Below are 57671 nucleotides of genomic sequence, written 5' to 3' on the forward strand. Positions count from 1 at the left end.
GTGATCGAGCACGGCCACGTTGACGGTGCGCTCGCCGCAACGCAGCGGATAGTCGCCGATGAACGACGCATTGACCACACCGTTCGCGGCCGGCGTGACGGCTGGCGTCACGAGTTCGCCGCGGCATGGACCGCGCGTCGCGCGCAGTTCGTTGTCGATCTGCAGTTGCGCGAGCGCGGGCAGCACGTCGATCTGCACCTTGCCGTCTTCGGATGGCGACATCGTGAACGACAGCGACTTGAACGCATACAGCAGCGGATCGGGACCGACGTTGTACGGCGAATTGACATCGTTGTCGAAGGCGGGCAGGTCGCGGGTCGATGGATCGAAGAAACGCTTGTCGAGCACGAGCGCACCGTCGATGCCCGTGATGCCCGCCTTGTGAATTTTCTGGACGAGATCGATCAGCTCTTCGGGAACGAGCTTCGGGTCTCCCGTTCCCTGGATATACAGATTGCCGTGCAGCACGCCATTGCCGTCGATATTGCCTTGCGCCCACGCCGTGGTTTTCCATCGGTAGTCGGGGCCGAGCAACGACAGGCCCGAGTACGTGGTGACGAGTTTCATCGTCGACGCGGGCATCATCGGCTTGCCGGCGTTCAGCGCGAGCAGGGGCGTGCGATCACCGACCTTTTCGACGATCACGCTGATCGACGACAGCGGCACGTGCGCGCGCTGCAATCCTGCCATCACGGCGGGCGGCAACACGGTGCTGACGTTGACGGCGGGCTGCTGTGCTTTTTTGCGGGCCTCGGCGGGAGCGGCGACGGCGAGCGCGGCGCAGGCGAACAGCACGGCGGCGGCGCGAGTTTTCGCGTTGAGTCCAGCCGCCGGTTCAGCGCGAGCCGAAGTCAGCGTTTTGAAACGACGCCCGAGCGAGCAGGCATACGACGAGGCTAATGAAACGAAAGCGAGCGGCATGAAGGGACAGGATCGGCGGTGAAATCGCGGCGCGGAAAGGTATATGCAAGCACGGGTTGAAATTTGCGCTGCACCGTGCAAAAGCGCTCATTGTAGAGAGTTGCTATGACGGTGCGAAAAAAATGATTTGTAGGTGTTTTTTGCGCGTCACGCGTGTAGGTCGTAATGTGCGAGGGCGGTATGTGATGGGCATTTTGTCTTGCGACGCTGGGTTTGGTTTGCTTAGCCTTGCGCGGGCATCCGCGTTTTGCTTTCATGCTTCACACGTCGCCCCTGTGCGGGGCGGCACTTACTTTCTTTGCCGCCGCAAAGAAAGTAAGCAAAGAAAGCGGGCTAACACCGCCCGTTCTTGACCACCGCCTGAGGGCCCCCAACGGTTCCTCTCCTTCGCACGGCAACCTCTCAGTCCCCGCCCGTTGCTAGCGCTCCGAACGGACGCCTCACCCACTTCAATCACCCGTAACGCAGCAAACGGCAGCGAATGGTTAATGCCGCCCAGGTGGCAAACTGTGTGTAGGTCGTAGTGCTTCACGCCTTGGCGCACTTACGACACCGATCGTGTTTTCCAGTCCGGAGTGAAGCGTGTACGCCGCGAACGCCGACACACAGTTTGCCGCAATAGAACGTGGGCAATCTCATGGCGCGGTTGTGACGCGGGAGTGTGAAGCGGGTGATGAGCCAGTTCGAAGCGCTGGCAGCGGGCATCGAGAAGGGAGATGCCGCGGACAGGACGGGGCTGCTGGGGGCCCGTGGGCAATTACAAGAATTGGCGGTGTTCAGCGGCTTTCTTTTGCCTACTTTTCTTTGCCGCGGCAAAGAAAAGTAGGTGCCGCCCCGCACAGGGGCGACGCGTGAAGCAGGCAAGACAAAACGCGGATGCCAGCAAAAACGACAACAAAAGCAAACCACCCCAGCGTCGCAAGACAAATCAAAATCAGGCAAAAACAAAACCCCAACCCTCCGCCGTGCGCAGCAAAAAAACCTTGAGCGCTAGAATGCTGAATCGAAAACGCCAAGTGCCAGAACAGCCAAACGGACAAAAACCCATGCGCATACTTCTCGTTGAAGACGACCGGATGATCGCCGAAGGCGTGCGCAAGGCGCTGCGCGGCGAGGGCTTCGCGGTCGACTGGGTGCAGGACGGCGAATCCGCGCTGAATGCGGTCGCGGGCCAGCCCTACGATCTCGTTCTGCTCGATCTCGGCCTGCCAAAGCGCGACGGTCTCGATGTCTTGCGCACGCTGCGCGCCCGCGGCAACCAGTTGCCCGTGCTGATCGTCACCGCGCGCGACGCCGTCGCGGATCGCGTGAAGGGCCTTGACGCAGGCGCCGACGATTACCTCGTCAAACCGTTCGATCTCGATGAACTCGGCGCACGGATGCGCGCGCTGATCCGCCGCCAGTCCGGCCGCAGCGAATCGACGATCCGCCACGGCAATCTCACGCTCGATCCCGCGTCGCATCAGGTCACGCTCGACGGCGCGCCCGTCGCATTGTCCGCGCGCGAGTTCGCGCTGCTTGCCGCGCTGCTCGCGCGGCCGGGCGCCGTGCTGTCGAAGAGCCAGCTCGAAGAAAAGATGTACGGCTGGGGCGAGGAGATCGGCAGCAATACCGTCGAAGTCTATATCCACGCGCTGCGCAAGAAGCTCGGCGCGGAACTGATCCGCAACGTGCGCGGGCTCGGCTACATGATCGCGAAGGAAGCCTGACACGATGCGTTCGATTCGCCGTCAACTGTTGTTCTGGCTGCTCGCTATCGTGTTGCTGGGTGTCGGTATCGCGGGCTGGCTGATCTACCGTCAGGCGCTCGCCGAAGCCAACGAACTGTTCGATTACCAGTTGCAGGAAATCGCCGCCGCGCTGCCCGCCGAGCCGTTTTCACAGGTGCTCAGTTCGCGTGATACAGGCGACGAAGGCATCGTGCTGCAGATCTGGAATCGCAACGGCGTGCTGATGTATTACTCGCATCCGCGAGCGCCGCTCGCGCCGCGCGCCGAACTCGGCTTTTCGACGGAGCGTACCGAGCGCGGCGACTGGCGCGTGTATGGCGCGATCGTCGGCGATAACGTCGTGCAGCTCGCGCAGCCGGTGTCGGTACGGAACCGGCTCGCGGCGAACGTCGCGCTGCGTACGCTGTGGCCGCTGATCGTGCTGCTGCCGCTGCTGGGCGTCGCGGTGTGGGGCGTCGTCGGACGAGGGCTCGCGCCGTTGCGGCGCGTGACAGGCGCACTCGACACGCGGCACCCCGAAGCGCTGGATCCTCTGCCCGACGCGCGTCTGCCGCTCGAAGTGCAGCCGCTCGTGCGCGCTTTGAATGCGCTGCTGGAACGGCTCGCCATCGCGCTCGATACGCAAAAAGCCTTCGTCGCCGATGCCGCGCACGAACTGCGCACGCCGCTCGCCGCCGTGCAGATCCAGTCGCAACTGGTCGCGCGCGCGCACGACGAAACCGAACGCCGCGAGGCATTGCAGGATCTGCAGGCGGGCGTCACGCGTGCGACGCGTCTTGCCGAGCAGTTGCTCGCGCTCGCGCGCTCCGAGCCGGACGGCCACGCGGCAACGGGCAGCGTCGATCTCAACGCGTTGATGCACGAATGCGTGACGGCCTATCTGCCGCTCGCGCAGGAACGCGGCGTCGATCTCGGCATCGAGGCGAGCGAGCCCGCCACCGTCGCCGGCGACGCGGAAGCGCTGCGCGTGATGCTCAACAATCTGATCGACAACGCAACCAAATACACGCCGGGCGGCGGGCGCGTCGATGTCTGCGTGCGCATCGAAAATGGCCGGCCCGTCTTGCAGATTGCCGACAGCGGCCCCGGCATTCCCGCTGACGAACGCAGCCGGGTGTTCGACCGTTTTTATCGCGTCGGCGCGGGCGCGAGCCGCGCACGCACCGACGTCGCCGGCAGCGGCCTCGGTCTTGCGATCGTGCGCCGCATCGCGCTTCAACATCACGCGCAGGTCTCGCTCGACGACTCCGCGTCGGGCGGGCTGCTGGTCAGCGTGCGCTTCTGAATCGCCCGCCCGGCGGGGGTTTCCGAAAGGCTTACATCGCGTAGGCGTTGTTTAAGATTGATTTAAGCGACGCCACGTACTCTGTGCTTCATCGAAGAGTCAACTCTCCCAATCAGGAGTACACGATGAAAGCAAACATGCTGACCCGTAGCGCCGTTGCAGCGGCAGTCGTTATCGCATTGTCGGCGGGCTACGTGGCCGGCCATCGCAACGTGCCCGCGCCCGAAGTGATCGCGCCCGCGGCCGCCGCGATGATGCCTGCCGAAGCTGCGGCGAAGACGGGCATCCCCGATTTCTCGGGCCTCGTTGAAACGTATGGCCCCGCTGTCGTGAACATCAGCGCGAAGCACGTCGTCAAGCAGACGGCGTACCGCGGCGGCAATGGCGGTAACGGCGGCAACGCAGGTCAATTGCCGATCGACCCGAGCGATCCGTTCTATCAGTTCTACAAACACTTCTTCGGTGGCCAGATGCCGGGCGGACAAGGCCCGAACGGCGGCGGCGATGACGGCGACCGTCCGAGCGCGAGCCTCGGCTCGGGCTTCATCATCAGCAGCGATGGCTATGTGCTGACCAATGCGCACGTCGTCGATGGCGCGAACGTGGTCACCGTGAAGCTCACCGACAAGCGCGAGTACAAGGCCAAAGTGGTCGGCGCGGACAAGCAGTCGGACGTCGCCGTGCTGAAGATCGACGCGAAGGATCTGCCGACCGTGAAGATCGGCGATCCGCGCGCGAGCAAGGTCGGCCAGTGGGTCGTCGCGATCGGTTCGCCGTACGGCTTCGACAACACAGTGACGTCGGGCATCATCAGCGCGAAGTCGCGCTCGCTGCCGGATGAAAACTACACGCCGTTCATTCAAACCGACGTGCCGGTGAATCCAGGTAACTCGGGCGGACCGCTGTTCAATCTGCAAGGCGAAGTGATCGGCATCAACTCGATGATCTACTCGCAGACGGGCGGCTTCCAGGGTCTTTCGTTCGCTATCCCGATCAATGAGGCGATGAAGGTCAAGGATGATCTCGTGAAGACGGGGCATGTGAGCCGCGGTCGCCTCGGCGTCGCTGTTCAAAGCGTGAACCAGACACTCGCCGATTCGTTCGGCATGAAGAAGCCGCAAGGCGCGCTGGTGAGTTCCGTCGATCCGGGCGGGCCGGCAGCGAAGGCAGGCTTGCAGCCGGGCGACGTGATCCTGTCGGTGGACGGTGTCGACGTGGCGGATTCGTCGGCGCTGCCGGCGCAGATCGCGGGCATCAAGCCGGGCACGCAGGCTGACGTCCAGGTGTGGCGCGACAAGTCGACCAAGGATCTGAAGGTGACGATCGGCTCGTTGTCGGATGCGAAGCTGGCATCGAACGACGACAACGGTCCCGCGCAGATGCAAGGTCGCCTCGGTGTCGCCGTGCGTCCGCTGACGCCGCAGGAAAAGAGCGGCGCATCCGTGTCGCACGGTCTGCTGGTGCAGGATGCGAGCGGCGCGGCTGCGAGCGCGGGCATCCAGCCGGGTGACGTGATTCTGGCTGTCAACGGTCGGTCGGTGTCGAACGTCGATCAGTTGAAGCAGGCGGTGTCGGCGGCGGGCAACAGCATTGCGCTGCTGATCCAGCGCGATAACTCGCAGATCTTCGTCCCCGTCGATCTCGGTTAATGGCGAAGCGGGCGGCAGTGCTGGCGGCGCGGTACGCGTGCACCGGTAAAAGCTGCCGCCCGTAGGAAAAAACGAAAGGTTTGCCGCCGCCGTGCGCGGCGAGTGATGAACGGTACAGGCCCGAATTTCGGGCCTGTGTCGTTTGTGGAGCATGATCAGGCGGCATAGGCATACAGATTGCGTACGGATACGCGTCAGAACTGTTTGGGTTCGCCCTAAAGGAGCCACGCAAATGATTCAACGTCGTATTGTCGCCCGCGCCGTCACGGCAGCGGCTGCGACCGTTCTCATGTTCGGCCTGTCGGGCGGCGCGTATGCGCAGCAGGCAAGTGAAGTCACGGGCGGCACCACCACGGACAGCACCAGCGCCGGCAACGTCAATGGCGAAGGCTTGCCGCAAGTTCAGCAACAGGGCGACGTGTCGTTCACGTCGGGCGGCGTCGGTCTCGACGAATCGAAGGCGCTGCAGGCCGCACAAAGCCAGTGGCCGTTGTCGCTGCGCTTCACGGGCCCGGGTTCCGACTATCTCTCCGACGTCAAGGTGAAGATCGTCGACGCGCACGGCGGCAGCGTACTCGACACCACCGCGCGCGGGCCGTACATGCTGGTGAAGCTGCGCCCCGGCCGCTACACGGTGCACGCGGCATACAAGGAAAACGACCAGTCGAAGCCGATCACTATTCCGGCAAAGGGCACGGCGAAGGCGGCGTTCTTCTGGAAGACCCAGTAAGCGATCCGAAGCGATTGGGAAAGGCGGCCGAAAGAGGCGATCAGAAAGAGGCGATCAAACACGCGTCGGCTCGCCGCCGCGCGGCCGGCCAGGCCAGCGCGAAGGCCGCGGGCGCAACGCGCTTACGTCGGCAATCGGTGCAGACCCGATACCGCAACGAAGGTCGCGCAAGCCGCCCGCGTTTGGTCAATAATGAAGCCACGGACACGCTCCGTGGCTTCCGCATTTCGAAGCCGACGCTGGGTGGCCCAGAAGACGCGCACCGCTGAATGACAGGCCGGGGCGCGTGCTACGAGTGCCGGGCTGACGGTCAGCACGGCGACTGAGCGGGACGTGCGCCCACGTGCCAGCAGCGGAGCGGATCAGATGAGCAATGCCCCAAACGGTGGAAGCGCCGAAGCTTCGGACAGCGGCAGCGTTGCGAGCGGCGGTGCGCCAGCGCACGTTGGCGACACTGGGGCCAGCCATACGATTACCATTACGGCCAACCAGCATCGGGTCCGCGTGATACATCAGGGCGTGACGTTTGCGGATACGCGCGCCGGCTTTACCGTGAGTGAAACCGGCTATGCCGACGTGTTTTATTTTCCCCGCGCCGACGTCAACATGGCGCGACTCAAACGCTCGGATCACACGTCGGATTGCCCCTTCAAGGGGGAAGCCTCGTACTTTCATCTGCGCACGGAAGACGAGACGATCGAAAACGCAGTCTGGAGCTACGAAAAGCCTTTGGAACAGGTGAAGCAGATCGCGGGGTATCTTGCGTTTCACGCATCGCATGTCGACCGCATCGATCAGACGTCCTGATCCCGCAGTCGCACGGCAATCGGGGAGGCTGCCATGGAATTGAACGACGCGTTGAGGGTGCCGCTGGCGCCGTCCGAAGTCTGGGACGCGCTGCAGGATCTCGCGTTGCTGCGCGCAAGTCTCGACAATTGCGAGTCGCTGCGACAGCTCCAGGGCGGCGAATATCTGCTGGCGATGACCGTGCCGCTCGGGCCGTTGCGCGCGCACTATCACATCCGCGCGCACGTCGCGAGCGAGGACGGTGTGAACAGCGCGAAGCCGCATCGCACGCTCAATTTCAAGGCGCGCGCGGAGGGCGTCGGCTCGCTGCGCGGCCAGATCGACGTGTCGTTGCGCACCGACGATCATCTCCATCTGCCCGGACGCGGCCCGAGCACGCGCATCGACTATTCGGTGTGGGCGACGTCGGCGGGACCGCTCGCCGAATTGCCCGCGCGCCAGATCGAAAACGCGCTGCACGAACTGGCCGATGATTTCTTCACGGAGTTCTGCGCAGTCGTTCAGGCGAAGCACGGCAAGGGGCCGAACCGCGCATCGGGTGCGCAAGGGCGGCGCCAGCATGTGTTTCTGCGGCCGATCACTCTGTCTGGCGTCGCGCGGCGCGCGCGCCAGCACGACCAGCAGCATGGCGGTACGCTGACCGGGCGCGCTGCGCATTCGCTGCTGCACGGCCTGCATCACCATGACCACGATCCGCATGTGCTGCCGCACTGGGCGTGGGCGGCGATGATTTTCTTCGTCGCGCTGCTGCTTTACGTGGCGCGATACTTCACGCAAGGCTGAACGCAGCCTCGGCGGCCGATCGTTTCAAACGCCGCGAAACTCGCGCCGCCACGCGGACGGCGACGTCCTGAACGCGTCAGTGAAATGCTGGCGCAGCGACGCCGTCGAGCCGAATCCCGCCATCCCCGCAATCGCTTCGATTGATTCATCCGTGCTTTCGAGCAGATGCTGGGCGCGCGCGAGCCGCTGACCCAGCAGCCACGTGCTCACCGTCGTCCCCGTCGCCGCCTTGAAGTGCCGTGTGAACGTGCGGCGGCTCATCGCTGCGCGCCCGGCGAGGGAATCGAGCGTATGCGGCGCGTCGAGCGTGCCGTTCACCCAGTCGAGCAAAGCTGACAGGCGATTGCCGCGCAGATCGGGCGGCATTGGCTGCTGGACATATTGCGCCTGGCCGCCCTGGCGGTGCGGCGGCACCACGAGGCGCCGCGCGATGTAGTTGGCGCTCCCGGCGCCGCACAGCTTGCGCACGACGTGCAGGCAACAATCGAGTCCCGCCGCCGTGCCCGCCGAGGTGAGGATGTCGCCGTCGTCGACGTACAGCACCTGCGGATCCACCTTCACCTTCGGGAAGCGCCGCGCGAAATCGGCGGCCCATGCCCAGTGCGTGGTCGCCGGGCGTCCGTCGAGCAGTCCCGCGGCGGCAAGCACATAGGCGCCGAGGCACAGGCCCACCAGCTGCGCGCCGCGTGCGTGCGCCGCGCGCAACGCGTCGAGCAGCGCGGCGGGCGGCGCTTCGTCGGGATCGCGCCAGGTGGGCACGATGATCGTGTCGGCGTCCGCGAGCGCGTCGAGCCCGTGGGTTGCGGCGATCGAAAAGCCGGCGGTCGTCGACAACGGCCCGGCATCGAACGAACAGACACGGAATTCGAAACCGAGCACGCCGCCGTCGGTACGGTCTTCGGCGAACACGACGCAGGGCACGGACAGATGGAACGGGCTGATGCCGTCGAATGCGACGGCCGCGACGACGTGCGGTGTTTTCGGCGCGGTGCGGCACGTAGCGTTTTCTTCCCGGCGTCGAGTCGCGCGCGAATCCGGTTGAGACGCCGGCTGGCTGGCAGGCTTTGCGGCGGCCCTTGAAGCGGGCTTCAGAGCGGTGCGGACAGCGGAGCGGGCCATCGTGGCCTCCCGTTCGACAATACGAATGGCCCGATCCTAGCGAAAATTGTCATTCGGGTCACTGTCGGGCGATGGCTGAAACGCGAACAATGCGCACATCGCGGCTGCAAACGCCAGCCGCCGTCGTCAACCATCAAGGAGAGTTGCCATGCCGACGCCCCGCCGCGCCCTGATCGTCATCGATGTCCAGAACGAATACGTGACGGGTGACCTGCCGATCGAATACCCGGACGTGCAGACGTCGCTCGCGAACATCGGCCGCGCGATCGACGCCGCGCATGCCGCGCAGATTCCTGTTGTCGTCGTGCAGAACTTCACGCCGCCCGGCGCGCCGATCTTCGCGCGCGGCAGCGTCGGCGCGGAACTGCATGAGGTGGTCGCGTCGCGCAAGCACGATCACCTCATCGAGAAAGCGCTGCCGAGCGCGTTCACCGACACCGGTCTGGCCGACTGGCTCGCCGCGCGTGAGATCGACACGCTCACCGTGGTCGGCTATATGACGCACAACTGCAACGCGTCGACCGTCGTGCACGCGCTGCACATGGGCCTTGCCGTCGAGTATCTGCACGATGCGACGGGCTCCGTGCCGTACGAGAACAGCGCGGGCTTTGCGAGTGCGGAAGAAATTCATCGCGTGTTCTGCGTCGTATTCCAGTCGCGCTTTGCGGCGGTGGCGAGCACGCAGCAGTGGATTGCTGCCGTGCAGTCGGGCGGTGAACTGGAGCGCGGCGGGATCTATGCGTCGAACCAGACGGCGCGTGCGAAGGCAGCAGTCTGAGTGAAGCGGGAAGGGCGCCCGCGCGGCGCCCTCAATATTAGAAGCTATACGCCGCGCGAATGCGCGGCAGCAGGGAGGTGCCGTCAGGCGCCCATGCAAAGTGCCGGGCTGCGCAGCGCATCGATCATGCTTTCGACCATCTGCCGCGCGTGCCGGCCGAAGTCGAGCACTTCCGGCACGAACAGCATGTCCTTCAGCGACCCGCTGATGAACGCATGCACCATCGATGCCGCGACCGGCACGTTCATGTCGGCCGGCAACTGTCCTTTCGAAATCGCGTTGCGCATGGCGGCCTGAATGTTCGTGAGGCTCTCGCGCATCGTGTTCTGATAGCGCGCCATCACCGGGCCCATGTCTTCGACGAACTCGCACTTGTGAAACAGGATGTCGAACACCCGGCGGCGGTGCGGGTCGTTTGCCGTGTCGCGCAGGCAGACGGTGCAGATGTCGACGAGACGGCCGAGCGGATCGGCTTCGTTCGGATCGACGGAAGCGGCTTTCAGTTCGTCGAGCGGAAGCAGCACGCGGTCGAACATTTCCGTGAAGAGTTCGCCCTTGTTGGCGAAATGCCAGTAGATTGCGCCGCGCGTGACGCCTGCCGTTTGCGCGATCTCGGCGAGCGAAGTACGCGACACCCCTTTCTCAGAAAAGACCTGTTCTGCTGCATCGAGGATGCGGGTGCGCGTCTCCTGCGCTTCTTCCTTGGTTCGACGGACCATTCGTATGACCTGCGGTAAATGCGGGGTTTCCCCTGACGTTTTTAAACGCGCCTGATAAAGATCATTTCACGCGCAGGTTATTGCCTGGCAGATCTTCCGGTGGAAACCCTTTTCTCTGGTTGAACGCACTTTTACGTGCATTCATGAATGTATATATAATAGCACCCCATCGATCGGATGGCTCATGTTCCGGTGAACGGTTAATATCCGTCACTGTTGTCTTTACAAGCACCTTGCGCTGTCTCAAAAGGTAGGCGGCGCGGTGCGGCATTTCCCGGTTTGGCGCATTTCGCAATGGGCACCCGCAGGAAAAGCATGCGTGAGCGTCCGGTCAAGGCGTCGTCAAGACGTCGATGTGCGCAGCCTTCTCCGGAAGAGAGATGTACGCACTTTTTCCTTCTCAGTCTTTGACAGAGGTCGCTCCATGCGCGTCGAACGGGTTCCATTCCGCTTACTCACTGCCGCGACGGCTGCCGTAATGCTGGCAGCATGCGGACAAAAACAATCAGCACCTCCGCCTCAAACCCCTGAAGTCGGCGTGGTCACGGTCCAGCCGCAAGCGGTGCCCGTCGTCACCGAACTGCCGGGCCGTACCAGCGCGTTCCTCGTCGCGCAGGTGCGCGCGCGGGTCGACGGCATCGTGCTGCGCCGCGAATTCACGGAAGGCACGCAGGTCAAGGCCGGCCAGCGTCTTTACAAGATCGATCCGGCACCGTACATCGCCACGCTGAACAACGCGAAGGCATCGCTTGCGAAGGCGCAGGCGAACCTCGCGTCGACCACCGCGCAAGCCAACCGCTACAAGGTGCTGGTCGCGGCGAATGCCGTCTCGAAGCAGGACTACGACAACGCCGTCGCCTCCGAAGGGCAGGCTGCCGCTGATGTGGCAGCAGGCAAGGCCGCCGTCGACACCGCGCAGATCAACCTCGGCTACACGGATGTCGTGTCGCCCGTGACGGGTCAGGTCGGCATCTCGCAGGTGACGCCGGGCGCCTATGTTCAGGCAAGCCAGGCGACGCTGATGTCGACCGTCCAGCAGCTCGATCCCGTCTACGTCGACGTCACGCAGTCGAGCCTCGCGGGCCTGAAGCTGCGCCGCGACATCCAGGCCGGCCGCCTGAAGACGAGCGGGCCGGACGCCGCGAAGGTCGAACTGGTGCTCGAAGACGGCCGCGTCTATTCGGAGAAGGGCAAGCTGCAGTTCACCGACGTCACCGTCGACCAGGCCACGGGCTCCGTGACGATCCGCGCGATCTTCCAGAACAAGGATCACGTGCTGCTGCCGGGCATGTTCGTGCGCGCGCGCATCGAGGAAGGCGTCAACGAAAACGCGCTGCTCGTGCCGCAGATCGGTGTCACGCACGACCAGAAGGGCCAGCCGACCGCGCTCGTGCTCAGCAAGGACGACAAGGTCGAGCTGCACACGCTGCAGGCCACCGCCACGTACGGCCAGTACTGGGTGGTCGAAGGCGGCCTGAATGCGGGTGATCGCGTGATCGTGAACGGCGTCGACAAGGTGCGTCCGGGTGCAACGGCCAAGGCCGTGCCGGGCGTGTTGCCGCCGTCGGCTGCCTCGGGTGTCGCCGCAGCGGGCGCGCAAGGCTCGTCGGCGCCGGCTGGCGCACAGGCAGCCAGCGGCGCGGCCGCGGCCTCCGCGGCATCGGGCGCGTAATCAAAGGGAGCCTGTTTCATGGCAAAGTTTTTTATCGATCGCCCGATCTTTGCGTGGGTGATCGCCATCATTCTGATGCTGGCGGGTCTGGCGTCGATCTTCACGCTGCCGGTCGCGCAATATCCGACGATTGCGCCGCCGGCCGTGCAGATCAGCGCGACGTATCCGGGTGCATCGGCGAAGACGGTGGAAAACACCGTCACGCAGGTGATCGAGCAGCAGATGAGCGGCCTCGACCACTTGCTTTACCTGTCGTCGACTTCGGACGACTCGGGCACGGCAACCATCACGCTGACGTTCGCGGCGGGCACCAACCCTGACATCGCGCAGGTGCAGGTGCAGAACAAGCTGCAGCTGGCGACGCCGCTGCTGCCGCAGGCGGTGCAGCAGCTCGGCACGAAAGTGACCAAGTCGAGCAGCAGCTTCCTGCTGGTGATGGCGTTCGTGTCGACCGACGGCAGCATGAACAAGTACGACCTGGCGAACTACGTCGCGTCGAACGTTCAGGATCCTGTCAGCCGGATCGACGGCGTGGGTACGGTGACGCTGTTCGGAACGCAGTACGCAATGCGGATCTGGCTCGACGCCAACAAGCTGACCAACTTCGGTCTCACGCCGGTGGATGTCCAGACCGCGCTGCAGGCGCAGAACGTTCAGGTGGCGGGCGGCTCGCTGGGCGGCACGCCGTCGGTGCCGGGCCAGCTGCTGCAGGCAACGATCAGCGAAGCCACGCTGCTGACCACGCCCGAGCAGTTCGGCAACATCCTGCTGAAGGTCAACCAGGATGGCTCGCAGGTGCGCCTCAAGGACGTCTCGCACATCGAGCTGGGCGGCGAAAACTATAACTTCGACACCAAGTACAACGGTCAGCCGACGGCGGGCTTCGGTATCCAGCTGGCGACGGGCGCAAACGCGCTGGCGACGGCGAAGGCCGTGCGCGACAAGATCGACCAGTTGTCGAAGTACTTCCCGCACGGTCTGGTCGTGAAGTACCCGTATGACACGACGCCGTTCGTGCGTCTGTCGATCGAAGAAGTGGTCAAGACGCTGCTCGAAGGTATCGTGCTGGTGTTCCTGGTCATGTACCTGTTCCTGCAGAACCTGCGCGCCACGCTGATCCCGACGATCGCGGTGCCGGTGGTGCTGCTGGGCACGTTCGCGATCATGAGCGCGGTGGGCTTCTCGATCAACGTGCTGTCGATGTTCGGTCTCGTGCTCGCAATCGGCCTGCTGGTGGACGATGCGATCGTGGTGGTGGAGAACGTCGAGCGGGTGATGTCGGAAGAAGGTTTGTCGCCGAAAGAAGCAACCCGCAAGGCGATGGACCAGATCACGGGCGCGCTGATCGGCGTGGCGCTGGTGTTGTCGGCCGTGTTCGTGCCGGTGGCGTTCTCGGGCGGTTCGGTCGGCGCGATTTACCGTCAATTCTCGCTGACGATCGTGGCGGCGATGGTGCTGTCCGTGCTCGTGGCGCTGATTCTGACACCCGCACTGTGCGCGACGATTCTCAAGCCGATTCCGCAGGGTCATCACGAAGAGAAGAAGGGCTTCTTCGGCTGGTTCAACCGCAATTTCGACAGGAGTCGCGACAAGTATCACGCGGGCGTGCACCACGTGATCAAGCGCTCGGGCCGCTGGCTCATCATCTATCTGGTGGTGATCGTCGCGGTGGGGATGCTGTTCGTGCGTCTGCCGAAGTCGTTCCTGCCGGATGAAGACCAGGGCACGATGTTCGTGCTGGTGCAGACGCCGTCGGGCTCGACGCAGGAAACCACGGCGCGCGCGCTCAAGGACGTGTCGGACTACCTGCTGAACGACGAGAAGTCGATCGTCGAATCGACCTTCACGGTGAACGGCTTCAGCTTCGCGGGCCGTGGCCAGAACGCCGGTCTCGTGTTCGTGCGGATGAAGGACTACGCGGAACGCCAGCATGCGAACCAGAAGGTGCAGGCGCTGGTGGGCCGGATGTTCATGCACTTCGTCGGCTACAAGAACGCGACGGTGTTCCCGGTCAATCCGCCGTCCATTCCCGAACTGGGCACGGCGTCGGGCTTCGACTTCGAACTGCAGGATCGCGCAGGTCTCGGTCACGAAGCGCTGATGGCGGCGCGTAACCAGCTGCTCGGCATGGCGTCGAAAGACCCGATGCTCGCGCAGGTGCGTCCGAACGGGCTGAACGACACGCCGCAGTTCAAGGTGTCGATCGATCACGAGAAGGCGGCGTCGCAAGGCGTGAGCCTGTCGGCTATCGACCAGACGTTCTCGATCGCGTGGGCGTCGCAGTACGTGAACAACTTCCTCGATACCGATAGCCGGATCAAGAAGGTGTACGTGCAGGCCGATCCGCGTTTCCGTATGACGCCGGAAAACCTGAACGACTGGTACGTGCGCAACTCGGCGGGCACGATGGTGCCGTTCTCGTCGTTCGCCAGCGGCCAGTGGACCTACGGTTCGCCGAAGCTCGAGCGCTACAACGGTATCTCGGCCGTCGAAATCCAGGGCCAGGCGTCGGCGGGCAAGTCGACGGGTCAGGCGATGACGGCAATGGAAGCGCTCGCGGCGAAGCTGCCGGCGGGTATCGGCTACGAGTGGACGGGCTTGTCGTTCCAGGAACGCCAGTCGGGTTCGCAGGCGCCGATCCTGTACGGTATCTCGATCCTGGTCGTGTTCCTGTGTCTGGCCGCGCTGTATGAAAGCTGGTCGATCCCGTTCTCGGTGATCATGGTGGTGCCGCTCGGCGTGCTGGGTGCGCTGCTTGCCGCGACGCTGCGCGGGCTGGAGAACGACGTGTTCTTCCAGGTCGGTCTGCTGACTACAGTGGGTCTGTCTGCGAAGAACGCGATTCTGATCGTCGAGTTTGCGCGTGAGTTGCAGCAGGGCGAAGGCATGGGGCCGGTGGAAGCCGCGCTCGAGGCTGCGCGCCTGCGGTTGCGTCCGATCCTGATGACGTCGCTCGCGTTCATTCTCGGCGTGCTGCCGCTCGCGATCAGTAACGGCGCGGGTTCGGCAAGCCAGCACGCGATCGGTACGGGTGTGATCGGCGGGATGTTGACGGCGACCTTCCTCGCGATTTTCATGATCCCGATGTTCTTCGTCGTGATTCGCGCGAAGTTCACCGGCGACAAGGAAGATCCGGACGAAGCGATGAAGCACTATAACGAGCACCATCCGCATGACCCGCAGGGCGGCAGCGGTCCGGGCAACGCCAGCTGAGGACATTGAGATGCTTAAATATTCTTTGATGGCAGTGGCCGTCGCGGTTGTCGCCGCGGGCTGCACGATGGAGCCGAAGTACCACCAGCCGGCCGCGCCCGTTTCGGGCGCGTTCCCGAGCGACGGCGTCTACGCGACGCAGCCCGTGCCTGGCGCGGGTGCGCGCTCGGCGAGCGGACAGGCGGCGGTGGACATCGGCTGGCGCGATTTCTTCGTCGATCAGCGGCTTCAGCAACTGATCGAAATCGCGCTGAAGAACAACCGCGATCTGCGTGTGTCGGTGCTCAATATCGAGGCTTCGCGCGCGCAGTATCAGATCACCCGCGCGGCGCTGATGCCGACGCTGGAGGCCGCCGCGTCGCAGTCGAAGTCGCGTACGCCGAAAGATCTGTCGTTCCTCAATCAGACGATCTCCAACCAGTATTCGGTCGGTCTGAATGCTTCGTGGGAAATCGACTTCTTCGGCCGCATCCGCAGCCTGAAGGATCAGGCGCTCGCGCAGTATCTGGCGACGGCGCAGGCGCGCAAGGCGGCGGAGATTGCGCTCGTTGCCACGGTGGCGGATCAGTATCTGACGCTGCTAGCCTATGACGATCTGCTGAAGGTCACGCAGGACACGCTCAAGACTGCGCAAGAGTCGTATCGCATCACCAAGCTGCAGTACGAAACGGGTACGGGTTCTGAGCTCGATCTGCGTCAGGCTGAGACAGTTGTCGAGCAGGCGAATGCGAATCTGCAGTCGCAAGCGCGTCTGCGGGCACAGGCTGAGAATGCGCTGGTTCTGCTGGTCGGCGAGCCGTTGCCGTCTGATCTCGCGCCTGGACTTCCGCTGAATGGTCAGGACCTGTTGACCGACATTCCTGCTGGTTTGCCGTCGGATCTGCTTACGCGCCGTCCTGACATTATGGAAGCCGAGCAGAACCTGCTGGCGGCCAACGCGAACATCGGCGCGGCGCGCGCGGCGTTTTTCCCGCGCGTTTCGCTGACGGGCAGTTTCGGCACGTTGAGCCCGACACTTGGCGGGTTGTTCAAGCCGGGTTCGGCGGCGTGGAGTTTTGCGCCGCAGATTACGCTGCCGATCTTCGAAGGCGGCGAGAACAAGGCGAATCTCGATCTCGCAACCGTGCAGAAGAACATTCAGGTCGCGCAGTACGAGAAGTCGATCCAGACGGCGTTCCGCGAAGTGGCGGACGGACTGGCCGCGCGTGGCACGTATGACCAGCAGATCAAGGCACTCGAGCGCAACACGTTTGCCGAGCAGCGCCGGCTCGATCTGTCGGACCTGCGGTATCGGAACGGTGTCGACAGCTATCTGTCGGTGCTGACCGCGCAGACCGATCTGTACTCGTCGCAGCAGTCGCTGATTACCGCGCGCATGCAGCGTTTGACGAATCTCGTCGATCTGTATAAGGCGCTGGGCGGTGGGTGGATCGAGCGCGCGGGTGAGCAGCCGCGGCCGGCTGATGCGCCAGCTGATTATGGGGTTGCTGCTTCTGCGCCTGCGGCGGGCTGAAGGTAGCGCTGCCGCGCGGCGCGGTTGTTTTTTTGCTTTTGAGAACGCTACGGTGCGCCGTGGCGTTTTTTTTTGCTTTTTGCTTTGCGGTGGCATCCGCGTTTTGTCTTGCCTGCTTCACGCGTCGCCCCTGTGCGGGGCGGCACCTACTTTTCTTTGCCGCGGCAAAGAAAAGTAGGCAAAAGAAAGCCGCTGAACACCGCCAGTTCTTGTAATTGCCCACGGGCCCCGACAGCCCCGTCCTGTTCGCGGCATCTCCCTTCTCGATGCCCGCTGCCAGCGCTTCGAACTGGCTCATCACCCGCTTCACACTCCCGCGTCGTCGCCGACGCGATCAAATCGCTCACGTTCTATCGCGGCAAACTGTGTGTCGGCTTTCGCGCCGCACACGCATCACTCCGGACTGAAAAGCACGATCGGTGTCGTAGAAACGCTGACGCGTGGAGCACTACGACCTACACACAGTTTGCCACCTGGGCGGCCGCAACCGATCGCTGACGCTGGCTGTGCCAAGGGTGCTTGAAGTGGGTGAGGCGCATGTTCGGAGCGCTGGCAACGGATATGGACTAGCTGTGACGCCGTGTGAAGTGGAGGACCCGTTGGGGGCCCTCAGGCGGAGGTCAAGAACGGGCGGTGTTAGCCCGCTTTCTTTGCTTACTTTCTTTGCGGCGGCAAAGAAAGTAAGTGCCGCCCCGCACAGGGGCAACGCCTGCGCCGCGTAGGCGCTAACGCGGATGCCAGCAAAAGCAAAAGCAAACCAACCCAGCGTCGAAAGACAGAGCAGGATAGTGCCGCCCCGCACAGGGGCAACGCTAGCAAACCGATAACAAACCGCGGATGCCAGCGAAAGCCCCCAAAACCAAACCAACCCAGCGTCGCAAGACAAGCAAAACGGCTACCGCATCAACACCTTCGCATGATGCGCAACATGATCCTCGACAAACGTCGAGATGAAGAAGTAGCCATGATCGTAGCCATCATGCCGCCGCAACGTAAGCGGTTGTCCCGCTGCCTTGCAGGCAGCTTCAAACACGTCCGGATTCAACTGCTGCGCGAGAAACTGATCGGCCATACCCTGATCGACCAGAATGCCTTCAGCGAACTTGCGCGTCGCCTTGCCGACGAGTTCACTCGCGTCATACTGCTTCCACGCTTCGCGATCCGCGCCGAGATAACCGCTGAACGCCTTCTCGCCCCACGGACAACGCGTCGGCGCGGCAATTGGCGCGAACGCCGACACCGATCGATAGATGTCCGGATTGCGCAGCGCAAGCATCAACGCACCGTGCCCGCCCATCGAGTGACCAAAGATGCCAAGCCGCGCGCCATCGACAGGCAACTCACTGACAACGGTCTCACGCAGCTCGTCCCGCACATACGAATACATCCGATAGTGCTTCGACCACGGCTCCTCCGTCGCATCGACGTAAAAACCGGCACCGACACCGAAGTCCCATGCATCCGCCTCGCCCGGCACGCCCGCGCCGCGCGGACTCGTATCCGGCGAAATCAGCGCGATGCCATGCTGCGCGGCGAAGCGCTGCGCGCCTGACTTGATCGGAAACGTCTCTTCGGTACACGTCAGCCCAGCAAGATAAAACAGCGCCGGCACCTTCTTCTGCGCCGCCTCTTTCGGCAGGAAAACCGAAAAGCGCATCGGCAAACCGATCACCTTCGACTCGTGCTTATAGATACGCTGCGTGCCGCCGAACGACGCGTGCGATTCAATCATTTCAAGCATCGTGCGACTCCTTTAGTAAATGACGACCGAGCGGATCGACTCGCCCTTCTTCATCAGATCGAAGCCTTCGTTGATCTGATCGAGCTTCAGGTGATGCGTAATCAGATCGTCGATATTGATCTTGCCTTCCATATACCAGTCGACGATCTTCGGCACGTCGGTGCGGCCACGCGCGCCGCCGAATGCCGAGCCTTTCCACTGACGGCCCGTGACCAGCTGGAACGGACGCGTGCTGATTTCCTCGCCCGCCGCCGCTACGCCGATGATGAACGATTGGCCCCAGCCCTTGTGCGTGCACTCGAGCGCCTGGCGCATCAGCGTCGTGTTGCCGACGCATTCGAACGAATAGTCCGCGCCGCCGTCCGTCAGTTGCACGATATGGTCGACGACGTTCTCGACTTCCTTCGGGTTGATGAAGTGCGTCATGCCGAACTTCTTCGCCAGCTCGACGCGTCCCGGGTTGATATCGACGCCGATGATCTTGTCCGCGCCAACCATCTTCGCGCCCTGAATCACGTTCAGGCCGATGCCGCCCAGACCGAACACGACGACGTTCGCGCCCGCTTCGACCTTCGCCGAATACACGACGGCGCCAACGCCCGTCGTCACGCCGCAGCCGATGTAGCAGACCTTGTCGAACGGTGCGTCTTCGCGGATCTTCGCCACGGCGATTTCGGGAACCACGATGTAGTTCGAGAACGTGGACGTGCCCATGTAATGGAACAACGGCTTGCCGTCGAGTGAAAAGCGCGACGTCGCATCGGGCATCAGGCCCTTGCCCTGCGTCGAACGGATTGCCTGACACAGGTTCGTCTTGCGCGACAGGCAGAACTTGCACTGACGGCATTCGGGCGTGTAGAGCGGAATCACGTGATCGCCCTTCTTCAGCGTGCCGACGCCCGGACCCGTATCGACGACCACGCCTGCGCCTTCATGGCCGAGAATGGCCGGGAAGATGCCTTCCGGGTCCGCGCCCGACAGCGTGTAGTAGTCGGTGTGGCAAATGCCCGTCGCCTTCACTTCGATCAGCACTTCGCCCGCGCGCGGCCCTTCGAGGTCGACTTCTTCGATCGTCAACGGTGCGCCTGCTTTCCATGCGATCGCTGCCTTCGTCTTCATCGTGAATGCTCCTGTCGTTCCTTCACGCCGTCATGCATGCATTGCGGCCCGGATTGTCGCTCATGTCCGCGCGCCGCGCTCCGAACATCATCGCGCACAGGTGAGACGCGCGTATGGCATGTCGCGCCGCGCGATTGTTCTCATGCGACGTCATGTCTGCGGCGACGCGAACCAGGGCTCGACGCGGCCGTACAGATCGATAAAGCGTGCATAGCGCGTGGCGAGGTCCGCATCGTCTCGCGGCCCGGCGACACGCGTCGCGGAGGGCGCGAGCGACGCGAGATCGTCCGCTTGCCAATGTCCCGCTGCAATTGCACCGAGCATCGCGGCACCGCGCGCGGCTGCGTTCGGACAATCGACGGCATGCAGTTCCACTTGCAGCGTATCGGCGAGCAGTTGCCGCCAGCGTGCGTCGACGGAACCGCCGCCTGCAAGGCGTAGCGCAGGCACATGCGCGCCGCTTTGGCGGATCGCGTCGAGCCCCGCGCGCAACGAAAACGCAACGCCTTCGAACGCTGCGCGCATCATCGCGCCGCGCGACATGCCGAGTCCAAGCCCAAGCCACCCGCCGCGCGCAGCCGGGTTGAGCCACGGCGTGCGCTCGCCTGTCAGATATGGCAAGAATGTGAGACCGGGCGCCGCGCTGGCTTCGAACGCATCGCGATACGCATCGCTCCATTCGTACGACAGCCAGCCGCGCACCGCTTCCAGCGCCACGCCGACGTTCTGCATCGCGGCCATCCGGTACCAGTGATCGGTCGCGGCCCGATAGCGATGCAGGCCCGGCGCAGCGTCGGGTTCTTCGGTTGCGAGTACGAGGATCTGGCCGCCGGTGCCTGTGGTGAGCAAGGCATCGCCGTCGCTTGCAAGACCGCTCCCGAGCGCGGCGCACGGCGTGTCACCGGCGCCCGCCGCAATCACGATGCCTGCGCGCAAGCCGAGTGCACGAGCCGCTTCGGCTGACAGCGTGCCGCACGCGGCATATGACGCCACAAGCGGTGCGAACCATTCGCGCGGCAATCCGAGCCTTTCGAGCAACGCGTCGTCCCACGCGCCCGATGGATCGGCGAGCGCGGTGGCGCAGGCATCGGAGGCATCCGTTGCGATATCGCCGCCCAGCCTGAAGCGGAGCCAGTCTTTCGGCTGCAATGCCCATCGCGCGGCTTGTACGGTTTGCGGTTCGTGCAGCGCGATCCAGCGCAGCAACGGACCCGCCATGCCGGGCGCGACGGGATTGGGTTGCGGCGCGGGCCACGCGTCGAGCAGCGGCAACGCGCGCGTATCGGGCCAGAGCATCGCGGGACGCACGGGATTGCCATGCGCGTCGCTCAGCACGACGCCGTGCATCTGTCCGGAAAAGCCGATTGCGCGCACAGCGCTACGTTGCGCGTCCGGAAAGCGCGAGGCCGCTTCGCACAGCGCACGCCACCAGACGAGCGGATCGATTTCCGCCCATCCGGGGTGCGGTGTATCGATTGCATACGCGACGCTCGTCGCGCATTGCTCGCGGCCTTCATCGTCGATGATCGCGAGTTTCAGCGAGCCTGTGCCGAGATCGATGCCAAGAAAGGACATGTATGCGATGCGTTGAATAGGTGGTTGTTATTCGGGGTATCGCGCGCCGGAAAACGATTGGCGCGGACCTGACGATGGAGGATCATTTTCACACGCCACGGACGGTCGACGCGGGTTAACCCACCCCGAAAAAAGCGTGCCCCGAAAACGCATTATGTGCGAACCGCCATACACATCATATGGGCACGCATACGTCCCCATGACGACCCGCGTTGATGCATTTCCTGCAACCCACCACGCGACAAGGGTTCGCGGCGAATTGACGCGATCTCGCATAACGCGGCCGTTCCAAATCTGGTTCGCGCATATCGTCGTGGCAAAGGTTGAAATAGAAACCCGTAGTCTTGTCGCGGTTTTTCGTCCCGCATACCTTGGAGTCATCCCAAAACGAGATGTGGAGAGAGACAAGATGCACTCGAACACGGTTCATCCGTGCGACGAGCGACTGCCCTTCGGCCAGTTGCTGACGCTCGGCATTCAGCACGTACTGGTGATGTACGCAGGCGCCGTTGCCGTGCCGCTGATCATCGGCAGTGCGCTCAAGCTGCCGAAAGAACAGATCGCCTTTCTCATCAGCGCCGACCTGTTTTCCTGCGGTATCGCCACACTGATCCAGACGCTCGGCCTGTGGATCTTCGGTATCCGTTTGCCGGTGATCATGGGCTGCACGTTCGCCGCCGTCGGCCCGATGATCGCAATCGGCACGAATCCGAGCCTCGGCATACTCGACATCTTCGGTTCGACGATCGCGGCTGGCGTGATCGGCATCATCGCTGCGCCGATGATCGGCAAGATGCTGCGATTCTTCCCGCCCGTGGTGGTCGGTGTGGTGATCTCGGTGATCGGGCTTTCGCTGATGGAGGTTGGCATCAACTGGGCGGCGGGCGGCGTCGGCAATCCGGATTACGGCAACCCGGTCTACCTCGGCCTCTCGTTCGTCGTGCTGACGCTGATTCTGCTCATCAACAAGTTCGGCAAGGGCTTCATTTCGAACATCTCAGTGCTGCTCGGCATCGTGGCGGGCTTCGTGATTGCGGCGCTGCTTGGCCGCGTGAACATGGAAGGCGTGACGATGGCGCCGTGGGTCGGCTTCGTGATGCCTTTCCACTTCGGCTTGCCTCACTTCGATCCGCTTTCGATCGCGACGATGGTCACCGTGATGTTCGTCACCTTCATCGAATCGACGGGGATGTTCCTCGCGGTCGGCGACATGGTGGATCGCCCTGTCGACCAGAAGACACTCGTGCGAGGTCTGCGCGTGGATGGTCTGGGCACGCTGATTGGCGGTTTGTTCAACTCGTTCCCGCATACGTCTTTCTCGCAGAACGTGGGGTTGATCGGCGTGACGGGCGTGAAGAGCCGGTTTGTATGCGCAATGGGCGGCGTGATTCTCGTGCTGCTCGGCCTGTTCCCGAAGATGGCACAGGTGGTCGCGTCGGTGCCGTCGTTCGTGCTGGGCGGCGCAGGCATCGTGATGTTCGGCATGGTGGCAGCGAACGGTATCAAGGTGCTGTCGAAGGTCGATTTCGTGAAGAACCATCACAACCTTTTTATCGTCGCAGTGAGTATTGGTCTTGGGCTCGTGCCTGTCGTGTCGCCGCATTTCTTTTCGAAGCTGCCGCCTGCGCTGTCGCCTCTTCTTCATAGCGGCATTTTGCTGGCGTCAGTGTCGGCTGTCGTGTTGAATCTGATCTTCAATGGCGTGAAGGGTGAGCGGGCTGCTACCCGCGATATTCGTCGTGCGGGGCATGATTTCGATGGGCGTGGTGGGAACGATGACGGTGTTGCGGGTGACGAGATGCTGCGGGCCGCGGATATGCACTGAGTTGGTTTTGGTTTGGTTTTGGTTTTTGGGGGCTTTCGCTGGCATCCGCGGTTTGTTATCGGTTTGCTAGCGTTGCCCCTGTGCGGGGCGGCACTATCCTGCTCTGTCTTTCGACGCTGGGTTGGTTTGCTTTTGCTTTTGCTTTCGCTGGCATCCGCGTTATGTTTTGCCTTGTTCACGCGTTGCCCCTGTGCGGGGCGGCACTTACTTTCTTTGCCGCCGCAAAGAAAGTAAGCAAAGAAAGCGGGCTAACACCGCCCGTTCCTGACCACCACCTGAGGGCCCCCAACGGGTCCTCCACTTCACACGGCAACTTCTCGGTTACTGCCCGTTGCCAACGCCTCGAACAGGCGCCTCACCCACTTCGATCACCCGTAGCGCAGCTGGCAGCAGCGACTGGTTGACGCCGCCCAGGTGGCAAACTGTGTGTAGGTCGTAGTGCTCCACGCGTCAGCGCTCTTACGACACCGATCGTGCTTTCGCCGTGCCAGTGGTTTTCAGTCCGGAGTGATGTGCGTACGCCGCGAAAGCCGACACACAGTTTGCCGCTATAGAACGTGGGAGATGCGATCGCGCTTGTGGCGACGCGGGCGTGTGGAGCGGGTGATGAGCCAATTCGAAGCGTTGGCAGCGGGCGTCGAGAAGAGCGACGCCGCATGAAGGAGAGGACCCGTTGGGGGCCCTCAGGCGGAAACAAGAATTAGCGGTGTTCAGCGGCTTTCTTTTGCCTACTTTTCTTTGCCGCGGCAAAGAAAAGTAGGTGCCGCCCCGCACAGGGGCAACGCGTGAAGCACCAGTAACAAAACGCGGATGCCAGCGCAAAGACCAGCGCAAAGACCAGCGCAAAGACCAGCGCAAAGACAACCCATCCGCCCTTACCGACGAAAATACTGCACCAGTAAACTCACCCCATAAACCAGCGCTGCAAGCAAAGTAATCCAGAAACTCGTCGGCCAATCGGTATAAAAAGCGAGCGTCACCCCGATCCACGCCTGCGCGAGCGCGAGCAACGCAGCAAGCACGAGCCCGACGGAAAGCCGCGTCGACAGGTTTTGCGCCGCGGCTGCCGGTCCGACCATCAGCGTGAACACGAGCAGCACGCCGACGATCTGCGTGCACGCAGCCACCGCAAGCGCGGCAATCGCCAGAAACAGCACCGACACGAGACGCAGCGACACACCCTTGGCCTCAGCCAGTTCCGGCTGCAACGAAGCAAACAGCAAAGGCCGCATGATCGCGGCCAATGCGATCAGACTCACCACACCCAAGGCGGCCAGCACGGCGAGCGTCGACGAACTGACGCCGAGCACATTGCCGAACAGCAGAGCCGTCACCTGCGTCGCGTATGCAGTGAAGAAGTGCAGAAACAGCAGACCGAAGCCGAGCGCCAGCGACAGGACCACACCAATCGCCACATCCCGGCCCGCGAGCTTCTCGCCAAGCGCGCCCATCCCGACGCCCGCCGCAAGCGTGAAGCCGATCATCCCCCAGATCGGCGAAATGCCGATCAGCACCGCGCCCGTCGCGCCCGTGAAGCCGACGTGCGACAGCGCATGCCCCGCGAAGGTCTGCCCGCGCATCACGAGGAAGTAGCCGACGATGCCCGACAGCACCGCAACAATCCCCGATGCCGCGAAGGCGTTCACCATGAAATCGTATTCAAACATCGTGCGTGTGTCCGTCGCTGGAGGCGTGATGGTGAGCGTGCTTGTGGCCATGACCGTGCGCGTGGCCATGCGGCTCGCCATGACTGTGGTCGTCGTCTTCGTGCTCGTGATCGTGCTTCTCGACATCGAAGTCGCCGGACATCACGAAGATGCGTCCGTTTACTCGCATCACATCGATCGTCGAGCCGTACAGGCGTGACAGCACCGGCTTCGTGATCACTTCGTCGACGGTACCGAGCGCGGCAACGCCATTGCCGAGATACAGCACGCGGTCGAGCGCATGCAGCAGCGGATTGAGTTCGTGCGCGGAGAACAGCACGGCGATGCCGAGTTCCTGCTGCACGCGCTTCACCAGTTCGACGACAGTCTTCTGATGATGCGGATCGAGACTGATCAGCGGCTCGTCGAGCAGCAGCAGTCGCGGATTGCCGAGCAGACATTGTGCGAGCAGCAGACGCTGACGTTCGCCGCCCGATAGTTCCGATAACGGCCGCGCAGCCAGCGCGCTGCCGCCCACCAGATCCAGCACGCGATCGACATCGGCGCGCGCCTTCGCGTCCGCATGCGGCAAACCCCAGCGATGCCCGTCCGCCGCCATCGCGACGAAATCGCGTCCGCGCACGCGCCGCCCGGCGAGCGCGCTGCGTGTCTGCGGCATATAGCCGATCGACGGATTGCCGCGCATCACCGGCTCGCCGAGCACGCGCACCGCGCCGCTCGTCGCCGGGACGAGCCCGAGCACCGAGCGCATCAGCGTGGTCTTGCCCGCGCCGTTCGGCCCGAGCACGCCGATGAATTCGCCCTGGCGGACCGTGAAGCTGGTGTCGCGCAGGATCGTGCGGTCGCCGAGTTCGAGCGTCACGCGATCCAGTTCGAGCACGGGCGCGTTGCCCGTCGACATGTTCATTGAGTGGTTCCCTTGTTCGCACCGCCCGCGGCGAGCGCGCTGCCAAGCGCATCGAGCTGTGCCAGCATCCATTGCTGGTAGTTCTTGCCGGCGGGCTGCGTCTCCGTCACGCTCACCGTCGGCACATGCGATTGCTGCGCGAGTTTCAGCATGCGTCTGGTCAGTGCCTCGGTTGCCTGGCTGTTATAGATCAGCGCGCGGACTCGTCGCTCGCGCAGATCGCGCTCGAACGCGGCGATATCCGACGCGCTCGCTTCCGTATCGTTCATCGCGGCCAGCTGGAAGCGCTGGTTGCGCATGTCGAGGCCGATCGCATCGGACATATAGCCGAACACCGGCTCCGTCGCCGTCACGCTGACGTGCGCGTACTGGCTGCGCAGCGCCGCGATCTTGTCGGCGATCGGTTTGAGCGAATCGAGAAACTTCGCGAGGTTCGCATCATACGCCGCCTTGTGCGCGGGATCAGCCGAGCTCAGTGCCGCGCTCACCGCGCGCGCGACGGCAGGCATCGTCGCCGGGTCGTACCACAGGTGCGGATTGTCGCCGCTCTTCTTGCCGGTCAGGTCCGCCGCCACGATCGTCTTGCGCCTGTCGTTCTTCGATACGGCTAGCAGCTTTGTCATCCACGGATCGTAGTCGGCGCCGTTATAGACGACAAGGCTCGCGTGCTGCAACGCGCGCGCCGTCTTCGGGCTCGCTTCGAACAGATGCGGATCCTGATCCGGATTGCTGAGAATGCTCGTCACGTCGACGCGGTCGCCGCCGAGTTGCTGCACGACGTCGCCGTAAAAGTTCTCGGCGGCGACGACAGGAATCTTCGCATCCTGCGCATGCGCAGCCTGGCCCATCGACAGAGCGAAAACCGTCGAAGCGACGGCGCGCATCAGAAACTTCCACATCGAATTGTTCTTTTTCATCGGGATGACCTGTGTTGCCTGAGAGGCGTCTTGGTTGAATAGAAAGGCTCAGGGGTGACCGTGCTTGCAGGCGGCGCACAGTCCGCTCAGCTCGACGACCTGGTGATGCACTTCGAATCCATGTGCGGGCGCGCTGCCCGACAGTTGCGCGGCCAGTCCGTCGCCGGGAATCTCGACGGTTTCGCCGCATGCATCGCACATCAGGAACTGGCTTTGATGCGGTTCGCCCATCTGGCAGCACGCGAAAAACGCATTCTTCGACTCGATCCGATGCACGAAGCCATGCTCGACAAGGAAATCGAGCACGCGATAGACGGTCGTCGGCGGCACGCGGCCGCGCTGCGGTTCCAGCGCCGCGAGCAGGTCGTAGGCGCCGATAGGACGCTCGCTCTGCGCGATCAGCGTGTAAACCTGGCGGCGCAGCGTCGTCAGCGCGAGGCCGCGCTCGGCGGCGAGCGCATCGGCGCGCGCGAGCTTGTGCGCGATCCGGGCGGCCTGATCGGCGTGAGAGGCAGTCTGGACGTCGGATGAGTGAGCCATGGGCGCAACCTCCGGGAAAAGGCGAAATCGACGAAGGCGCAATGATATAACGTATCTCGAAAATTTGTCATTGCCCGTTGCAAAGTCATCGCCGATTCTTAAGAACAACTGCCGTAGACAGTCAAACCGTGCTGCCGCGCTGCACCATCGAAATTGCGCGACGCGCCTTGACATGACCGGACGCGTATCCGATCATTCGATCACAACGAGAGCAATTGCTCGATCAGCGAGCGTTAGCTCATGCGGAATCGAAGAATCAAACGAACCGGAGACAGGTTGTGACAGCCCGATTGCAAGGCAAGGTGGCGATTCTCACGGGCGCGGCGAGCGGAATCGGCGAAGCGGTAGCGCGCCGGTACCTCGAGGAGGGCGCGCGCTGTGTGCTGGTCGATGTGAAACCCGCTGGCGACTTCGCGCATGCGCTGCGCGAAACCGACGCCGACCGCGTGCTGACCATCAGTGCCGACGTCACGAAGCGTGACGACATTGCGCGCATCGTCAGCCAGACGGTGCAGCGCTTCGGCCAGATCGACATTCTCTTCAACAACGCGGCGCTGTTCGACATGCGCCCGATCCTCGACGAATCCTGGGACATCTTCGACACGCTCTTTGCGGTCAACGTGAAGGGCATGTTCTTTCTGATGCAGGCGGTTGCACAGCGGATGGTCGAGCAGGGACACGGCGGCAAGATCATCAATATGTCGTCGCAGGCGGGACGCCGCGGCGAGGCGCTCGTGTCGCACTACTGCGCGACCAAGGCCGCGGTGCTGAGCTACACGCAATCTGCCGCACTGGCGCTTGCGCCGCACAAGATCAACGTCAATGGCATCGCACCGGGCGTCGTCGATACGCCGATGTGGGAGCAGGTCGATGCGCTCTTCGCACGTTACGAAAACCGGCCGCTGGGCGAGAAGAAGCGTCTCGTCGGTGAAGCGGTGCCGCTGGGCAGGATGGGGCTGCCCGCGGATCTGACGGGGGCGGCGCTGTTCCTCGCGTCATCGGATGCGGATTACATCACCGCGCAAACCCTGAACGTCGACGGCGGTAACTGGATGAGCTGACCGTCATTCATTCACCGGCATCCGCATTACGGCGCCAGACACACGCACGCGCCGCTCATGTAACAACACGCAAGTACGAATAAAGGAGACAAACGATGAAGCCCACCTGCAAACCCGTCCTAAACGTATTTGGCGCCGCGGCGCTCGCATTCGCCGCTGTCAGCGCGAACGCGGCGACCGTGACGATCGCGACGTTGAACAACCCGGACATGATCGAGTTGAAGAAGCTGTCGCCGGCCTTCGAGAAAGCGAATCCCGACATCAAGCTCAACTGGGTGATTCTCGAAGAAAACGTGCTGCGTCAGCGCGCGACGACGGACATCACGACAGGCAGCGGCCAGTTCGACGTGATGACGATCGGCGCCTATGAAACGCCGCAGTGGGGCAAGCGCGGCTGGCTCACGCCGCTCACGGGCCTGCCCGCCGATTACGACCTGAACGACGTCGTGAAGACGGCGCGCGACGGCCTGTCGTACAACGGCTCGCTGTATGCGCTGCCGTTCTATGTAGAAAGCTCGATGACGTATTACCGCAAGGATCTGTTCGCGGCGAAGGGCCTGAAGATGCCCGATAACCCGACCTACGAGCAGATCGCGCAGTTCGCCGACAAGCTGACGGACAAGGCCAACGGCGTCTACGGTATCTGTCTGCGCGGCAAGGCAGGCTGGGGCGAGAACATGGCCTACGCGACGACGGTGGTGAACACGTTCGGCGGCCGCTGGTTCGACGAGAAGTGGAACGCGCAACTGACCACGCCCGAATGGAAGAAGGCGATTTCGTTCTACGTCGATCTGCTGAAGAAAGACGGCCCGCCGGGAGCCAGCTCGAACGGCTTCAATGAAAACCTGACGCTGATGTCGTCGGGCAAATGCGGCATGTGGATCGACGCGACGGTGGCGGCCGGCATGCTGTACAACAAGCAGCAATCGCAGATCGCCGACAAGGTCGGTTTTGCCGCTGCGCCGACAGCCGTCACGCCGAAGGGCTCGCACTGGCTGTGGGCGTGGGCGCTCGCGATTCCGAAGTCGTCGAAGCAGACGGACGCAGCGAAGAAGTTCATCACGTGGGCGACCTCGAAGCAGTACATCGAACTCGTCGCGAAGGATGAAGGTTGGGCGTCGGTGCCGCCGGGCACGCGTCAGTCGACCTACGCTCGTCCCGAGTACAAGCAGGCTGCGCCGTTCAGCGACTTCGTGCTGAAGGCGATCGAAACGGCTGATCCGGATCATCCGACGTTGAAGCCGGTGCCGTACACGGGCGTGCAGTTTGTCGGCATCCCCGAGTTCCAGTCGTTCGGCACGGTGGTCGGTCAGAGCATTTCGGGTGCTGTGGCCGGTCAGATGACGGTCGATCAGGCGCTGGCAGCCGGCAATGCAACGGCGGATCGCGCCGTCAAGCAGGCTGGTTATCAGAAGTAAGGCCTGAAGCTGAAATGGGCACGCCGTCTGCTTGATCCCCTCGCGGGCGGCGTAGCCAAGACCGATACCGCAGCCTCGAAGTAAGCCGGAACCGATGGAAAGCGCCGGCTGACAGCGCATTGTCAGCCGGACCCTGGCAGCACAGCGTGCCGCACGCCCCGCGGCCCGCGCACTACCGAAGAGGTGGTCCATCATGCGTCAACACTTGCGTCTACCCCTCATGCACGCCCATCCCCAAACCGAACACGAGCGCGAAGAGCGCAAGGCCGCGCACGCGCGCTGGCTCGCCATGCCGTCCGTAGGCGTCCTCGTCTTATGGATGGCGATACCTCTCGCGATGACGATCTGGTTTTCGTTCTCGCGCTACAACCTGCTCAATCCCGACGTAAAGGGATTCGCGGGTCTCGATAACTACAAGTTCCTTGCCAGCGACCCGTCCTTCGGCCCGTCGATCCTGCACACGATGCAGCTGATCATCTCGGTGCTGGTGATCACGGTGGTCGGCGGCGTGCTGCTGTCGGTGCTGTTCGACCGCAAGTTCTACGGACAGGGCATCGCGCGGCTACTGGCCATCGCACCGTTCTTCGTGATGCCTACGGTGAGCGCGCTGATCTGGAAGAACATGATCCTGCACCCGGTGTACGGGCTGATCGCGCAAGGCATGCGCGCGATGGGCATGACGCCGATCGACTGGTTCGCGGACTATCCGTTGATCGCGGTGATCATCATCGTGTCGTGGCAGTGGCTGCCGTTCGCGTTCCTGATTCTGTTCACGGCGATCCAGTCGCTCGATCAGGAACAGAAGGAAGCCGCGAAGATCGACGGTGCCGGTCCGTTCGCGATGTTCTTCTTCATCACGTTGCCGCACCTGAAACGCGCGATCGCCGTGGTCGTGATGATGGAAACCATTTTCCTGCTGTCGATCTTCGCTGAAATCTACACGACGACGGGCGGCGGTCCGGGCAACGCGACCACCAATCTGTCGTACCTGATCTACGCGCTCGGCCTGCAACAGTTCGACGTCGGTCTGGCATCGGCGGGCGGGATTCTCGCTGTGGTGCTCGCGAATATCGTGTCGTTCTTCCTCGTGCGCATGCTCGCGAAGAACCTGAAAGGGGAGTACGAAAAATGAGCCAGGTTGCCGCTTCACCTGTTACGACCCAAGTGTCGAAGGCCGATTCGCCGTTTGCCATGATCCGGCGCGCGATTCCCGGCGTCCTTGCTTGGCTGATCGCGCTGCTGCTGTTCTTCCCGATCTTCTGGATGACGATCACGGCATTCAAGACGGAGCAGCAGGCCTACGCGTCGTCGCTGTTTTTCATGCCGACGCTGGAGAGCTTCCGCGAAGTATTCGCGCGCAGCAATTACTTCGGCTTCGCGTGGAACTCGATCCTGATCTCGGTCGGCGTCACGCTGCTGTGCCTGATTCTCGCCGTGCCGTGCGCGTACGCGATGGCGTTCTTCCCGACCCGACGCACGCAGAAAGTGCTGCTGTGGATGCTGTCGACGAAGATGATGCCGTCCGTCGGCGTGCTGGTGCCGATCTATCTGCTGTGGAAGAACAGTGGTCTGCTCGACACCGTCAGCGGTCTGGTGATCGTCTACACGCTGATCAATCTGCCTATCGCCGTGTGGATGTCGTTCACGTATTTCGCGGAAATTCCGCGCGACATTCTCGAAGCAGGGCGCATCGACGGCGCGGCGACGTGGCAGGAAATCGTCTATCTGCTGATGCCGATGTCGCTGCCGGGGCTCGCATCGACGGCGCTGCTGCTCGTGATCCTGTCGTGGAACGAAGCGTTCTGGAGCATCAACCTGTCCAGTTCGAACGCTGCGCCGCTGACGGTGTTCATCGCGTCGTATTCGAGTCCCGAAGGCCTGTTCTGGGCGAAGCTGTCGGCGGCGTCGCTGCTGGCCGTCGCGCCGATCCTGATCGTCGGCTGGGTATCGCAGAAACAGCTGGTGCGCGGCCTTACCTTCGGGGCGGTCAAGTGACGGAGATCAGAACGGAAGCGAACCGCGCGCTGATCTGCGACTGCGACGGCGTGCTGATCGACAGCGAAGCGGTTGCCGCCGCGGTGCTCGTCGAGCAGCTGGAGGCGCGCTGGCCCGGCGCCGACGTCGCGCCCGTCGTGATGCCGTTGCTCGGCCTGCGCACGGAACGCGTGCTGCAAGGCGCGGCTTCGGCGCTCGGCAAGACGCTGACAGACGAAGACATCGACGCGATTCGACTGACGGTCGGCGCGTCGGCGATCAAGGCGCCGATGGTCAAAGGCATCGATACGGCGCTCGCGCAGATCCCGCTGAAGAAGGCCTGTGCGAGCAACAGCGATCACGGCTATGTCGAAGCGGTGCTCAAGCGCACGGGCCTCGACAGGTTCTTCGGCAACCGGCTCTTCTGTGCGGATACCGTCGAGGCGCCGAAGCCCGCGCCCGATGTGTATCTCGCCGCTGCGCGCGCGCTCGGCGTCAACCCGGACGCGTGCCTCGTGATCGAAGACAGCGTCGCGGGCGTGACGGCGGCAACATCGGCGGGTATGACGGTGTATGGATTTATCGGCGGCGGCCATGCGAGCGACGAGCAGGTCGGCACGCTGCGCAGTCTGGGCGCGCAACACGTATTCGACGACATGAAGCACTTGCCGGAACTGGTCGCGCGATGGTTGCAACGCGTGACGGTGGCGTGAAGCCAGCGGCGAAACGATTAACGTAAGTGGAAATTCGCACTATCGTGCATGGGACCCAGGTAAGCGCTAAAGCGCCAACCCGGGTCGACACAGGAGACACATCATGGCAAGCGTAACGCTACGCAACATCAGAAAGGCCTACGACGACACCGAGGTGATGCGCAACATCAACCTCGACATTCAGGACGGCGAGTTCGTCGTGTTCGTGGGCCCAAGCGGCTGCGGCAAGTCCACGCTGATGCGGATGATTGCCGGCCTCGAAGACATCTCGGGCGGCGACCTGAACATCGACGGCACGCGCATGAACGACGTGCCGCCCGCCAAGCGCGGCATCGCGATGGTGTTCCAGTCGTACGCGCTGTATCCGCACATGACGCTGTACGACAACATGGCGTTCGGCCTGAAGCTCGCGGGCACGAAGAAGCCGGAGATCGACGCCGCCGTGCGCAACGCCGCGAAGATCCTGCATATCGATCACCTGCTCGAACGCAAGCCGAAGCAGCTGTCGGGCGGTCAGCGTCAGCGCGTGGCGATCGGTCGCGCGATCACGCGCAAGCCGAAGGTGTTCCTGTTCGACGAGCCGCTGTCGAATCTCGACGCCGCGCTGCGCGTGAAGATGCGCCTCGAATTCGCGCGCCTGCACGACGAACTGAAGACGACGATGATCTACGTGACGCACGATCAGGTCGAAGCAATGACGCTCGCGGACAAGATCGTCGTGTTGTCGGCGGGCAATCTGGAGCAGGTCGGCAGCCCGAACACGCTGTATCACGCGCCGGCGAACCGCTTCGTCGCGGGCTTTATCGGCTCGCCGAAGATGAACTTCCTCGAAGGCGTCGTGCAGTCGGTGTCGGCGACGGGCGTGCTCGTGAAGTACGAAACGGGCGAGACGCAACTCGCGCTGGTCGAGCCGGGCCGCGCGAAAGAGGGCGACAAGGTGACGGTCGGCATTCGTCCGGAGCATCTGCATATCGACATGCCCGACTATGGCGTGTCGGCGCGCATCATGGCTATCGAGTCGCTCGGCGATGCGGCGTATCTGTACGCCGAAAGCAGCGTCGCGCCGGATGGTTTGATCGCGCGCATTCCGCCGCTCGAACGGCATGAGAAGGGCGCGACGATCCGTGTCGGCGCGTCGCCCGATCATTGCCATCTGTTCGACAGCGACGGGCAGGCGTTCCAGCGCAAGATCGTCGAAGTGCTCGCGGCCTGATCTGCCATCACTTGGCTTCACCGACGCCGTTACCGTTCTGCTAACGGCGTTTTGCTTTTGGCAGACTCGGATTTGTCCGATTTGTCGGCGTCGTGCGGGTTATCAAAATTGTGCACCGTCTGACGGGGCGCGGCCCGCCTGGCTTGTGTGGCGCGTTCTGTCGGTTCTTCGTCCATCGCGCCATCGACGTGCTTCCTGTCTGGATAGCGCGTGCATCGGCGTCGAACGATTCGAGACGCCATGCACAACCCTTCCATCTCCACTACACCTTCCTTCGATGATGCTTTGGCGCTTCATCGCGCCGCTCAGTTCGAACACGCCGAACAGGCCTATCGCGCGATTCTCGACGCGCAGCCTGGCGATACGAAAGCGCGCTATATGCTCGGCGTGCTGTATCTGCAACGGCCCGATGTCGGGCGTGCGATCGAATGTTTCGACGCGGTGCTCGCGCTCACACCCGATGACGCCGATTGCCTGAACGATCGCGGTATCGCGGCCCTTGCCGTCAACGATAACGATAGCGCCGCGCGCTTCTTCCGTCGCGCGACCGGATGCGCGCCGCACGATGCGCTTGCCCACTGCAATCTCGGCAAGGCACTACGGCGACTTGGCAGGCACGAGGACGCGCTGTGTGCCTTCCAGCAGGCGCTGGCACTGGAAAGCGGCTATCTCGAAGCCGCGCTCGGCGCCGCCGATACGCTTGAAGCATTAGAGCGACCGACGGAAGCACTCGCTGTCTATCAGCACGCCGCGACCCTCGATCCAGACGACGCGCGCGTGCTGCCCGGTCTGGGCAAAACGCTCAATGCCGTGCATCTTCATGCCGAAGCCGCCGAATGTTACGAGCGTCTGCTGCAACGTGAACCTGCGAACCTGCAGGCGCTGTTCGGCATCGCGTTCGCAACCGACGCGCAATTGAAATTCGACGAAGCGCTCTGCTGGTACAACCGCGCGCTGGAAGTCGCACCGGGTTCGTCGACGCTGCACAACAACGTCGCGTTCACGCTGACCTGTCTGTCGCGCTACGACGAAGCGGATCAGCATCTGCGGCGCGCACTCGAACTCACGCCCGGCCTCGCCAATGCACGCAAACTGCTCGGCATGTCCGAACTGCGGCGCGGCAACTATCGGCAAGGTTGGGAATACTACGACGATCGCAAGCTCACGCCGTCGGGTATGCGCGAATACGGACCTCTCGACATTCCCGAATGGCAGGGCGAGCCGCTCGACGGCAAACGCTTTCTGCTGGCGCGCGAGCAGGGCGCAGGCGATCAGTTGCAGTTCGTTCGCTATGCCGGTGTGCTGCACGATCTCGGCGCAACCGTCGATGTCTGGACGAGTAAAGAACTCGCACCGCTTTTCAGGCGCGCACGTGGCGTGCACAACGTGCTGACGGAGCCGCCCGGAGCGAGCACTTACGATTACTACTGCCGAGTGATGAGCGTGCCGCGATGGCTCTCAAATGAAACGATTCCCTGCGACGTGCCTTATCTATCCGTGGATGAAGCGCAAACAGAAGCATGGCGTGCGCGACTCGAGCAGGCTGCGGGTTCAAAAAAGAAAATCGGGCTTGTCTGGGCCGGCAATCCGGATCATTACCTCGACGTGTACCGTTCGGCGCCGCTTGCAGTACTCGAACCGCTCGCGTCCGTTCAAGGCCTCGCGTGGTTCGCGTTGCAGATGGGCGCGGCCGAGTCGCAACTCGATGGCCTGGCGCATCACTGGCCGATCTGCGCGCTGGGTCAATTGCTCGACAGCTTCGATGCGACGGCGGCGGTGATCGATGCGCTCGATCTCGTGATTACCGTCGATACGTCCGTCGCGCATCTGGCGGGTGCGCTCGGCAAGCCGGTGTGGGTGATGCTGCCGAAACAGGCCGACTGGCGCTGGATGCTGTCGGGCGATACGAGCCCGTGGTATCCGACAGCGCGCCTTTTCAGGCAGCAGGTACTGGGCGACTGGACGTCCGCTATAGAAGCGATGCGCAGCGCGCTGGAAGCGCTATAAGCGGTTTCCAGCGCGAGCAGTTGCTAGCCGCGCGACGATGTCAAAGGCGTGGCGTCGTGATTCAGTGCAGCGCGCGCGCACAGTTCGTCGGTCACGAGTCCCGACAGCCAGCCGCCTTTCAGCGCAGCGATCACCGCATTGCGCTTGCGCTCGCCGCCCGCGAAGCCAATCACCGGGCGTTTGGGCGGCGAATCGAGCCGCAAGCTCGTCACGCGGCGGCCCGTCGGCGATTCGACGCGTGCGCCGCTCGAATCGATCGGCAGGCCGAGCAGTTCCGCCACCGCGCCGAGCGACACCAGTTCCTCCACTTCATCCGACGTGATGAAGCCGTCTTCATGCAGCGGGCAATGCAGCCCGATATTGCCGATCCCGACGAACGCCACATCCGCCTCGCCCGACAGCGACTCGACGATCCGGTACAGCCGGTGATTGCACCATTGCGCGCGTTCGGCTTCGCTATCCGCGAGCAACGGCGCGGGTAGCAGGAAGTGCTTGCCGCCCGTCTTTTCGGAGATGTGCAGCGCGACGTCGTAGCGGTTCGACGAACCGTCCTGCGCGATCGCGCCGACCATCGATACCAGCCGATGCTGCGGCCGCTCCAGTTGCCCGACCTGATCGACGACAGCCTTCAGCGTACGGCCGCTGCTTACGGCGACGACCATCGGCTTTTCTTCGCCCAGGTACCGCTCCATCACCTGCGCGCCTGCGACGGCGAGCTTGCGGTCGATTTCCTCGGGCTTGTCGTTGTCGACGGGGACGACTTCACACATCGACAGGCCGAAGCGCTTCGACAGCTGATCGGCGAGCGACAGACAATCCGCCAGCCGATGATCGACGCGCACGCGAATCAGGTTCTTCTCGACGGCGAACGCGACGAGCCGCTGTGCGACGGGCCGCGACACCTGCAATTTTTCCGCGATCTCGTTCTGCGTATTGCCGGCGACGTAATAGAGCCAGGCGGCGCGGGTCGCGAGATCGAGCTTTTCAGTGGACTTGGGCACGATGGTGTCGTTCTGTATGGCGCTAATGCCTAATGCGCACAACGTCGATGTGTCGCCAGGAAGCTCACCTGGAGCGTTCTGGCGCGCTGCATGCCGTGGACATTCATCGCAGTCTGCACGGTTGTTCCGGCGTTCAGGCTGCGTTCGCGTCGCGCCTGGGCGCGAACATCGGCTTCACGTGCCGGTACAACGCGCGATAACTCGCGAGCCGTTCGCGCAGCACGGCATGACGCTGCGCGTTCGGCGTGAATTCCTTTTCGACGGGCGGCTTGGTCAGCACCGTCGCCGGATCGCCGCCCGCTGCGAGCCAGCCCAGACGCGCTGCACCGAGCGCCGCGCCCGTCTCGCCGCCGCCATGCTTGCGCGTAGTCGTGTTCAGCGAATCGGCGAGCAGTTGCGCCCAGTAATCGCTGCGTGCGCCGCCACCCAGCAGCGACAGTGCGCTCACTTCCGTGCCTGCCGCGCGCAACGCGTCCAGTCCGTCCGTCAGCGCGAGCGTCACGCCTTCGAGCACGGCATAACCGAGCAGCGCGCGATCGGTTGCGTGCGTCATGCCGAAGAACACGCCCTGCGAATACGGATCGTTGTGCGGCGTACGTTCGCCCGACAGATACGGCAGGAATAGCGGCGCGGTGACGAGCGTTTCGTCGGACAGCTTCTCGACTTCGGCGAGCAGTGTGGGTTCGTCGGTGGACGTGAGCTTGCAGACCCAACGCAGACAGCTTGCAGCCGACAGCACCACGCTCATCTGATGCCAGCGGTCCGGAATCGCGTGACAGAACGCATGCACCGCCGATTCCGGGTTCGGCCGGAAGCTGTTGCCGATCACGCACAGCACGCCCGACGTGCCAAGCGACACGAAGCCGTCGCCCGGTTGCGTCGCGCCGATACCGATGGCGCTCGTCGCGTTGTCGCCGCCACCCGCCGCAACGACGACGGGTTCGCGCAAACCGAGTTCGCGCGCGAGTTCCGGCTTGAGCATGCCCGACGGCGCGCTGCCTTCGGCAAGACGCGGCATGTGCGAGCGGTTCAGATCGCAGGCGGCGAGCAGCGTGTCGGACCAGTCGCGCTGCGCGACGTCGAGCCACAGCGTGCCGGCGGCGTCCGACGGATCGGAGACCTTGTCGCCCGTCAGTTGCAGGCGCAAGTAATCCTTCGGCAGCAGCACGCAGGCGGTCTGCCGGAAAATCTCCGGCTCGTGACGCGCGACCCACAGCAGTTTCGGCGCGGTGAAGCCGGGCATCGCCAGATTGCCGGCGATCTTGTGCAGGTCCGGCGCGCGGCGATACAACTCCTCGCATTCGTCGACCGAGCGCATGTCGTTCCACAAAATCGCGGGACGCAGCACGCGGTCGTCCTTGTCCAGCAGCACGGCGCCGTGCATCTGTCCCGACAGGCCGATGCCGCGAATCTGCGCGAACTGTTCCGGAAAGCGTGCGCGCAACGCGAACAGCGCCGTGCGCGTGCCTTCCCACCAGTCGGACGGATTCTGTTCCGACCAGCGCTGATGCGGCCGCGAAACCGTGAACGGAGAACCTGCCGTGCCGACCACGCGCCCATCGGACGCGAGCAGCAGAACTTTTACTTCGGACGTGCCGAGGTCGATGCCGAGATACATGGGCGCGAAACCTTCACCGGTAGGAGATGCGCTACTTTAGCCGCATGCCGCGTGCGATGCCATGCGCAAAAGACCTGACGCAAGGCTCGCATCGAATGCGGCGTTCAAGGGAAAAGGCCGCGCGTGGTTCGTCGCCATGCGCGGCCTCGTTGAAAAGGCGTTGGCCTTCGTGCCTAGCCGTTGCGCTTCTCGTACCACTCGTTGAGAACCACGATGGCCGAGCGCACGACCTGTTCGAGCGAAGCCGTGCCCGCCATGCTGCCCCACAGCAGCTTGTCTGCGCAGAACGCCTGCACCGGGTCGGCCGCGCTGAAGAAGCCGCGCGCGACACCTTCGTCCATCACGCCATCCTGATACGTGTACGGCAGCTTGCCTTGCTGCCAGACGTCCAGAAAGCGGAAGAACAGCGCGGGCAGCACGGCCGTCGCATTCGGCTCGACCTTGCGCGCGAAGCACTCGGACAGCGTCGGCGCGATAAAGCCGGGAATCTTCGAGAAACCATCGGCGGCGACGCGCTGATTCGTGTCCTGGATATACGGATTGCCGAAGCGTTCGAGCACGACATCGCGATACTTCGCAAGATCGAGCGGGCTTGGTGTGAGGCACGGAATCACGTCCTGCGTCACGTAGTCGTACGCGAACTGGCGGATCTCGGCGTCGTGCGTGCCTTCGTGGATATACGTCAGGCCGGCCAGCGTGCCCGCCCACGCGATGCAGCTGTGCGTCGCGTTGAGAATGCGGATCTTCGCCTCTTCGTACGGCAGCACCGATTCGACCATCTCCGCGCCGACGGTCTCCCACGCAGGACGTCCCGCGATGAAATGATCCTCGATCACCCACTGGATGAACGATTCGCCCATCACCGGACACGCGTCGTCGAAACCGGTCGCGGCCTTCACGCGCTCGCGCACGTCGGGCGTGGGGCGCGGCGTGATGCGATCGACCATCGAGTTCGGGCACGCGGTGTTCGCATCGAACCATTTGCGCAACTCGCTCGCGCCACGCTTGTCCAGGAACTGCGTCATGCCCGCGCGGAAGCGGTCGCCGTTGCTGCGCAGGTTGTCGCAGGTCTGCAGCGTGACAGGGCCCGAATTACGCTGCATGCGTGCTTCGAGAATCGCGGCCAGCGCGCCGTAAATGGTGGTGCGCGCGCCGGTCAGATCGGCGGCGAGATCGGGGTTGGCCGTGTCGAGCTTGTCGTGCTCGTCGAGGTAATAGCCGCCTTCCGTCACGGTGAACGCGATGATCTTGCAGGCGGGATCAGCGCCCGCTTCAATGAGCGCATCGAGATTGGCCGACCACGGCACCACGCGTTCGATCGAGCGAATGGTTTCGTACGCGCGCTCGCCTTGCGGCGTGACGGTTTCGAGCGTGTAGACGCCGTTCTGCGCGGCAAGCGCTTCGGCGACCGCGTTCATATCGCTGCGGATATTGCCGACGGTGAGAGACCAGTGCGGATCGCCCGGCTTGCGGGCCTCGTTGAGCCGGTGCAGATACCACGCCTGATGCGCGCGGTGGAACGAGCCTGCGCCGATATGCAGAATGATCTGTTTGTCTGCGCCGCTGCCTGGGTCGCTGTTCATATGTGTCTCCTGTTTGCGCACGGTCTTTTCGCGTGCGTTCCTTGAGATAAGTCTAGAAGTTGTCTCGCCGACATTCGAAGCATTTTGGAGCATTTGCTCTGCATGTGAACTAATGATCGTATTCGACAGATCGAAAGTCAAGGCGGAGAAGACAGCTTTTTCGTGGCGCAGCGCGGTGGGACGGGCTTTTCCAACCTATGCGAGTTGCACGGAGCGCCGTCCAGCCGGGCGAGTTATGACTGTTGCATTGCATCAAATTTGACAGCGCAGAGGCCAGGACTAACCCGAATGCAAAAAAGTATCGGTCGGCGGTCTCATTTCTAGTGGCCGCGATTGCGCCATGGGTCTAACTTTCGGTACACACAACAAGAGCAACTGAGCAGGTCCACGCGGCGAGCCATCGGGCCGCGAGTGGACGAAGACACAGGAGGAAGACAGATGAAAAGCATCGTCACGCCGTTCACTTCGTTGCATACGCATCGACACGTGCGTCGCGCCGACTGTGCGCAGCGCGCACGGTCGTCTGTCTGAGCCGCCGCTTCAGGAGACCGACGTGCAACCCGATCTCGAACTGGTCAGCGTGCGCCGCGACGAGTCGTTCAAGGCGTGGTACCACGGCTTTCCGTACCGCACGGTGCGCTGGCACTTTCACCCTGAATTCGAAATCCATCTGATTGTCGCGACGACGGGCAAGATGTTCGTCGGCGATTACATCGGCAGCTTTGCGCCGGGCAATCTCGTGCTGATGGGGCCGAACCTGCCGCACAACTGGGTCAGCGAAGTGCCCGAAGGCGTGACGATCGCGCAGCGCAATCTCGTCGTGCAGTTCCCGCAGGACTTCGTTGCGCATTGCACGGAGAGTTTTCCGGAATGGCGCACGCTCGAAGCGCTGCTTGCCGATTCGCGACGCGGCGTGTCGTTCGGTCCGCAGACGAGCGCATTGATCACACCGCTTTTCATGGAACTGCTCGACGCGCGCGGCCTGCGCCGCATCGTGCTGTTTCTGTCGATGATGGAAATCCTGCTGAACGCGAGCGACCGCGAACTGCTCGCCAGCCCCGCGTATCAGATCGATCCGACCAGTTATGCGTCGACGCGCATCAACCACGTGCTGTCGTATATCGGCAAGAACCTGTCGTCCGAGTTGCGCGAATCCGATCTCGCGCAGCTCGCGGGTCAGAGCGTGAGCGCGTTCTCGCGCTACTTCCGCCGTCATACGGGTCAGACGTTCGTGCAGTACGTGAACCGCATGCGCATCAATCTCGCCTGCCAGCTGCTGATGGACGACGAACTGAGTGTCACCGACATCTGCTACAAGGTCGGCTTCAACAATCTGTCGAACTTCAACCGGCAGTTTCTCACCGCGAAAGGCATGGCTCCGTCGAAGTTTCGCCGCTTCCAGCAACTGAACGACGCGAGCCGCGTCGCCTCGGAAGCCGCGGCGGCGCTCGGCAAAGGCATCGCCAACGCGCCTTCGATCGTGCCGGCCGTGCAGACGCGAGGTCACACGCACGGCCAGCCGCGCGCCGCGCCCGCGGCGTATCCGCCTCACGGTTCGCCGCTCGCGACGACCTGAGGCACATCCTCTAGCTTTCCAGTCGCTCCACGTTTCACCGTTCGATCGCGCTCGCAACAGCGCGAGGGACGCACTCATCCTCATAAACGGAGACAAGCCATGACGCACAACACTTCACTCACGTCGCGCACCTTGCGCCTGCGCGCCACGCTGACATTTGCCGCCGTGATGCTCGGCGCGCCGCTGTTCGCGCCCGCCGCCGAAGCAGCACCGCTGAAGATCGGCATGACCTTCCAGGAACTGAACAACCCGTACTTCGTGACGATGCAAAAGGCCTTGAACGATGCGGCCGCATCGATCGGCGCGACCGTCGTCGTCACCGATGCGCACCACGACGTGAGCAAGCAGGTCAGCGATGTCGAAGACATGCTGCAGAAGAAGATCGACATCCTGCTGGTGAATCCGACCGATTCGACGGGCATCCAGTCGGCTGTGGCGTCGGCGAAGAAGGCTGGCGCGGTCGTCGTCGCGGTGGACGCGAACGCAACCGGTCCCGTCGATTCTTTCGTCGGCTCGAAGAATTTCGATGCGGGCCAGATGTCGTGCGAGTACCTTGCGAAGGCCATCGGCGGCAGCGGCGAAGTGGCGATTCTCGACGGCATTCCCGTCGTGCCGATTCTCGAACGCGTGCGCGGCTGCAAGGCGGCGCTCGCGAAGTTCCCGAACGTGAAGATCGTCGATACGCAGAACGGCAAGCAGGAACGTGCCACTGCGCTGTCCGTCACCGAGAACATGATCCAGGCGCATCCGAACCTGAAGGGCATCTTCAGCGTGAACGACGGCGGCTCGATGGGTGCGTTGTCCGCGATCGAATCGTCGGGCAAGGACATCAAGCTGACGAGCGTCGACGGTGCGCCGGAAGCGATCACGGCGATCCAGAAGCCGAACTCGAAGTTCATCGAAACGTCCGCGCAATTCCCGCGCGACCAGATTCGTCTCGCGATCGGCGTGGCGCTCGCGAAGAAGTGGGGCGCCAATGTGCCGAAGACGATTCCTGTCGACGTGAAACTGGTCGACAAGGACAACGCGAAGGGCTTCAGCTGGTAAGCGACATATTGCGCACGCAGTGACGCGGGCATGGCAACGCGTCACTGCATGGCAAAGGAAACGCGATGGACACGATCCTCAAACTCGACAACATCACGAAGAGCTTTCCCGGCGTGAAGGCCTTGCAGGGCATTCATCTCGAGATCGCGCGCGGTGAGATTCATGCGCTGCTCGGCGAGAACGGCGCGGGCAAATCGACGCTGATGAAGATCCTGTGCGGTATCTATCAGCCCGACGACGGCACGATCGTGATCGACGGCGAAGCGCGGCACTTCACGAACTATCACGACGCGGTGGCGGCGGGCGTTGGCATCGTGTTTCAGGAGTTCAGCCTGATTCCGTATCTGAACGCCGTCGAGAACATCTTCCTCGGACGCGAGTTGCGCAATCGGCTCGGCATGCTCGATCGCGCGAAGATGCGGCGCGCCGCGGCGGAGATTTTCGGGCGGCTCGGCGTGGCGATCGATCCTTCAGTGCCGATCCGTGAGTTGTCGGTGGCGCAGCAGCAGTTCGTCGAAATCGGCAAGGCGTTGTCGCTGAATGCACGCATTCTGATTCTCGACGAACCGACCGCGACACTGACGCCCGCGGAAGCCGAGCATCTGTTCACGATCATGCGCGATCTGAAGCAGCAAGGCGTCGCGATGATTTTCATCTCGCATCACCTCGAAGAGATTTTCGAAGTGTGCGACCGCATTACCGTGCTGCGCGACGGCCAGTATGTCGGCATGACGGATGTCGCGAAGACGGACGTGAGCCGGCTCGTCGAAATGATGGTGGGGCGCAAGATCGAAAACAGCTTTCCGCCGAAGCCGACCTTGCCCGCCGATGCAAAGGCCGTGCTCGAAGTGAACGCATTGCAGCTTCACAAGGACGGCCCGACTAACAGCTTCACATTGCGCGAAGGCGAGATTCTCGGTTTCGCGGGACTGGTCGGTTCGGGCCGCACGGAAACGGCGCTCGCGGTGATCGGCGCGGATGCCGCACACGTGAAGGACATTCGCATCAACGGCGCGGCAGCGAATCTGTCCGATCCCGCCGATGCATTGAAGTCCGGCATCGGCATTCTTCCGGAAAGCCGCAAGACGGAAGGGCTGATCACGTCGTTCTCGATCAAGCAGAACATTTCGATCAACAACCTCGGCAAGTACCGCACGGGCCGTTTCTTTATCGATCACCGCAGCGAAGCGAAAGCGACGGCCGACATCATGAAGCGCGTCGGCGTAAAGGCACCGACGATGCACACGGAAGTCGCGACGCTCTCAGGCGGCAACCAGCAGAAAGTGGTGATCGCGCGCTGGCTGAACCATCACACCAACATCCTCATCTTCGATGAACCGACGCGCGGCATCGACGTCGGCGCAAAGGCGGAAATCTATCTGCTGATGCGCGAACTCACTGCGCGCGGCTACTCGATCATCATGATTTCGTCGGAATTGCCGGAGATCGTCGGCATGTGCGATCGCGTTGCCGTGTTCCGGCAGGGACGCATCGAAGCGATTCTCGAAGGCGACCAGATCGAATCGAATGCCGTGATGACGTATGCAACGGCTGGTGCATCGGCTGCAACTCGTGGAGCAACACAGCATGAACACGCCTAATACTTCTCCCAAGACATCGACAGTCGCATCCGATACGCCGGGCGCGCCGTTTCGCCTGAACTGGGCGAGCATCAAACGTTCTACCTTGTTCTATCCGTTCATCGGTTTGCTGGTCGTGTGCATCGTCATGGTGTTCGCGAGCGACAGCTTTCTTTCCGCGGCGAATCTGGAAAACGTGCTGCGCCAGGTATCGATCAACGCGATTATCGCCGTCGGCATGACGGCTGTGATCCTGACGGGCGGTATCGATCTGTCGGTCGGCTCGGTGATGGCGCTGTCAGGGACGCTTTCCGCAGGGTTGATGGTGGCGGGGCTGAATGGCGTTGCGGCAATCGTGATCGGCATAGCCGTCGGCCTTGGCTTCGGCTTCGCGAATGGCTTCTTCGTCGCGTTCGCCGGCATGCCGCCCATCATCGTCACGCTCGCGACGATGGGCATCGCGCGCGGCCTTGCGCTGATCTACACGGGCGGTTATCCGATCGACGGCTTGCCCGACTGGGTCAGCTTCTTTGGCAGCGGCAAGGTGCTCGGCGTGCAGGCGCCCGTGCTGATCATGCTCGTGATCTATGTGATCGCGTGGCTGCTGCTCGAACGCATGCCGTTTGGCCGCTACGTGTATGCGATCGGCGGCAACGAGCAGGCAACGCGTCTGTCCGGCGTGCGCGTCGCGCGCGTCAAGCTGATCGTCTACACGCTCGCGGGTTTGACGTCGTCGTTCGCGGCCATCGTGCTCACGTCGCGTCTGATGAGCGGCCAGCCGAATGCCGGCGTCGGCTTCGAACTCGATGCGATTGCGGCCGTGGTGATGGGCGGCACGTCGATATCGGGCGGACGCGGGTCGATTATCGGCACGTTGATCGGTGCGCTGCTGCTCGGCGTGCTGAACAACGGTCTCAACATGGTCGGCGTGAATCCGTATGTGCAGAACGTGATCAAGGGCGGAATCATCCTGCTCGCGATCTATATCAGCCGCGACCGCAAGAAATAACACCTCGACTTTCTTTGGTCTCTTCTTTGACTTCTTTGGGCAGGGCAATGCAATGACCACTCAGGACAACAACAGCAAAAGCATGACGGCGATCGTGTGTCACGCGCCGGAAGACTATCGCGTCGAACGAGTAACGAAGCCGCAGGCGCGCGCGCATGAACTCGTGATTCAGATCGCCGCGTGCGGCATCTGCGCCAGCGACTGCAAGTGCCATTCCGGCGCGAAGATGTTCTGGGGCGGTCCGAGCCCTTGGGTGAAAGCGCCTGTGATTCCGGGCCATGAATTCTTCGGCTATGTCGAAGAAGTCGGCGAAGGCGCGGCCGACCATTTTGGCGTGATGAAAGGCGACCGCGTGATCGCCGAACAGATCGTGCCGTGCGGCAAATGCCGCTACTGCAAATCCGGCCAGTACTGGATGTGTGAGGTGCACAACATCTTCGGCTTCCAGCGCGAAGTCGCGGACGGCGGCATGGCCGAATACATGCGCATTCCGCCGACGGCCATCGTTCACAAGATTCCCGATGGCATCTCGCTGGAAGACGCAGCCATTATCGAACCGCTCGCATGTGCGATTCACACGGTCAATCGCGGCGACATTCAACTCGACGATGTCGTCGTGATCGCAGGCGCTGGCCCGCTTGGCCTGATGATGACGCAGGTTGCGCATCTGAAAACGCCGAAGAAACTGGTCGTGATCGATCTCGTCGATGAGCGCCTCGAACTCGCGCGCGAATACGGCGCGGACGTGACGATCAACCCGAAGAAGGACGATGCGCTCGCGATCATCAAGTCGCTGACGGACAACTACGGCTGCGATGTGTACATCGAAACGACGGGCGTGCCCGCTGGTGTAAATCAGGGCATGGACCTGATTCGCAAGCTCGGGCGTTTTGTCGAGTTTTCGGTGTTCGGCGCGGAGACTACAATGGACTGGTCGATCATCGGCGACCGCAAGGAACTCGATGTGCGCGGCGCGCATCTCGGCCCTTACTGTTATCCGGTTGCAATCGATCTGCTGGCGCGCGGGCTCGTTACGTCGAAGGGCATCGTCACGCATGGCTTCTCGCTCGAAGAATGGGACGACGCGATCAAGGTCGCGAATTCGCTCGATTCGATCAAGGTGCTGATGAAGCCCGCCAGGTAGCCTGAAAAAATGAACAGTGCGCGTCGTACGAGACGCGCACACGGAGACACTATGAACTACGTCATCGGCGTCGATATCGGGACGCAGAGCACGAAAGCCGTGCTCGTCGACCAGAACGGCGCAATCGTCGCGCAGCATTCGAGCGGCTATCACCCGGACACACCGAAGCCCTTGTGGGCCGAACAGTGGCCGACCGTGTGGATGAAGGCGGTGATCGAATGCATCTCGCGTTGCGTGGCGAAGGCGCGCGAAGCGGGCGTCTCGTCGAGTGCGATCAAGTCTGTGTGCGTGAGCAGTCTGTACGGCGGCTCGGGCATTCCCGTCGATAACGACATGAAGCCGCTGTATCCGTGTCTGATCTGGATGGACCGGCGCGCGACGGCGCAGGTCGAATGGGTGCGGGCGAACGTCGATCTCGAACGGTTGTATGCGATCACGGGCAATGGCGTCGACAGCTACTACGGCTATACGAAGATGCTGTGGCTGCGCGACAACGAGCCGAACGTATGGGCGAACACGCGCTACTTCCTGCCGCCGAACGCATACGTGATCTATCTGCTGACGGGCGAAGTCGCCGTCGATCACAGCTCGGCGGGCAACATCGGCGGCGTGTACGACATTGCAAAACGCGACTGGTCCGATGAATCGCTCGACATGCTCGGCATTCCCGCCACGATGATGCCGGAGCATCTGGTCGAATCATCCGACGTGGTGGGCGGACTGCTGTCGCAATGGACGGAGCAGCTTGGACTCGACGCGGGCACGGCGATCGTCGCGGGCGGCGTCGATGCGGCGATGGCGACGTATGCGGCGGGCGTCACGCGCGCGGGCCAGCATGTCGCGATGATCGGCACGAGCATGTGCTGGGGCTATATCAACCAGAGCGTCGATGCGCATCATGGTTTGATCAGCATGCCGCATGTGTTCAACGGGCAGCAGGACATCTATGTGTTCGGCGGCGCGATCACGGCGGGCGCGTCGGTGACGTGGTATCGCGAGCAGTTTTGTCATGCCGAGATCGAGGCCGCGAAAGCGATCAAGGATGGCGATCCGCACAAACTGCTCGAAGAAGATGCTGCCCAGATTCCCGCCGGTTCGGACGGCGTGATGTTCCTGCCGTATCTGATGGGCGAGCGCAGCCCCGTGTGGGATGCGAAGGCGAGCGGCGCGTTCGTGGGGTTGAACCTGTATCACACGCGTGCGCATCTGTATCGCGCGGTGCTGGAAGGCGTGGCGTACGCGTTGCAGCACAACATCGTCGCGGGACGCAAGGGCGCGAAATCGCTCGACGACAAACTGATCGTGGTGGGCGGCGCTGCGCATTCGGACCTGTGGATGTCGATCATCGCGGACATTACGGGCTTCCCCGTCTACACGATCGAGCAGGACGTCGAAGCGGCAATGGGCGCGGCATTGCTCGCCGCGTATGGCACGAAGCTGATCTCTCAGGAAGCCGCGCGCGGCGGCTGGGTCACGCTGGTCGAGCGCGCGAAACCGGACGCTGCGCGGCAGGCGGTGTACGCGGAGCGCTTCGGCATTTATACGGACCTGTATCCGGCATTGAAGCCGGTTATGCATCGGTTGCAAGCGAAATGAAGACAACCTTCGATTTTTCCGGCCGCTCCGTGCTGGTGACTGGCGCATCGAGTGGCATTGGCCGCGTGACGGTGGAAATGCTCTGCGCTAGCGGCGCGCAGGTCGTGGCGGCGGCGCGCAATGTGGGCGAACTGGCTCGTCTTGCAGAAGAGACGGGCTGCGAGCCTCTTGTGCTCGATGTCGGTGACGAGGCGGCGATTGATGAGGCACTTGCGCCGCTTGATGTGTTCGACGGTCTTGTGAATTGTGCTGGGACGACGGTGCTTGAGCGCGCGGTCGATACGACGGCTGCTAGCTTCGATAACGTGATGAATGTGAATGCGCGCGGCGCGGCACTGGTTGCGCGACATATCGCGCGGGCGATGATCAATGCGAAGCGTGCGGGCAGTATTGTTAATGTTTCTAGCCAGGCGGCGCTTGTTGGGCTCGATGATCATTTGAGTTACTGCGCGTCCAAAGCGGCGATGGATGCTATTACGCGGGTTTTGTGTGTTGAGTTGGGCGGGTATGGGATTCGTGTGAATAGTGTTAATCCGACTGTTACGTTGACGCCGATGGCGGTGAAGGCGTGGAGCGAGCCTTCAAAACGTGATCCCGCGTTGCAGGCTATTCCGCTTAAGCGGTTCGCTGAACCAAGGGAAGTGGCTGAGCCGATTCTGTTTTTGCTCAGCGATGCTGCGGGGATGATTTCTGGTGTTACCTTGCCGATCGATGGCGGTTATACCGCAAGGTGATGGTTTGGTTTTTTTGGGGGCTTTTGCTGGCATCCGCGATTTGTTTTGCCTGCTTCACGCGTTGCCCCTGTGCGGGGCGGCACCTACTTTTCTTTGCCGCGGCAAAGAAAAGTAGGCAAAAGAAAGCCGCTGAACACCGCCAGTTCTTGCTCCCGCCTGAGGGCCCCCAACGGGTCCTCCGCTTCACACGGCAAGCTGCTATTCGATGCTCGTTGCCAGCGCTTTGAATGGACGCCTCACCCGCTTCACGCTCCCGCGTCGTTACATGCGCAACCACATCGCACACGTTCTATAGCGGCAAACTGTGTGTCTGCTATCGCGGCGTATGGGCTTCACTCCGGACTAAAAAACACGATCGGTGTCGTAGGAGCGCTGAGGTGTGAAGCACTGCGACCTACACACAGTTTGCCACCTGGGCGGCCGTAACCAATCGCTGCCGCTGGCTGCGCTACGGGTGATTGAAGTGGGTGAGCGCTTAGCCGAAGCGTTGGCAACGGACGTGGGTGCGCAAGTTGCCGTGTGAAGGAGAGGACCCGTTGGGGGCCCTCAGGCAGGGACAGGTGCTGGCGGTGTTAGCCCGCTTTCTTTGCTTACTTTCTTTGCGGCGGCAAAGAAAGTAAGTGCCGCCCCGCACAGGGGCAACGCCTGAAGCACGAAGGCAAATCGCGGATGCCAGCGAAAACACAAGCAACCCTAACCAGCGTCGCAAGACAACAACCCCATCCACGCGCTACGCGCAAAAAAACTACAACAAAGTCCTGACATGCCAAAGCTCAGGAAACAAAACCACATCCAGCATCTTGCGCAGATAAGGCGCACCAGCGGTCCCACCTGTACCTTGCTTGAACCCAATAATTCTCTCAACGGTGGTCACATGCCGAAACCGCCACTGCCGAAAGGCATCTTCGAGATCCACAAGCTCTTCGGCCATCTCATACAGTTCCCAATGCTGTGAAGGATTCCGATAAACCTCCAGCCAGGCGGCTTCAACTGAAGCATCGTGCTGCGTGGGCTGAGTCCAGTCCCGTTGCAAACGTGAAGCGCTAATTTCAAACCCACGCCGTGCCAGCAACCGAACCACTTCGTCATAAAAAGAAGGCGCCTCGAGTGCCGCCCGCACTTCGGCAAAAACCTCAGGATCATGCGCATGCGGCTTGAGCATCTGTTCATTCTTGTTTCCAAGCAAGAACTCCAGCTCACGATACTGATAAGACTGAAACCCCGAAGAACTCCCCAGCGAAGGCCGCATAGACGTGTACTCAGATGGCGTCATCGTCGACAACACATTCCACGCCTGCACGAGCTGCTCGAGTATTCGCGACACCCGCGCCAGCATCTTGAACGCCGGCGGCAATTCATCGCGATGCACCGCAGCCAGCGCCGCGCGCAATTCATACAGCGCGAGCTTCATCCACAATTCACTCGTCTGATGCTGAATGATGAACAGCATCTCGTTGTGATCCGGCGACAAAGGATGCTGCGCATGCAGGATCGATCCAAGCGACAGATAGTCGCCATAGCTCATCGACTTCGAGAAATCGAGCTGCGCGTTGTGCCAGCCTTCTGCGTTATCAGCAGCCATATGCGACGCGCTGCCATGCCCGAACGGGCAACCCTGCGCGGGCTTGTCTTCCATCATCTTCATATGATCGGTCATCGCGTGCTCCTCAGGTCACGGCGCCGCGTGCGGCAAATTCAGGCGCACGCCAGGTTTCGTGCGCGAGCACGTGGCGCAGATGCTCGACGGCATCCCACACATCGACGAAACGCGTGTACAGCGGCGTAAAGCCAAAGCGCAACACATGCGGCTCGCGATAATCGCCAATCACGCCGCGCGCGATCAGCGCCTGCATCACTTCATAACCATGCGGATGCTCGAAGCTCGCATGCGAGCCGCGTTGCCCGTGCTCGCGCGGCGTGACGAGCGTCAGCGGATATTCCTTGCAGCGCGTTTCGACCAGTTCGATAAACAGGTCCGTCAACGCAAGTGACTTTTTGCGGATCGTCTGCATCTCCGTTTGCAGGAATACGTCGAGCCCGCATTCGACCAGCGACATCGACACCATCGGCTGCGTGCCGCACAAAAAGCGGCCGATACCATCGTCGGCAGCGTAGGTCGGATCCATTGCGAACGGCGCGCGATGTCCCCACCAGCCCGACAGCGGCTGCTCGAAGTCGCTTTGATGACGATGCGGCACCCACGCGAACGCAGGCGAACCCGGACCGCCATTCAGATACTTGTACGTGCAACCCACGGCACAGTCCGCGCCGACGCCGTTCAGATCGACAGGCACGGCGCCCGCCGAGTGCGCGAGATCCCACAGCGCGAGCGCGCCGTTGTCGTGAATCAGCTTCGTCACGGCGGCCATGTCGTGCATGTAGCCCGTGCGGTAGTTGACGTGCGTGATCATTGCGACGGCGACATCGTCGGTGAGCGCGGCGGGCAGTTCGGACGGATCGTCGACGAGACGCAGTTCATAGCCGCGATCCAGCTGCCTGATCAGGCCTTGCGCGATGTAGAGATCGGTCGGGAAATTCGAGCGCTCCGACACGATCACGCGCCGCTTCGGGTCGCGTTTGTCCTGCATGCGCAGCGCAGCCGACAGCACCTTGAAGAGATTGATCGAGATCGTATCGGTGACGACGACTTCGTTGTGCGCCGCGCCGATCAGCGTCGCGAGCTTGTTGCCGAGACGCCGCGGCAGCGAGAACCAGCCGGCCGTATTCCAGCTGCGGATCAGCCCTTCGCCCCATTCGGCGCCGATGACGGTCTGTGCGCGCTGCGCAGCGGCCGCGGGCGGCACGCCGAGCGAGTTGCCGTCCAGATAGATGACGTCCGGCGCGAGCGCGAACTGGTTGCGCAGCGGCGCGAGCGGGTCGGCGGCGTCGAGTGCGAGGGCTTCTTCACGTTGATTCATGATGGTTCGTTCAGTCGAAAGAGCGTTCAGGCGGAATGTTGCTGCTTGCGGTTATTCGGGCAGCGCGCGGAGCACGGCGCGCACGGGGCTGGCGTCGAGCGTCGTGAGCCTGAGCGGCAACGCGATCAGCTCGTAGTCGCCGGGCGCGACGGCATCGAGCACGATGCCTTCGAGAATCGCCATGCGGTGCGCGCGGATACGGTGATGCGCGTCCATCGTCTTCGACTCCTGCGGATCGAGCGACGGCGTATCGATGCCGATCAGCTTCACGCCGTGCGCGGCGAGCAGATCGACGGTGTCGGGGGACACTGCGCAGAATTCGCTGTCCCACGCCGTCACGGGCGCGGTGCGGTAGGTGCGCAGCAGCACGCGCGGCGGCACGCCGTCGAGCGATGCCGCGACATGCTCCGGCATCACCAGCGGGCTCGCGCCGATGCAGTGGATCACGCGGCAGCGGCCCAGATAGACGTCGAGCGGCACCTGGCCGATTGCGGCGCCGTCGGCGTCGTAGTGGAGCGGCGCATCGGTGTGCGCGCCGGTGTGCGGCGAGATCGTCAGCCGCGCGACGTTGACGGGCGAACCCGCCTCCATTCTCCATACGCGCTCGATGCCGACGGGCGTATCGCCCGGCCAGACGGGCGTCGCCGTGTCGACGGCGGGCGTGATGTCCCAAAGTGTGTCCATGTCTCCCTGGCGTTGTCTGGCAGCTATCTAACGATGATAGGCGGCAACAGACGAAATGTGCTTGCTAAAAAAACTGTTTATTTCGTCGCCTTTGGAACATAATTTGAGGCAAACGGGAAAGGGAGACCGAAAATGAACGCGATCTCACTGGACGCCACCGATTGCCGTATCTTGACGGTGCTGCAGCACGAAGGACGAATCAGCAACCTGGATCTGGCGGAGCGCATCTCGCTTTCGCCGTCCGCCTGCCTGCGCCGGTTGCGGCTGCTCGAAGAGCAGGGCGTGATCGAGCGTTATCGCGCGTGTCTGAACCGCGAAGTGCTGGGTTTTGAACTGGAAGCGTTCGTGCAGGTGTCGATGCGCAACGACCAGGAGAACTGGCACGAGCGGTTTGCCGAAGCGCTACGCGACTGGCCGGAGGTGGTCGGCGCGTTTGTCGTCACAGGTGAGACTCATTATCTGCTGCGCGTGCTGGCTCACAATCTCAAGCATTATTCGGATTTTGTGCTCGGGCGGCTTTATAAGGCGCCTGGGGTGATGGATATCCGCTCTAATATCGTCCTGCAGACGCTGAAAGAAGATTCTGGTGTGCCTGTGGCGCTGGTGACGGGGTCTAAAGTGGTGCAGGCGCCGCCGGGGTGAGGGTTTGGTTTTGGTTTTGGTTTTGGTTTTGGTTTGTCTTGCGACGCTGGGTTTGGTTTGCTTTTGTTTTCGCTGGCATCCGCGTTTTGTTATCGGTGCTTCAGGCGTTGCCCCTGTGCGGGGCGGCACTTACTTTCTTTGCCGCCGCAAAGAAAGTAAGCAAAGAAAGCGGGCTAACACCGCCCGTTCTTGACCTCCGCCTGAGGGCCCCCAACGGGTCCTCCACTTCACACGGCGTTCCGCCATTCAATGCCCGTTGCCAGCACTTCGGCTGGGCGCCTCACCCACTTCAATCACCCGTAGCGCAGCCAGCGGCAGCGAATGATGACGGCCGCCCAGGTGGCAAACCGTGTGTAGGTCGCAGTGCTTCACACCTCAGCGCTCCTACGACACCGATCGTGTTTTTTAGTCCGGAGTGAAGCGCATACGTCGCGATAGCCGACACACAGTTTGCCGCTATAGAACGTGTGCGATGTGATTGCGCATGTGACGGCGTGGGAGCGTGAAACGGGTGAGGCGTCGTTTCAAGGCGCTGGCAACGGGCAACGAATGGCAGATTGCCGTTTGAAGCGGAGGACCCGTTGGGGGCCCTCAGGCGGGGACAAGAATTAGCGGTGTTCAGCGGCTTTCTTTTGCCTACTTTTCTTTGCCGCGGCAAAGAAAAGTAGGTGCCGCCCCGCACAGGGGCGACGCGTGAAGGGGTAAGTCATATCGCGGATGCCAGCGCAAAACCAAAACTAACCAAAACCAAAACCAAAACCAAAACCAAATCGAGCCGCCTCACCCGATCCGCTTCAACCCATGAAAATCCCCATTCTGAAACACGAGCGGTTCAACCTCTCCAAACTGCTCATGCACGCCACACCGCTCCACTTCACCAACAAAAATAACGTGGTCACCTTCATCGTACCGGCTACGGTTATGGCACTCGAACCAGGCGAGCGCGCCATCCAGCACAGGCATCCCCGTATCGCCCGCAGCATGCGACACACCTTCAAACCGGTCACCCTTGACGGTAGCAAAGCGTTTGCAAAGATCGAGCTGCGACGAAGCCAGCACATTGACGACATAATGACTGTTCGAGCGGAACACGGGCATCGACGCTGACCGCGTCGCGAGACTCCACAGCACGAGCGGCGGTGTCAGCGAGACGGAATTGAATGAACTGGCTGTGATCCCGATCAACGCGCCCGACGGCGCGCGTGTCGTAATGACGGTGACGCCCGTCGCGAACTGGCTGAGCGCGCGGCGAAAAGCGCCATTGTCGAAATTGGGCGGGTTGGCGGGCTTCATCGGCAGAGGCATTCCGGCGTACGGACCGCTTGATGAAGCGACCAGATGGAAAAAATCGGTTCGAAGGTCATGTAGAAATTCGGCGAATTGTCCCAATTTTAACTGCAATCGCAGAGGCCTTGGCGCGAGCACGCGGCTGGGCAAGGGCAGCAGCATGGTACGGTTGGTGCGTGCAGGCTGCATGAATCCCGAAAATGGCGGAGTATTGCGCCGGTCGGATGCGGTGAAGCATCGGTGTTCATAGTGACTGCGGCGAGTCCGCGCGTCTGCCGGGAAGGGCGGCGCGGCGAGCCAGATCAAGGAGCGAGCATGAGTCAGTCAGTCGAGACCGCCACGCTGGGCGGCGGGTGTTTCTGGTGTCTGGAAGCAGTGTTTCTGGGCGTCGATGGAGTGACGGCGGTGGAATCGGGGTACGCAGGCGGGCAGGTCGACAATCCGTCGTACGAGCAGGTGTGCGACGGCGACACGGGCCACGCGGAAGTCGTCAAGGTCGAATTCGATCCGGCGCGCATCAGCTACCGCGAGGTCCTCGATATTTTCTTCGCGATCCACGATCCGACGCAGCTTAACCGTCAGGGCAACGATGTCGGCACGCAATACCGGTCGGTGATTTTCACGCACTCGGACGCGCAGCGCGAAACGGCGCTGCAGGCCATCCGCCAGATCCAGGCCGAAGGCATTTATGACGGCCAGATCGTCACGCAGGTGCTGCCGCTCGACGGCAACTATTTCCCTGCCGAGGCGTATCACCAGAACTACTTCGCGCAGCATCCGGATCAGGGCTATTGCGCGTTCGTCGTCGCGCCGAAGGTGGCGAAGTTCCGGCAGAAGTTTGCGCACCGGATCAAGGCGGGCGCGTGAGCGCTTTATGATCCTCGCGTGCTGATGTAGCAAGCGCCAGCGCGGCGCAGGCCTTAAACGGCTTGCGCCGCGTTTTCTTTTGACGGCGCGCCGCGCAGCCGCTCGCACGCGGCCGCGATCTGCGCCGCGAGCTTCACGCAGGTCAGCGGCGCCGAGCCTTCGGCCTTGTTGTTGGCGGCGATCAGCACCGGCTGGCCGGCAATCGCGTAGCGCGCGGCGAGTTCGGCGAGCGCCTTGCGGGTGTCCGGGTCTTCATCGACGAGCTTGTCGAACGGTTCGTACTTCGCCTTCGCCTGCTCGTACTTGAAGCCGCCGTGCAGGCTCCAGCGCACGATCAGCGGTCCGCACGGCGCTTCGTCCAGCATCGCGAGCGCAGCGGCCTGGCGCGACGGATCGGGCATCCGTGCATGAATGCCGACGCAATAGCGCACGCCCGTCGCCTTCAGCGCGCGGATCAGGCGCGGCGTCAGCAGCGAAGCATCGCGGATTTCGACGGCGTAACAGGTGTCGCCTTCGAGCGGCGGCAGCGCTGACAGAAACGCCGTCAACCGGTCGACGAACAGCGCCGGCCGCGCGAGCATCTCGTTGGGCAGCGGCGAAAACTGGAACACGAGCGCGCCGGCTTTCGCCCCAAGCCCGTCGATGCACGGCCGCACGAATTCGTCGATCGCCAGCTGCGCGTTCAGAAAACACGGGTTTTCCGACACCGGTTCGCCGCGTTCGGCGCGCACGGTTGCATCGGTGACGAGCGCGGGCGCCTTCACGATGAAGCGAAAATGGTCGGGCACCTGCTGCGCGTAACGCAGATACTCGGTGAGCGTGAGCGGCTGGTAGAACGAACGGTCGATGCTCACCGTGCGCAGCAGCGGATGCGCGCCATAGGCGGTCAGACCTTCGCGCGAGAGCTTGCTGTTGCTGTAGTCGTCGCCGTAGACGATGCCTTTCCAGCCCGGAAACGACCATGTGGACGTGCCGAGATGCACTTGCGGCGGCAACTGGCCCGCGAGCTGGAGGATATCGTTGGAGGGCGGCGCGGCGAGGACGTCGCGGGTGCGGCGCTTTTTCGGCGGCGTCTCAGAAGACGCGGCGGCCGTTACGGGCGTTGCGGGGGGCGAAGCAGCGGGCGAGGAATCGACGGGATTGCCGAACATGTCGAACTGCACGGAGCCGTCTGCTTCTTCTTCCATCGAACCGTTACGAGAGAGCGTGCGCCGACGCTGATGAATCACGTCCGCTTCGCGTCGGCGCTCACGCGAGCGCCAGCCCGAAGCGGAATCCCGCTCGCGATTTTACAGCGCCTTCTCGTACATGAAGCGGCGCGACCACGGCAGCGTCGTCGCGCTGCGGCCGGCCTTGCGGCAAACCACCTGATAGATCGACACGTCGTCGTTCTCGAACGCGTACGCGCAGCCGGCGAGGTACACGCGCCAGATGCGGAATTTCTCGTCGTCGACGAGCTGTTTCGCTATTTCGGCTTTGGCCTCGAAGTTGTCGGCCCAGATGTCGAGCGTGCGCGCATAGTGACGGCGCAGGCTTTCGACATCGAAAGCTTCGAGCCCGCCGCGCTGCATCGATTCGAGCGCGAGGCCGATGTGCGGCAGTTCGCCGTCAGGGAACACGTATCGGTCGATGAACTCGCCGCCGCCAAGCGCCGTTTCGCCGCTGTCGTAATCCGTCGACGTGATGCCGTGATTCATCGCGATGCCGTCGTCGGTCAGCAAATCATGGATCTTCTGGAAGTAGCCGGGCAGATTCTTGCGGCCCACGTGCTCGAACATGCCGACGCTCGTGATGCGGTCGAACTGGCCCTGGACATCGCGATAATCCTGCAGCCGGATTTCGATCTGGCCTTCGAGACCCGCGTCCTTGACGCGCCGCGTCGCGAGATCGAACTGGTTCTGCGACAGCGTCACGCCCACGCACTTCGCGCCGAACTTCTGCGCCGCGCGCAGCACCAGCGCGCCCCAGCCGCAGCCGATATCGAGCAGACGCTGGCCCGGCTGGACCTGGATTTTCGTGAGAATGTGGTCGATCTTCTTGATCTGCGCGGTGGCGAGGTCTTCGTCGCCGTTCTCGAAGTACGCGCACGAGTACACCATGTTCTCGTCGAGCCACAGCTTGTAGAACTCGTTCGAGACGTCGTAGTGATACTGGACCGCCTTTTTGTCCGATGACTTCGAGTGATTGAAGTAGCGCCGCACCCGCGCGAGCTTGCTCGCGTTTGTCACCGTGCTACGCGCCAGCGAGTAGCTGATGTTGATGATGTCGGACAGCTTGCCTTCGATGTCGATCTTGCCCTTCACGTACGCCTCGCCGAGATTGTCGAGGCTCGGTTCGAGCAGGAGGGGCAGCGCGGACGCGCTGTTCACTTTCAACGTGACTGCCGGCGCCGCGAACGTGCCGAAGTCATGTTGCTGGCCATCCCACAGCACGAGGCGCGCTGGAATATTGGCCTTTGCTTTTACTTCTTCTACCCACTGCGCCAGCTTCTTCTCCCAGAACATGTGATTTCTCCGTGTCCAATGAATCAAAGCAAAGCCTGTCAAACCGCAGTGCGCCGTGCGCGAGCCGCCATAGGCCGCGCGTGCGGAGGTCCAGCCGCGCGCATGCGATCCTGCCAACCGCGCAACGCGTCATGCAATGTGAAGCAGGACGAACTGCGCGTCGGCGTGTACTTGTGTCAGGGCGAGAGACGGGCGATGGTCCAGTCGGCGCTGCCGCTGCGCGTATAGAGCAGCCGGTCGTGCAGACGGGAGGGCCGTCCTTGCCAGAATTCGATTGCGTCTGGG

Annotated in this window: 49 protein-coding genes (2 of these 49 cut by a window edge); 28 read left to right on the forward strand and 21 right to left on the reverse strand. The window is 62.6% G+C overall.

The features are described from left to right. Positions 1–921 carry the 5' portion of a D-alanyl-D-alanine carboxypeptidase/D-alanyl-D-alanine-endopeptidase gene (gene dacB / locus G3O01_RS05935; protein WP_205803588.1) on the reverse strand. It extends 741 nt beyond the left edge of the window, so the window shows 921 of its 1662 coding nt (coding positions 1–921); it begins with the start codon at positions 919–921; the stop codon falls past the left edge of the window. Further along, on the reverse strand, positions 897–1178 hold the full coding sequence (locus G3O01_RS05940; protein ID WP_205803589.1) for a hypothetical protein: 282 nt from the start codon (positions 1176–1178) through the stop codon (positions 897–899). Before G3O01_RS05940 ends, dacB begins: the two co-directional genes overlap by 25 nt. A gap of 416 nt (positions 1179–1594) precedes the next feature. Between G3O01_RS05940 and G3O01_RS05945 the strand changes: the two genes are divergently transcribed. The 7 genes from G3O01_RS05945 to G3O01_RS05975 all read left to right on the forward strand — a co-directional run bounded on the left by G3O01_RS05945 (position 1595) and on the right by G3O01_RS05975 (position 7905). Then, on the forward strand, positions 1595–1747 hold the full coding sequence (locus G3O01_RS05945; RefSeq protein WP_205803590.1) for a hypothetical protein: 153 nt from the start codon (positions 1595–1597) through the stop codon (positions 1745–1747). Positions 1748–1967: 220 nt separating this feature from the next. Next, positions 1968–2630 carry a response regulator gene (locus G3O01_RS05950; protein ID WP_205803591.1) on the forward strand — a complete coding sequence of 221 codons (663 nt, stop codon included), beginning with the start codon at positions 1968–1970 and terminating at the stop codon, positions 2628–2630. A gap of 4 nt (positions 2631–2634) precedes the next feature. Beyond that, a complete protein-coding gene (locus G3O01_RS05955) occupies positions 2635–3936 on the forward strand; it encodes an ATP-binding protein (protein WP_205803592.1) in 1302 nt (433 codons plus the stop codon). 125 nt (positions 3937–4061) lie between these two features. Then, entirely contained in the window at positions 4062–5585 is a 1524-nt protein-coding gene (locus G3O01_RS05960) for a DegQ family serine endoprotease (RefSeq protein WP_205803593.1), read from the forward strand. 232 nt (positions 5586–5817) lie between these two features. Beyond that, positions 5818–6315, forward strand: coding sequence for a carboxypeptidase regulatory-like domain-containing protein (locus G3O01_RS05965; protein ID WP_205803594.1), 498 nt, complete (start codon positions 5818–5820; stop codon positions 6313–6315). Positions 6316–6681: 366 nt separating this feature from the next. Further along, positions 6682–7122 carry a DUF427 domain-containing protein gene (locus G3O01_RS05970; protein WP_205803595.1) on the forward strand — a complete coding sequence of 147 codons (441 nt, stop codon included), beginning with the start codon at positions 6682–6684 and terminating at the stop codon, positions 7120–7122. A 33-nt stretch (positions 7123–7155) separates the two neighbouring features. Further along, positions 7156–7905 carry an SRPBCC domain-containing protein gene (locus G3O01_RS05975; RefSeq protein ID WP_205803596.1) on the forward strand — a complete coding sequence of 250 codons (750 nt, stop codon included), beginning with the start codon at positions 7156–7158 and terminating at the stop codon, positions 7903–7905. 24 nt (positions 7906–7929) lie between these two features. Here the strand turns inward: G3O01_RS05975 and G3O01_RS05980 are convergent, their stop codons facing one another. Then, positions 7930–9024, reverse strand: a complete 1095-nt coding sequence (locus G3O01_RS05980) for a helix-turn-helix domain-containing protein (protein WP_205803597.1) — start codon at positions 9022–9024, stop codon at positions 7930–7932. 148 nt (positions 9025–9172) lie between these two features. Here G3O01_RS05980 and G3O01_RS05985 point away from each other — a divergent pair, with 148 nt between their 5' ends. Further along, complete coding sequence (locus G3O01_RS05985; protein ID WP_205803598.1) at positions 9173–9802, forward strand: cysteine hydrolase family protein; 630 nt, start codon at positions 9173–9175, stop codon at positions 9800–9802. A gap of 83 nt (positions 9803–9885) precedes the next feature. On the opposite strand, the gene G3O01_RS05990 is transcribed toward G3O01_RS05985, so the two are convergent. Continuing rightward, positions 9886–10521, reverse strand: a complete 636-nt coding sequence (locus G3O01_RS05990; RefSeq protein WP_205803599.1) for a TetR family transcriptional regulator — start codon at positions 10519–10521, stop codon at positions 9886–9888. A 424-nt stretch (positions 10522–10945) separates the two neighbouring features. On the opposite strand from G3O01_RS05990, the gene G3O01_RS05995 reads away from it, so the two are divergent. Genes G3O01_RS05995 through G3O01_RS06005 form a run of 3 tightly spaced genes read left to right on the forward strand, consistent with a single transcriptional unit; the run spans position 10946 to position 16919 of the window. Further along, positions 10946–12193 (forward strand): efflux RND transporter periplasmic adaptor subunit, encoded by a 1248-nt coding sequence (locus G3O01_RS05995; protein WP_205803600.1) that lies wholly within the window; start codon positions 10946–10948, stop codon positions 12191–12193. 18 nt (positions 12194–12211) lie between these two features. Continuing rightward, positions 12212–15406, forward strand: a complete 3195-nt coding sequence (locus tag G3O01_RS06000) for an efflux RND transporter permease subunit (protein ID WP_205803601.1) — start codon at positions 12212–12214, stop codon at positions 15404–15406. Positions 15407–15416: 10 nt separating this feature from the next. Then, positions 15417–16919 carry an efflux transporter outer membrane subunit gene (locus G3O01_RS06005; RefSeq protein ID WP_205803602.1) on the forward strand — a complete coding sequence of 501 codons (1503 nt, stop codon included), beginning with the start codon at positions 15417–15419 and terminating at the stop codon, positions 16917–16919. An 895-nt stretch (positions 16920–17814) separates the two neighbouring features. On the opposite strand, the gene fghA is transcribed toward G3O01_RS06005, so the two are convergent. The 3 genes from fghA to G3O01_RS06020 all read right to left on the reverse strand — a co-directional run bounded on the left by fghA (position 17815) and on the right by G3O01_RS06020 (position 21354). Next, a complete protein-coding gene (gene fghA / locus G3O01_RS06010) occupies positions 17815–18660 on the reverse strand; it encodes an S-formylglutathione hydrolase (protein WP_205803603.1) in 846 nt (281 codons plus the stop codon). 12 nt (positions 18661–18672) lie between these two features. Next, positions 18673–19779, reverse strand: coding sequence for an S-(hydroxymethyl)glutathione dehydrogenase/class III alcohol dehydrogenase (locus tag G3O01_RS06015; protein WP_028364542.1), 1107 nt, complete (start codon positions 19777–19779; stop codon positions 18673–18675). A gap of 150 nt (positions 19780–19929) precedes the next feature. Next, positions 19930–21354, reverse strand: coding sequence for an FGGY family carbohydrate kinase (locus tag G3O01_RS06020; RefSeq protein ID WP_205803604.1), 1425 nt, complete (start codon positions 21352–21354; stop codon positions 19930–19932). A 409-nt stretch (positions 21355–21763) separates the two neighbouring features. On the opposite strand from G3O01_RS06020, the gene G3O01_RS06025 reads away from it, so the two are divergent. Next, complete coding sequence (locus G3O01_RS06025; protein ID WP_205803605.1) at positions 21764–23179, forward strand: nucleobase:cation symporter-2 family protein; 1416 nt, start codon at positions 21764–21766, stop codon at positions 23177–23179. A gap of 875 nt (positions 23180–24054) precedes the next feature. On the opposite strand, the gene G3O01_RS06030 is transcribed toward G3O01_RS06025, so the two are convergent. Genes G3O01_RS06030 through G3O01_RS06045 form a run of 4 tightly spaced genes read right to left on the reverse strand, consistent with a single transcriptional unit; the run spans position 24055 to position 27210 of the window. After that, on the reverse strand, positions 24055–24846 hold the full coding sequence (locus G3O01_RS06030; protein WP_205803606.1) for a metal ABC transporter permease: 792 nt from the start codon (positions 24844–24846) through the stop codon (positions 24055–24057). Next, a complete protein-coding gene (locus G3O01_RS06035; protein WP_205803607.1) occupies positions 24839–25753 on the reverse strand; it encodes an ABC transporter ATP-binding protein in 915 nt (304 codons plus the stop codon). Before G3O01_RS06035 ends, G3O01_RS06030 begins: the two co-directional genes overlap by 8 nt. Next, positions 25750–26670: a metal ABC transporter solute-binding protein gene (locus G3O01_RS06040; protein WP_205803608.1), complete on the reverse strand. Its 921-nt coding sequence runs from the start codon at positions 26668–26670 to the stop codon at positions 25750–25752. Before G3O01_RS06040 ends, G3O01_RS06035 begins: the two co-directional genes overlap by 4 nt. Positions 26671–26718: 48 nt before the next feature. Continuing rightward, positions 26719–27210, reverse strand: coding sequence for a Fur family transcriptional regulator (locus G3O01_RS06045; protein ID WP_205803609.1), 492 nt, complete (start codon positions 27208–27210; stop codon positions 26719–26721). 278 nt (positions 27211–27488) lie between these two features. Between G3O01_RS06045 and G3O01_RS06050 the strand changes: the two genes are divergently transcribed. The 7 genes from G3O01_RS06050 (at position 27489) to G3O01_RS06080 (ending at position 35596) form a co-directional block, all read left to right on the forward strand. Beyond that, positions 27489–28271, forward strand: a complete 783-nt coding sequence (locus tag G3O01_RS06050) for an L-iditol 2-dehydrogenase (RefSeq protein ID WP_205803610.1) — start codon at positions 27489–27491, stop codon at positions 28269–28271. Positions 28272–28366: 95 nt separating this feature from the next. Continuing rightward, complete coding sequence (locus G3O01_RS06055) at positions 28367–29689, forward strand: sugar ABC transporter substrate-binding protein (RefSeq protein ID WP_205803611.1); 1323 nt, start codon at positions 28367–28369, stop codon at positions 29687–29689. Between the two features lie 193 nt (positions 29690–29882). Further along, positions 29883–30821 (forward strand): sugar ABC transporter permease, encoded by a 939-nt coding sequence (locus G3O01_RS06060; RefSeq protein WP_205803612.1) that lies wholly within the window; start codon positions 29883–29885, stop codon positions 30819–30821. Then, positions 30818–31684, forward strand: coding sequence for a carbohydrate ABC transporter permease (locus G3O01_RS06065; protein WP_205803613.1), 867 nt, complete (start codon positions 30818–30820; stop codon positions 31682–31684). Before G3O01_RS06060 ends, G3O01_RS06065 begins: the two co-directional genes overlap by 4 nt. Then, positions 31681–32376: an HAD family phosphatase gene (locus tag G3O01_RS06070; RefSeq protein ID WP_205803614.1), complete on the forward strand. Its 696-nt coding sequence runs from the start codon at positions 31681–31683 to the stop codon at positions 32374–32376. The genes G3O01_RS06065 and G3O01_RS06070 overlap by 4 nt, the downstream gene beginning before the upstream one ends. A gap of 103 nt (positions 32377–32479) precedes the next feature. Then, positions 32480–33589, forward strand: a complete 1110-nt coding sequence (gene ugpC / locus G3O01_RS06075; RefSeq protein WP_205803615.1) for a sn-glycerol-3-phosphate ABC transporter ATP-binding protein UgpC — start codon at positions 32480–32482, stop codon at positions 33587–33589. 240 nt (positions 33590–33829) lie between these two features. After that, the gene (locus G3O01_RS06080; RefSeq protein ID WP_205803616.1) at positions 33830–35596 is read left to right on the forward strand and encodes a tetratricopeptide repeat protein; all 1767 of its coding nucleotides are present in this window, start codon (positions 33830–33832) and stop codon (positions 35594–35596) included. 23 nt (positions 35597–35619) lie between these two features. Here the strand turns inward: G3O01_RS06080 and G3O01_RS06085 are convergent, their stop codons facing one another. The 3 genes from G3O01_RS06085 to dalD all read right to left on the reverse strand — a co-directional run bounded on the left by G3O01_RS06085 (position 35620) and on the right by dalD (position 39798). Beyond that, on the reverse strand, positions 35620–36597 hold the full coding sequence (locus G3O01_RS06085) for a sugar-binding transcriptional regulator (RefSeq protein ID WP_205803617.1): 978 nt from the start codon (positions 36595–36597) through the stop codon (positions 35620–35622). A gap of 133 nt (positions 36598–36730) precedes the next feature. Further along, positions 36731–38215 (reverse strand): xylulokinase, encoded by a 1485-nt coding sequence (gene xylB, locus G3O01_RS06090; protein ID WP_205803618.1) that lies wholly within the window; start codon positions 38213–38215, stop codon positions 36731–36733. Between the two features lie 173 nt (positions 38216–38388). Then, positions 38389–39798: a D-arabinitol 4-dehydrogenase gene (gene dalD, locus G3O01_RS06095; RefSeq protein ID WP_205803619.1), complete on the reverse strand. Its 1410-nt coding sequence runs from the start codon at positions 39796–39798 to the stop codon at positions 38389–38391. 553 nt (positions 39799–40351) lie between these two features. On the opposite strand from dalD, the gene G3O01_RS06100 reads away from it, so the two are divergent. From G3O01_RS06100 to G3O01_RS06130, 7 genes are all read left to right on the forward strand, one after another. Next, positions 40352–41374 carry an AraC family transcriptional regulator gene (locus G3O01_RS06100; RefSeq protein ID WP_205803620.1) on the forward strand — a complete coding sequence of 341 codons (1023 nt, stop codon included), beginning with the start codon at positions 40352–40354 and terminating at the stop codon, positions 41372–41374. 99 nt (positions 41375–41473) lie between these two features. Then, the gene (locus tag G3O01_RS06105; protein ID WP_205803621.1) at positions 41474–42421 is read left to right on the forward strand and encodes an ABC transporter substrate-binding protein; all 948 of its coding nucleotides are present in this window, start codon (positions 41474–41476) and stop codon (positions 42419–42421) included. A 65-nt stretch (positions 42422–42486) separates the two neighbouring features. Further along, the gene (locus tag G3O01_RS06110; RefSeq protein ID WP_205803622.1) at positions 42487–44022 is read left to right on the forward strand and encodes a sugar ABC transporter ATP-binding protein; all 1536 of its coding nucleotides are present in this window, start codon (positions 42487–42489) and stop codon (positions 44020–44022) included. After that, entirely contained in the window at positions 44009–45010 is a 1002-nt protein-coding gene (locus G3O01_RS06115) for an ABC transporter permease (RefSeq protein ID WP_205803623.1), read from the forward strand. The genes G3O01_RS06110 and G3O01_RS06115 overlap by 14 nt, the downstream gene beginning before the upstream one ends. A 52-nt stretch (positions 45011–45062) precedes the next feature. Then, a complete protein-coding gene (locus tag G3O01_RS06120) occupies positions 45063–46154 on the forward strand; it encodes an alcohol dehydrogenase catalytic domain-containing protein (protein WP_205803624.1) in 1092 nt (363 codons plus the stop codon). A gap of 51 nt (positions 46155–46205) precedes the next feature. Then, entirely contained in the window at positions 46206–47750 is a 1545-nt protein-coding gene (locus G3O01_RS06125) for an FGGY-family carbohydrate kinase (RefSeq protein ID WP_205803625.1), read from the forward strand. Next, entirely contained in the window at positions 47747–48484 is a 738-nt protein-coding gene (locus G3O01_RS06130; RefSeq protein ID WP_205803626.1) for an SDR family oxidoreductase, read from the forward strand. The genes G3O01_RS06125 and G3O01_RS06130 overlap by 4 nt, the downstream gene beginning before the upstream one ends. A 745-nt stretch (positions 48485–49229) precedes the next feature. Here G3O01_RS06130 and kynA read toward each other — a convergent pair. Genes kynA through kynB form a run of 3 tightly spaced genes read right to left on the reverse strand, consistent with a single transcriptional unit; the run spans position 49230 to position 52086 of the window. Continuing rightward, complete coding sequence (gene kynA / locus G3O01_RS06135) at positions 49230–50141, reverse strand: tryptophan 2,3-dioxygenase (RefSeq protein WP_205803627.1); 912 nt, start codon at positions 50139–50141, stop codon at positions 49230–49232. 10 nt (positions 50142–50151) lie between these two features. Further along, positions 50152–51402: a kynureninase gene (kynU, locus tag G3O01_RS06140; RefSeq protein WP_205803628.1), complete on the reverse strand. Its 1251-nt coding sequence runs from the start codon at positions 51400–51402 to the stop codon at positions 50152–50154. Between the two features lie 51 nt (positions 51403–51453). After that, on the reverse strand, positions 51454–52086 hold the full coding sequence (gene kynB, locus G3O01_RS06145; RefSeq protein WP_205803629.1) for an arylformamidase: 633 nt from the start codon (positions 52084–52086) through the stop codon (positions 51454–51456). 132 nt (positions 52087–52218) lie between these two features. Here kynB and G3O01_RS06150 point away from each other — a divergent pair, with 132 nt between their 5' ends. Further along, positions 52219–52728, forward strand: a complete 510-nt coding sequence (locus G3O01_RS06150) for an Lrp/AsnC family transcriptional regulator (protein ID WP_205803630.1) — start codon at positions 52219–52221, stop codon at positions 52726–52728. A gap of 780 nt (positions 52729–53508) precedes the next feature. Here G3O01_RS06150 and G3O01_RS06155 read toward each other — a convergent pair. Next, the gene (locus G3O01_RS06155; protein WP_205803721.1) at positions 53509–54021 is read right to left on the reverse strand and encodes a flavin reductase family protein; all 513 of its coding nucleotides are present in this window, start codon (positions 54019–54021) and stop codon (positions 53509–53511) included. Positions 54022–54330: 309 nt separating this feature from the next. Between G3O01_RS06155 and msrA the strand changes: the two genes are divergently transcribed. Continuing rightward, positions 54331–54882: a peptide-methionine (S)-S-oxide reductase MsrA gene (msrA, locus tag G3O01_RS06160; protein WP_205803631.1), complete on the forward strand. Its 552-nt coding sequence runs from the start codon at positions 54331–54333 to the stop codon at positions 54880–54882. A 53-nt stretch (positions 54883–54935) separates the two neighbouring features. On the opposite strand, the gene G3O01_RS06165 is transcribed toward msrA, so the two are convergent. From G3O01_RS06165 to pdxH, 3 genes are all read right to left on the reverse strand, one after another. Beyond that, entirely contained in the window at positions 54936–56069 is a 1134-nt protein-coding gene (locus tag G3O01_RS06165) for a DUF72 domain-containing protein (RefSeq protein WP_205803722.1), read from the reverse strand. Between the two features lie 102 nt (positions 56070–56171). Next, a complete protein-coding gene (locus tag G3O01_RS06170) occupies positions 56172–57386 on the reverse strand; it encodes a cyclopropane-fatty-acyl-phospholipid synthase family protein (RefSeq protein ID WP_205803632.1) in 1215 nt (404 codons plus the stop codon). 176 nt (positions 57387–57562) lie between these two features. Further along, positions 57563–57671, reverse strand: the 3' portion of a protein-coding gene (gene pdxH / locus G3O01_RS06175) for a pyridoxamine 5'-phosphate oxidase (RefSeq protein WP_205803633.1). It continues 530 nt past the right edge of the window; only the last 109 of its 639 coding nucleotides appear in the window; the start codon falls outside the window, past its right edge — the gene reads right to left on this strand; its stop codon occupies positions 57563–57565.

Source organism: Burkholderia sp. Ac-20365, assembly GCF_017104715.1.
Taxonomy (GTDB): domain Bacteria; phylum Pseudomonadota; class Gammaproteobacteria; order Burkholderiales; family Burkholderiaceae; genus Paraburkholderia.

What these genes read in the sequence shown, in the direction of transcription:
- G3O01_RS06120 (WP_205803624.1), top strand. Translation starts at nt 45,063, where the DNA reads ATGACCACTCAGGACAACAACAGCAAAAGCATGACGGCGATCGTGTGT.
- G3O01_RS06055 (WP_205803611.1), top strand. Translation starts at nt 28,367, where the DNA reads ATGAAGCCCACCTGCAAACCCGTCCTAAACGTATTTGGCGCCGCGGCG.
- G3O01_RS06020 (WP_205803604.1), bottom strand. Translation starts at nt 21,354, where the DNA reads ATGTCCTTTCTTGGCATCGATCTCGGCACAGGCTCGCTGAAACTCGCG.
- G3O01_RS06015 (WP_028364542.1), bottom strand. Translation starts at nt 19,779, where the DNA reads ATGAAGACGAAGGCAGCGATCGCATGGAAAGCAGGCGCACCGTTGACG.
- G3O01_RS06065 (WP_205803613.1), top strand. Translation starts at nt 30,818, where the DNA reads ATGAGCCAGGTTGCCGCTTCACCTGTTACGACCCAAGTGTCGAAGGCC.
- G3O01_RS06025 (WP_205803605.1), top strand. Translation starts at nt 21,764, where the DNA reads ATGCACTCGAACACGGTTCATCCGTGCGACGAGCGACTGCCCTTCGGC.
- xylB (WP_205803618.1), bottom strand. Translation starts at nt 38,215, where the DNA reads ATGTATCTCGGCATCGACCTCGGCACGTCCGAAGTAAAAGTTCTGCTG.
- fghA (WP_205803603.1), bottom strand. Translation starts at nt 18,660, where the DNA reads ATGCTTGAAATGATTGAATCGCACGCGTCGTTCGGCGGCACGCAGCGT.
- G3O01_RS06035 (WP_205803607.1), bottom strand. Translation starts at nt 25,753, where the DNA reads ATGAACATGTCGACGGGCAACGCGCCCGTGCTCGAACTGGATCGCGTG.
- G3O01_RS06045 (WP_205803609.1), bottom strand. Translation starts at nt 27,210, where the DNA reads ATGGCTCACTCATCCGACGTCCAGACTGCCTCTCACGCCGATCAGGCC.
- msrA (WP_205803631.1), top strand. Translation starts at nt 54,331, where the DNA reads ATGAGTCAGTCAGTCGAGACCGCCACGCTGGGCGGCGGGTGTTTCTGG.
- G3O01_RS06040 (WP_205803608.1), bottom strand. Translation starts at nt 26,670, where the DNA reads ATGAAAAAGAACAATTCGATGTGGAAGTTTCTGATGCGCGCCGTCGCT.
- G3O01_RS06060 (WP_205803612.1), top strand. Translation starts at nt 29,883, where the DNA reads ATGCGTCAACACTTGCGTCTACCCCTCATGCACGCCCATCCCCAAACC.
- G3O01_RS06080 (WP_205803616.1), top strand. Translation starts at nt 33,830, where the DNA reads ATGCACAACCCTTCCATCTCCACTACACCTTCCTTCGATGATGCTTTG.
- G3O01_RS05995 (WP_205803600.1), top strand. Translation starts at nt 10,946, where the DNA reads ATGCGCGTCGAACGGGTTCCATTCCGCTTACTCACTGCCGCGACGGCT.
- G3O01_RS05970 (WP_205803595.1), top strand. Translation starts at nt 6,682, where the DNA reads ATGAGCAATGCCCCAAACGGTGGAAGCGCCGAAGCTTCGGACAGCGGC.
- G3O01_RS05965 (WP_205803594.1), top strand. Translation starts at nt 5,818, where the DNA reads ATGATTCAACGTCGTATTGTCGCCCGCGCCGTCACGGCAGCGGCTGCG.
- G3O01_RS06005 (WP_205803602.1), top strand. Translation starts at nt 15,417, where the DNA reads ATGCTTAAATATTCTTTGATGGCAGTGGCCGTCGCGGTTGTCGCCGCG.
- kynA (WP_205803627.1), bottom strand. Translation starts at nt 50,141, where the DNA reads ATGACCGATCATATGAAGATGATGGAAGACAAGCCCGCGCAGGGTTGC.
- G3O01_RS06125 (WP_205803625.1), top strand. Translation starts at nt 46,206, where the DNA reads ATGAACTACGTCATCGGCGTCGATATCGGGACGCAGAGCACGAAAGCC.
- ugpC (WP_205803615.1), top strand. Translation starts at nt 32,480, where the DNA reads ATGGCAAGCGTAACGCTACGCAACATCAGAAAGGCCTACGACGACACC.
- G3O01_RS06000 (WP_205803601.1), top strand. Translation starts at nt 12,212, where the DNA reads ATGGCAAAGTTTTTTATCGATCGCCCGATCTTTGCGTGGGTGATCGCC.
- kynU (WP_205803628.1), bottom strand. Translation starts at nt 51,402, where the DNA reads ATGAATCAACGTGAAGAAGCCCTCGCACTCGACGCCGCCGACCCGCTC.
- G3O01_RS06155 (WP_205803721.1), bottom strand. Translation starts at nt 54,021, where the DNA reads ATGAAGCCCGCCAACCCGCCCAATTTCGACAATGGCGCTTTTCGCCGC.
- G3O01_RS05990 (WP_205803599.1), bottom strand. Translation starts at nt 10,521, where the DNA reads ATGGTCCGTCGAACCAAGGAAGAAGCGCAGGAGACGCGCACCCGCATC.
- G3O01_RS05940 (WP_205803589.1), bottom strand. Translation starts at nt 1,178, where the DNA reads ATGAAAGCAAAACGCGGATGCCCGCGCAAGGCTAAGCAAACCAAACCC.
- kynB (WP_205803629.1), bottom strand. Translation starts at nt 52,086, where the DNA reads ATGGACACACTTTGGGACATCACGCCCGCCGTCGACACGGCGACGCCC.
- G3O01_RS06165 (WP_205803722.1), bottom strand. Translation starts at nt 56,069, where the DNA reads ATGGAAGAAGAAGCAGACGGCTCCGTGCAGTTCGACATGTTCGGCAAT.
- G3O01_RS06130 (WP_205803626.1), top strand. Translation starts at nt 47,747, where the DNA reads ATGAAGACAACCTTCGATTTTTCCGGCCGCTCCGTGCTGGTGACTGGC.
- G3O01_RS06150 (WP_205803630.1), top strand. Translation starts at nt 52,219, where the DNA reads ATGAACGCGATCTCACTGGACGCCACCGATTGCCGTATCTTGACGGTG.
- G3O01_RS06110 (WP_205803622.1), top strand. Translation starts at nt 42,487, where the DNA reads ATGGACACGATCCTCAAACTCGACAACATCACGAAGAGCTTTCCCGGC.
- G3O01_RS05980 (WP_205803597.1), bottom strand. Translation starts at nt 9,024, where the DNA reads ATGGCCCGCTCCGCTGTCCGCACCGCTCTGAAGCCCGCTTCAAGGGCC.
- G3O01_RS05950 (WP_205803591.1), top strand. Translation starts at nt 1,968, where the DNA reads ATGCGCATACTTCTCGTTGAAGACGACCGGATGATCGCCGAAGGCGTG.
- G3O01_RS06170 (WP_205803632.1), bottom strand. Translation starts at nt 57,386, where the DNA reads ATGTTCTGGGAGAAGAAGCTGGCGCAGTGGGTAGAAGAAGTAAAAGCA.
- G3O01_RS05955 (WP_205803592.1), top strand. Translation starts at nt 2,635, where the DNA reads ATGCGTTCGATTCGCCGTCAACTGTTGTTCTGGCTGCTCGCTATCGTG.
- G3O01_RS05945 (WP_205803590.1), top strand. Translation starts at nt 1,595, where the DNA reads ATGAGCCAGTTCGAAGCGCTGGCAGCGGGCATCGAGAAGGGAGATGCC.
- G3O01_RS05985 (WP_205803598.1), top strand. Translation starts at nt 9,173, where the DNA reads ATGCCGACGCCCCGCCGCGCCCTGATCGTCATCGATGTCCAGAACGAA.
- G3O01_RS05960 (WP_205803593.1), top strand. Translation starts at nt 4,062, where the DNA reads ATGAAAGCAAACATGCTGACCCGTAGCGCCGTTGCAGCGGCAGTCGTT.
- G3O01_RS06030 (WP_205803606.1), bottom strand. Translation starts at nt 24,846, where the DNA reads ATGTTTGAATACGATTTCATGGTGAACGCCTTCGCGGCATCGGGGATT.
- dalD (WP_205803619.1), bottom strand. Translation starts at nt 39,798, where the DNA reads ATGAACAGCGACCCAGGCAGCGGCGCAGACAAACAGATCATTCTGCAT.
- G3O01_RS06115 (WP_205803623.1), top strand. Translation starts at nt 44,009, where the DNA reads ATGAACACGCCTAATACTTCTCCCAAGACATCGACAGTCGCATCCGAT.
- G3O01_RS06105 (WP_205803621.1), top strand. Translation starts at nt 41,474, where the DNA reads ATGACGCACAACACTTCACTCACGTCGCGCACCTTGCGCCTGCGCGCC.
- G3O01_RS05975 (WP_205803596.1), top strand. Translation starts at nt 7,156, where the DNA reads ATGGAATTGAACGACGCGTTGAGGGTGCCGCTGGCGCCGTCCGAAGTC.